Here is a 56,665-nt window from a genome sequence, read left to right as displayed (position 1 = left end):
TCCGCGACTTTGCTGTGGAAGAGCTGGTTTTCGGCCTCCTGAAACAGCACGCCGATGATATTGGCGCGTTGACGGTTTTTGTATTGCGCAATCGGCTTATCCAGCAAATTGACGGTACCGGACGTGGCGGGTAGCAGTCCGGCCATCACCCGCAGCAGGGTGGATTTTCCCGCGCCGTTATCGCCGGTGAGCGCCAGCCATTCCCCCTGGCCGAGCGCCAGCGAGATATTTTGCAAACAGTCAGCCGTCGCGCCGGGCCAGCGCCAGGTCACCTGATTCAACGTTAGCATAGCGGGGAAAGCGCTCCATCGTGCAGTCGCCATCCCTGCTGACACCAGGCAAGAAAAGGCGAAGGGGGGCGTTCAAAAAGGATAATCAACGAACGCTGCGCCAGCGCCCAGTGCCCCAGGCGCTCCAGAAGCATAGCGCTTGCCTGCGCCGTCAGGCGGCTAAAGGCTTCGTCAAGGATCAGTAGCGTTGGCCGCATAGCCAGCGCGCAGGCGATCGCCACGCGCTGGGTTTCTCCCCCGGATAGGGTGGAGGGGTGGCGATGTCGTAACGCCTGGCACGCCGTCAGCGTCAGCGCTTCGTCAATACGGCGCATAATCTCCTCTTCGCTGAGGCAGAGATTTTCAGGGCCAAAAGCGACCTCTTCTTCGACGCTGAAGGTACAGCCGGAAAGCTGGAGATAGGGTGATTGCTGGACCAGCTGGATGGTCTGCGCCCGTTCGACCAGCGATTGCTGCCCGATGGGGATACCAAGCAGGGTGCCTTTACCTTCGATATCGCCGGGCAGAAAATCCGGATACCAGCCCGCCATAATCTGCGCCAGAGTGCTTTTCCCGCTGCCGCTATCGCCAAAAATCGCCACAATGCCGGGCTGCGAATAATGAAAATCAAAGCATGCCGCAGATCGCGCCGCCTGGGTCGGGTGATAGCGGAATTGTTCTAACGTAACCATAGCCAGGCTCCAGCTTCAGCGACCATCGCCAGCAGCATGCCGTAACGCGCCAGACGTTGTAAGGCGCTGTCTTTCGGCGCCCAAAGCGTGGTGCGCCGACGATGTAAACGAAATGCCCGCATATCCAGCGCCGCTCCGCGTATCGCCAGATCGTTAAGCGCGTTGTGGGTCAGAGGGATAATGAGCGCAGGCATAGCGCGCAGCCGCTGATAGCCGTTCTCGTCCAGCGGTACGCCGCGGGCGCGTTGGGCCTCGTGGATAATCGTCAGCTGGCGCTTTAGCTGTTCGACAACCAGCAGCGGGCCAGCGAACAGATAAGCGACGCCCGGCGGCAGGCGTGAAGCAAACAGGGCGCGAATAAAGCGCTGTACCGGTACGTACTCCATCCACAGCTGTGACGTTGAAACAATCGCCAGAATTCTCAGCCACAGCGTGATGGCGCTGGCCCAGCGCTGCGGGTCGCGAGGGTGGCCGCTCAGCCACTGGGTAAACCAGCCGCCGTGGACCAGCCACAGGCCAATGCCCAGCGAGAAGAGGAGCCAGGCGACGTATTTTGCCCGTCGCCGCGTCGCCCTGAACAGCAGCAAGCTGAGAAACGCCGCTGCGCTATAAATCGGCAGCGCCGTCTCTGCGGGCAGCAGCAGCGTAGTCGCCGCCGCCAGCGCCCAGAGAGTTAATGACGTAAAAGGGTGCATTAGCGTACGGCAGACATCGCAGGAAACTGACGCAGCGTGCGCAGCGGCAGCTGGCGCAGCAGGATCCAGACGATAATCGCGGTAAGGATTTTATCCACCAGATTAGCGCCTAAGACGGTAATCGCCACCGATTCCAGCAGATTCTGACCTGCCGAATGGATCCAGGCGACAAACAGATCCGCGCCGCTGCCCGTCACGCCGCCGAACAGCGCCGTACGCAGCGGTACGGCGACCGCGGTCACGGCGAGGGTAATGACAACGCCGCTAATGACCACCTTCGGTAAGGTGCGGAACCATCCCGCGCGCGCCAGCCATCCGGCGACCAGACCAATCACCATCGCCACCGGCGCAAAGGCGGCGGCAATCGGATCGGTCAGCAGCCCCCACAGGAGGTTGGTCAGTAACCCGGTCAACATGCCAATGACCGGGCCGAGTAAAACCGCGCTGATTAAGGTGCCGATCGAATCGAGAAAGATGGGAAGCTTTAACAGACTGATGAGCTGTCCGCCGATCATATTGATGGCGACGGCGATCGCAATCAGCACCAGGGACTGGCTGGTAAATTGGCGACGAGCCATAGAAACCTCTTTAAGGGGAAAAGTTATCGGGATGAAATGACCAGTTCGTCATAGCCGGAAACCGCGCACGGCTGACGGCTAAACGCCAGGGAGGTCAGTTCGCCTATCACCAGCTCAAGGGTGGTGCGGACGGTACAGCCGGGCATCATATGGCCGCCGAGCATCGCGCCTTGCGGATCGGATATCGCTAAATGGAGATGTTCACCTTGCCATTCCAGCGTGCCGTTCAGGGAGATAACCTCATAGGTTCCGGTCAATAAAGTTGTCTCATCCTGGCCGGCAAAACGTAATGCCGCATCGCTTAAGCTGCCGGTACAGCCGGCTATCCAGGCGGCCTGAATCTGTTGCTCTTGTATGAAGGCGCGCAGGCGTGAAAAAACCTCATCGCCCGGAAGTAAGCGAAGCGCATAGTAACGAGCCGCAGAGGGCTGCAAGTGGGGGATTGTCATTTTTTCGAGGGACTCCGAGACTCGGACGTAACGGGCATCATATCGCCGCTGTACGGTATAGTTTCTGATATAAATCAGTGTTTGCCGCCCGGCAACGAAAAGATTTTGCTACGCTTATTCGTCATTGTGGAATAGGGAATAAATTCCGCGGCAGAGAGGGTAAAAGTGTGATGTAAGTCAGATAAATGGTTTCTCCGGCTGGACAATCATTCCTTTTATTCCTTGTTTGGCTTATTCTAGCTGAAGCGTTTCAGTCGTCTAAATGTTCGACAATTAATCAATCAGTCGCAGTTTGCGACAGGTAAGGTTTCCCTTAGAGCGTTGCTGCATTACTCTGTCAGCCACCTCATATCATGGATAGCCTTGCAGGAGACCTATGACCATACGCATTGCGATTAATGGCTTCGGTCGCATCGGGCGTAACGTGGTTCGTGCTTTGTATGAATCCGGGCGTCGTGCGGAAATTACCGTGGTGGCAATCAATGAACTGGCGGATGCTGCCGGCATCGCGCATTTATTGAAATATGACACCAGCCATGGGCGCTTTGCCTGGGATGTACGTCAGGAGAGAGAGCAGCTGTTTGTTGGCGACGATGCCATTCGTCTTCTGCATGAATCTTCCCTTGAGGCGTTGCCCTGGCGGGAACTGGCGGTTGATGTGGTGCTTGACTGTACCGGCGTTTACGGCAGCCGCGAGCATGGCGAAGCCCATCTTCAGGCCGGCGCCAGAAAAGTGCTTTTTTCACACCCTGGCGGCAACGACCTCGACGCGACGATCGTTTTTGGCGTAAACCATGCTGAGCTCAGAACCGAGCACCGTATCGTCTCCAACGCCTCCTGCACCACCAACTGCATTATTCCGGTCATTAAGCTGTTAGATGATGCCTACGGCATAGAGTCAGGAACGGTAACCACGATCCACTCATCAATGAACGATCAGCAGGTCATTGATTCCTGGCATCCGGATTTACGCAGGACGCGAGCGGCCAGCCAATCAATCATCCCGGTTGATACTAAGCTTGCTGCGGGGATCACGCGTTTTTTCCCTCAGTTTAACGATCGCTTTGAAGCGATCGCGGTTCGTGTACCGACGATTAATGTGACGGCGATAGACCTTAGCGTAACGGTGAAAAAACCGGTAAAAGCAAGTGAAGTCAACCAGTTGCTGCAAAAAGCAGCACTGGGTGCATTTCATGGTATAGTTGACTATACGGAATTGCCGTTAGTCTCGATAGATTTCAACCACGATCCCCATAGCGCCATTGTCGATGGCACACAAACGCGGGTAAGTGGCGCGCATTTGATCAAAACGCTGGTCTGGTGCGATAACGAATGGGGCTTTGCTAACCGGATGCTCGACACCACGTTAGCGATGGCCGCACAAGGTTTCAGGTAAGGCGCTCAGGCGCCTGCAAAACTTTATCAAGAATCAACGAGAGGATTCACCATGTCTGTAATTAAGATGACCGATCTGGATCTGGCTGGTAAACGCGTTTTTATCCGTGCGGATCTGAACGTACCGGTTAAAGAAGGGAAAGTAACCAGCGACGCGCGTATCCGTGCTTCTCTGCCGACCATCGAACTGGCCCTGAAACAGGGTGCGAAAGTGATGGTCACTTCCCACCTGGGTCGTCCTACCGAAGGCGAGTACAACGAAGAATTCTCTCTGCTGCCGGTTGTTAACTATCTGAAAGACAAACTGTCTAACCCGGTACGTCTGGTTAAAGATTACCTGGACGGCGTTGAAGTCGCTGCCGGTGAGCTGGTGGTTCTGGAAAACGTTCGCTTTAACAAAGGCGAGAAGAAAGACGACGAAGCGCTGTCGAAAAAATACGCTGCGCTGTGCGATGTATTCGTCATGGACGCGTTCGGTACCGCTCACCGCGCGCAGGCTTCTACTCACGGTATCGGCAAATTCGCTGACGTCGCTTGCGCAGGCCCGCTGCTGGCCGCTGAGCTGGACGCCCTGGGTAAAGCGCTGAAAGAACCGGCTCGTCCGATGGTCGCTATCGTGGGTGGTTCTAAAGTTTCTACCAAACTGACCGTTCTGGACTCCCTGTCTAAAATCGCTGACCAGCTGATCGTCGGCGGCGGCATCGCCAACACCTTCGTTGCCGCTCAGGGCCACAACGTCGGTAAGTCCCTGTACGAAGCCGATCTGGTTGACGAAGCGAAACGCCTGCTGACTACCTGCGATATCCCGGTTCCGACTGACGTTCGCGTGGCAACCGAGTTCTCTGAAACCGCAACCGCTACCCTGAAATCTGTTAACGACATCAAAGATGAAGAGCAGATTCTGGACCTGGGCGATGCTTCCGCAGAGAAACTGGCTGAAATCCTGAAAAACGCGAAAACCATCCTGTGGAACGGCCCGGTCGGCGTGTTCGAATTCCCGAACTTCCGCAAAGGTACTGAAATCGTGGCTAACGCCATCGCAGACAGCGAGGCGTTCTCCATCGCAGGCGGCGGCGACACCCTGGCAGCAATCGACCTGTTCGGTATTGCTGACAAAATCTCCTACATCTCCACCGGCGGCGGCGCATTCCTCGAATTCGTGGAAGGTAAAGTTCTGCCGGCAGTAGCCATGCTCGAAGAGCGCGCTAAGCAGTAATTCAGTTCAGGCGGGGAGACCCGCCTGTTTTTCAGCGCGCGTAAAAGCTCGCGAACCTTCTTCAACGGTCGAAGATACAGATACAGGACTACGTAACATGTCTAAAATTTTTGATTTCGTAAAACCGGGCGTCATCACTGGCGACGACGTTCAGAAAGTGTTCCAGGTAGCTAAAGAAAACAACTTTGCTCTGCCAGCGGTAAACTGCGTGGGTACTGATTCCATCAACGCCGTTCTGGAAGCAGCTGCAAAAGTTCGTTCTCCGGTTATCGTTCAGTTCTCTAACGGCGGCGCTGCGTTCATCGCGGGCAAAGGCGTGAAAACTGACGTTCCTCAGGGCGCAGCCATCCTGGGCGCTATCTCTGGCGCGCATCACGTGCATCAGATGGCTGAGCACTACGGTGTTCCGGTTATCCTGCACACTGACCACTGCGCTAAGAAACTGCTGCCGTGGATCGACGGTCTGCTCGACGCGGGTGAAAAACACTTCGCCGCAACCGGCAAACCGCTGTTCTCTTCTCACATGATCGACCTGTCTGAAGAGTCCCTGCACGAAAACATCGAGATCTGTTCTAAGTACCTGGCGCGTATGGCCAAAATGGACATGACTCTGGAAATCGAACTGGGCTGCACCGGCGGCGAAGAAGACGGCGTGGACAACAGCCACATGGACGCTTCTGCTCTGTACACCCAGCCGGAAGACGTTGATTACGCGTACACCGAGCTGAGCAAAATCAGCCCGCGTTTCACCATCGCCGCTTCCTTCGGTAACGTACACGGCGTTTACAAGCCGGGCAACGTGGTACTGACCCCGACTATCCTGCGCGACTCTCAGGAATACGTTTCTAAGAAACACAACCTGCCGCACAACAGCCTGAACTTCGTATTCCACGGTGGTTCCGGTTCTTCTGCTCAGGAAATCAAAGACTCCGTAAGCTACGGCGTGATCAAAATGAACATCGATACCGATACCCAATGGGCAACCTGGGACGGTATCCTGCAGTACTACAAAACTAACGAAGCTTACCTGCAGGGCCAGCTGGGCAACCCGAAAGGCGAAGACCAGCCGAACAAGAAATACTACGATCCGCGCGTATGGCTGCGCGCTGCACAGACGTCCATGGTGACCCGTCTGGAGCAGGCATTTAAAGAGCTGAACGCGATCGACGTTCTGTAAGAAAGGTTTGTTGCTTACCCGGAAGCCCGCAGAAATGCGGGCTTTTTTATTATCTGAACAACATGAAATGTTGCTAAATAAATGTGATCAATTTGGCAAAACGCACTCTTATTGTTTACCCTTAACCTGTTTGTAATTATCAGGTTTGGTTATTTTTTCCCCGTCCGGGTATCCATAAGGAAAGTTGAATGGAAGATTTGAACGTTGTCGATAGCATAAATAACGCCGGTTCATGGCTGGTGCGCAATCAGGCGTTACTGCTGAGCTATGCCGTCAACATTGTCGCGGCTATCGCGATTATTATTGTCGGTTTGATCGTGGCGCGGATTGTTTCCAACACCGTCAATCGCCTGATGCGGGCGCGGCATATTGATGCCACCGTTGCCGATTTTCTCTCTGCGCTGGTACGCTACGCCGTTATTGCTTTTACCCTGATCGCCGCCCTCGGCCGCGTGGGCGTGCAAACCGCCTCGGTGATCGCGGTGCTCGGCGCCGCGGGCTTAGCCGTCGGTCTGGCGCTGCAGGGCTCGCTGTCTAACCTTGCCGCTGGCGTCCTGCTGGTGGTCTTCCGCCCGTTCCGCGCCGGTGAATACGTTGACCTTGGCGGTATCGCGGGAACCGTGCTGAACGTGCAGATTTTCTCCACGACCCTGCGCAGCGCAGATGGCAAAATCGTGGTGGTGCCGAACGGTAAAATCATTGCCGGGAATATCATCAACTTCTCCCGCGAGCCGGTGCGCCGCAACGAGTTTATCATCGGCGTGGCCTACGACGCTGATATCGATAAAGTGAAGCAGCTGCTCACCAATATCATCGAATCGGATGAACGTATCCTCAAAGATCGTGAAATGACCGTGCGTCTCAATGAACTGGGCGCTTCTTCGGTGAACTACGTGGTGCGCGTATGGAGTAAGAGCAGCGATCTGCAAAGCGTATACTGGGACGTTCTGGAGCGTATTAAGCGCGACTTTGACGCCAATGGCATCGGCTTCCCGTATCCGCAGATGGACGTTCACGTCATTCGTCCGCAGGAAAAAGCAGAGTAATTCTCCTCTTTTATACAGGCCGGTTTGTCCGGCCTTTTTTCTGCGCCCTATTAGTAGTTCTTATTAACGATTAAAATTTTCAATTTCCTCTAATGATTTCCGCGCGCTATATTCCCCGGCATTGACTCTTTCAGTGGAAATCACTTGCGATGTTATCGTATTACTTTCAGGGCCTTGCCCTGGGAGCGGCCATGATTTTGCCGCTCGGTCCGCAAAACGCCTTTGTGATGAATCAGGGCATTCGTCGTCAGTACCACCTGATGATTGCTCTGCTGTGCGCCATCAGCGATCTGCTGCTGATCTGCGCCGGGATTTTTGGCGGCAGCGCGCTGCTGATGCAGTCACCGTGGCTGCTGGCGCTGGTGACCTGGGGCGGCGTCGCTTTTTTATTGTGGTACGGCTTTGGCGCGCTGAAAACGGCGATGAGCAGCAACCTCGAACTGGCAAGCGCGGAAGTGATGAAGCAGGGGCGCTGGAAAATTATCGTCACTATGCTGGCGGTCACCTGGCTGAATCCGCACGTGTATCTGGATACGTTTGTGGTTCTCGGCAGCCTTGGCGGGCAGTTGGCGATGGAGCCGAAGCGCTGGTTTGCCTTAGGTACCATCAGCGCCTCATTCTTATGGTTCTTTGGGCTGGCCCTGCTGGCCGCCTGGCTCGCCCCGCGCCTGAGCACGGCGAAGGCTCAGCGCGTTATCAACGTGCTGGTCGGTCTGGTGATGTGGGTCATTGCCTTCCAGCTGGCGAAGGACGGCTTCGCTCATGTGCAGGCGCTGCTTAACTAAGCCTTGTCCGATGGACTTTCTCCGCGTACGCGCTAAGCTTGCAGGCATGCGTCTGCGTATAGACGACCAATGTAAGATGGAGAAACGACAGTGAAGTTAAAAGTCATGGCCCTGGCGGCGGCACTCGGATTTAGCGCAATGGCAGTTCAGGCAAACGAGTTGCCAAACGGCCCACATATCGTCACTTCAGGTACCGCCAGCGTCGCAGCGGTTCCTGATATCGCTACGCTGGCGATTGAAGTAAACGTCTCCGCGAAAGACGCGGCATCCGCTAAAAAACAGGCCGATGAGCGCGTGGCCCAGTATCTCTCCTTCCTGGAGAAGAGCGGCATTGCGAAGAAAGACATTAACTCAGCTAACCTGCGTACCCAGCCTGATTACGACTATCAGAACGGTAAAAGCATTCTTAAGGGCTACCGCGCGGTGCGTAGCGTTGAAGTGACGCTGCGCCAGCTGGATAAGCTCAACGGTCTGTTAGATGGGGCGCTTAAAGCCGGTCTGAATGAGATCCGTTCGGTTTCACTGGGCGTGGCGCAGCCGGACGCTTATAAAGATAAAGCGCGTAAAGCGGCGATTGATGATGCCATTCACCAGGCTCAGGAGCTGGCTACCGGGTTCCACGGCAAACTGGGGCCCGTCTACAGCGTTCGCTATCATGTCTCTAACTACCAGCCGAGCCCGATGGTGCGGATGATGAAAGCCGATGCGGCGCCGGTTTCTGCTCAGGAAACCTACGAGCAGGCGACCATTCAGTTCGATGACCAGGTGGACGTGGTGTTTGAGCTGCAGCCGACCCAGCCTGCGCCAGCACCTGCGGAACCGGCGAAACCCGCTGAAGAACCCAAAGCCGCGCAGTAATCCTGTCGCCCGGCCTTCGCGCCGGGCTTTTTCTGTGACTATCTGTAAAATTGAGAGCGCGACAAAAGTCTTTTCCCTGAATAAGGTAAGGATATATCCCTGTTCTACGATGAGGTGAGCATGGATATCTTTATTTCGAAAAAGATGCGCAATTTCATTCTGTTGGCGCAGACCAATAATATTGCCAGAGCGGCGGAAAAAATTCATATGACCGCGTCTCCCTTCGGCAAAAGCATCGCTGCGCTGGAGGATCAGATCGGCTATACGCTATTTACCCGTAAAGATAACAGCATCAGCCTCAATAAAGCGGGGCAGGAGCTCTATCAGAAACTGTTTCCCATTTATCAGCGCTTATCGGCCATCGATAACGAAATTCACTATTCCGCGCACCGCTCGCGCAACATCGTTATCGGCATCGACAATACCTATCCAACGATTATTTTCGATCAGCTCATCAGCCTGGGCGATAAATACGATGGCGTAACCACCCAGGCCGTGGAGTTCAGCGAGAATGGCGTGATTGATAACCTGTTCGATCGCCAGCTGGATTTTATTATCTCGCCGCAGCATGTTTCGCCCCGCGTGCAGGAGCTGGAAAATTTGACCATTAGCGAACTGGCGCCGCTGCGTCTGGGGTTTCTTGTTTCCCGCCGTTATGAAGATAAGCCGCCGCAGGATCTGTTACGTGAGCTGCCCTGGCTGCAGATGCGTTTCCAGAACCGGGCCAATTTTGAGGCGATGCTGGACGCGTATATGCGCCCCAGCGGGATCAACCCGACGATTATCTATCGCCCCTACAGCTTTATGGCCAAAATTAGCGCCGTAGAGCGCGGGCAGTTTTTGACGGTTATTCCTTACTTCGCCTGGCGTCTGGTGAATCCGGCGAAGCTGAAGTACTTCGACGCGCCCGGCAGCGCGATGTATATGCAGGAGTATCTCTATTCGCTGAAAAATCATCGCTATACCGCCACGATGCTTCAGCATATTACTGAAGATCGCGACGGTGCGGAGGGCTAGCCGAGCATTGAACCGTGCTCAAGCAGATTACGATGCAGGTCGAAGGCGTGGGCGAGGTCGTGGTGAATATGTCCGCCGGGAGCGCTCTCCAGATAGCGATGTAAATAGTCCCGGTAGAGCGGATGCGCGCAGTTATCAATGATGGCGCGGGCGCGCTGCAGCGGCGATAGCCCGCGCAGATCGGCGATACCCTGCTCGGTAACGATCGCCTTCACGCTGTGCTCGCTGTGATCGACATGGCTGCACATCGGCACGATGGTGGAGATCTTCCCGTCCTTGGCGATGGACGGCGCCATAAAGATAGAGAGCCAGGCGTTGCGTTCAAAATCGCCGCTGCCGCCGATGCCGTTCATCAGATTCACCCCGGCTACGTGCGTCGAGTTGGCGTGACCGTAGATATCAAACTCCAGCCCCACGTTGAGGGCGATAACCCCCAGACGGCGGATAATTTCCGGATGATTGGAGATCTCCTGCGGGCGCAGGACAATGCGGCTGGCGAAGAAATCCATATTGTCGTAAATCTTGCGCAACGAACCGGCGGATATCGTCAGGCTGGAGGCGCTAACGCCGGTGATTTTCCCCGTTTCCAGCAGATGAACCACCGACTCCTGTAAAACTTCCGAGTACATCATAAAAGCCGGGATATCCGGATTTTCGCCCAGCCGCGCCATGACCGCGTTGTTGATATTGCCCACGCCGCTTTGCAGCGGCAGAAATTCAGGCGGGATGCGTCCGCGAGCCATCTCTTCCAGCAGAAAGGTGACCACGTTATCGGCAATTTTCTGACAAACCGGATTATTGTTATCCAGAACGTTTCCGGCGTCGGGCAGCTCGGTCTCCACCACAGCGACAATCTTTTTCGGATCGATTTGCACGTACCGGCTGCCCACGCGATCCATCGCATGAAAGATGGCGATGCTGTTGCGCCGCGGCGGGGCGCCGGGGATCACGATATCGGCCAGCTCGGCAACCCGCGGGCTGTGGTAGTGATTCAGCTCAATGATCACTTTCTTCGCCCGCAGCAGCCAGGTTGGCGCGTTGCCGATACCGCTGGTGAGCCAGACCCGTCCGTCCGGCGCGATAGCCGAAGCTTCGATCACCGCGACATCAATCTCGCCAAAGAACCCATAGTTGACCATTTGCGCCACTTCGCTCAGGTGCAGATCGACAAACTTCACCTGCCCCTGGTTGATTTTTTGCCGCAGTCCGGAGGCGGTCTGATACGGCGCGCGCCACGAGACGGCATCGGCTGCCGATAGCGCATCATCGGCGGCGGCGCTGATGGAGGCGCCGGTCAGCAAGCGGATCTGAAAAGGCTTCTGCGCCCGATGTAATTCATCAGCGCGGCGAGCGATGGCCGCGGGCAGCGCTTTAGGCGAACCGGCGGGCGTGAATCCGCTGAACGCCACCATCTGGTCGTGCTGGATAATCTCCGCCGCTTCATCGGCGCTCATCCGTTTCATTTTATACTCCTTAATCCGGCGTGATTAATGGCCGACGAACTCAGGTTTACGCTTTTCCATAAACGCGCTCATGCCTTCCTGATAATCCACGCTGTCGTAGACGGCGCGACGCATTCCCTGAATACGTTCGAACTCATCGGAATTCATGGTGTGGGCTTCGCCAAGCACGCGCAGCTCTTCCTTAATGACCGCGATCGCCAGCGGCGCTTTCTCGGAGATGTGGTGCGCCATCTGCAAGGTAAAATCTTCCAGTTCGTCGGCGTCCACCACGTGATTGAGAATACCGACCGCCAGCGCGCGCTGGGCGGTAATCGGCAGGGCGGTGAAAATCAGCTCTTTCACGATATGAAAGCCGGCGTCGCGGGTCAGATTGTGAATGCCGACCAGGTTGTAGGGCACGCCGAGATTCACCGGCGTCATAGAGAACGTTGACGTGCTGGCGGCGATGATCAGATCGGAGCTCATGATCATCTCAAACGCGCCGCCCCAGACGCTGCCTTCGACCATGGAGATCACCGGTTTCGGATACTTTTGGATCATACGGGTGATCTGACGCAGCGGATCGTCATACGAGAGCGGATCGCGGCGCCCGCCGGGCAATTCGTGGATGTCATGGCCGGCGGAGAAAACCTTTGCTCCCCCGGGCGCGCGTAAAATGACGCAGCGAATTTCCGGCCGGTTGAGGTCGCTCAGCGCCTGCATCAGATCGTCGATAAACACCTTGCTTAAGGCGTTGAGCTTGCGGCTATAGTTGAACTCAATCACCGCAACCTTGCGGATAATTTCGACATTAACATATTGATAAGACATAAATATCCTTTTACGCAAAGTAATGATTCTGGAGGAATTCGCTAATCTGCCGCAGGCCGGTGCGCGGCGAGAGGCCGTTGTTTTTTACCGCCTGTAGCGTTTGCTGGAAGTAGCGTGCAAAGTCGGTTCTGGCAAACAGCAGGTGCAGCGCCTCGGTTTCGGCCTGCTTTTGTAGCCACTCCAGCGCCTGGCGCTGGCGCAGTTTTTCCAGATCGCCGCTGTCGGTGAGGGTGGTTTTGAAGTCAAGAATTGCGAGCCAGACGGCTTCGATGCCGCGCTGCTCCAGCGCGCTACAGCTCAAAACGCGCGGCTGCCACGCGGCGTGCTTACGGCGCAGAATATGCAGGGCGGATTCATACATATGACGGGTGATTGCCACGCTGGCGCGGTTCTCGCCATCATCTTTATTGATAACCACGATATCCGCCATCTCCATAATCCCCTTCTTAATGCCCTGCAGATCGTCACCGCCGCCGGCGATCTGCAGCGAGATAAAGCAGTCCACCAGCCGGGAGAGTTCCGTTTCCGACTGGCCGACGCCGACGGTTTCGACAATCACCGCGTCATAGCCCGCCGCTTCGCACAGCAGTATCAGCTCCCGCGCGCCCAGATGGCCGCTGGAGGGCACCGGGCGAATAAAGGCCGAATCCGATCGCGCCAGTTCGATCATGCGCGTCTTGTCGCCAAGAATGCTGCCGCCGCTGACCGGGCTGCTCGGATCGACCGCTATCACCGCGACCCGCAGGCCGTGGCGAATCAGCAGCATGCCGAAAGCTTCCAGAAAAGTGCTTTTTCCGGCCCCCGGCGTGCCGGTGACGCCGAGGCGCAGGGCGTTGCCGGTGAAGGGCATAATGGCATCCAGCAGCTGTGCGCTTAGCGCCTGATGGCGGGGATGCTGGCTCTCCACCAGCGTCATGGCCTGGGCGAGCGTGGCCCGCTCGCCCAGGCGTAGTCGCCGCACGGCGTCCGTCAGCGTGGCGTGGTTAATCATGATATTGGCTAATCCTCATCAGGACGTCGCGTACGCTCTCCAGCATCGGCGTACCGGGGCCGTAAATGGCGGCCACGCCGCGCGCCTGCAGGAAAGCGTAATCCTGCGGCGGGATGACGCCGCCGGCGATGACGCAGATATCTTCCCGCCCCCATTTTTTCAGGGCATCGACCAGCTCGGGGATCAGGGTTTTGTGGCCTGCCGCCAGCGAGGAGGCGCCCACCACGTGCACGTCGTTTTCCACCGCCAGGCGGGCGATCTCTTCTGGCGTGGAAAACATCGGGCTCAGGTCAACGTCGAAGCCGAGATCGGAATAGGCGCTGGCGATCACTTTGGCCCCGCGATCGTGACCGTCCTGACCCATTTTGGCGATCAGAATGCGCGGGCGGCGGCCGCGTTCCGCGAGGAATTTTTCGGTTTGCGCAACAATAGCGTCGAACTCGCCGGCGGCTTTGTCTGACTGGTGGTAGCTTTGCGCAATCACGCCGGTGACGCACTGGCTGGGCACCAGGTAGCGGTCAAACGCCGCCTCCAGCGCGTCGGAAATTTCGCCCAGCGTGGCGCGGACGCGGGCGGCGTTGATGGCGGCGGCCAGCAGGTTTTCACCATGCTGCGCGGCGTGGGTGAGGGCGTTCAGCGCGGCTTTTACCGTCACGTCGTCCCGACTGGCGCGAATTTTTTTCAGCGAGGCGATCTGTTCGTTGCGCACCTTGACGTTGTCGATCTCCAGTACCGCCGTTTCATCTTCTTTTTCCAGCTTGTACTTATTGACGCCGACGATGACGCGCTTGCCCTGGTCGATCAGCGATTGTTCGCGGGCGGAGGCCTCTTCGATCATCCGTTTCGGCAGTCCGGCCTCGATCGCCTTCGCCATTCCGCCCGCGTCGTCGATCTGCTGCATAATGGCCCGCGCCTGCTTAACGACTTGATCGGTCAGCGATTCGACGTAATACGATCCACCCAGCGGATCCACGGTGCGGCAGATCTCTGACTCCTCCTGGATGATGATCTGCGTATTACGCGCGATACGGGCGGAAAAGTCGGTGGGCAGGCCAAGCGCCTCGTCGAAAGCGTTGGTGTGCAGCGACTGGGTGCCGCCGAGCGTGGCGCCGAGCGCTTCGATAGTGGTGCGAATCACGTTGTTATACGGATCCTGCTCGGTGAGGCTCCAGCCGGAGGTCTGGCAGTGGGTGCGCAGGGCTAAGGATTTCGGATTGGTAGTGCCGAAGCCGCTTACCGCTTCGCTCCACAGGTAGCGTGCGGCGCGTAGCATGGCGACGTTCATAAACAGATCCATACCGATGCCGAAGAAAAACGACAGGCGCGGGGCGAAGTCATCGATTTTCAGCCCGGCCGAGAGCGCGGCCTTGATGTATTCGATACCGTCGGCCAGGGTAAAGGCCACCTGCTGCACGCAGTTGGCTCCGGCTTCGCCCATGTGGTAGCCGCTGATGCTGATGGTGTTAAAGCGTGGCATGTTGCCCGAACACCAGGCGATGATGTCGGCGATAATGCGCATTGAGGGCTTTGGCGGGTAAATATAGGTATTCCGGCACAGGTACTCTTTCAGAATATCGTTCTGGATCGTGCCGGTGAGCTGTTCAGGCGCCACCCCTTGTTCTTCCGCCGCGACGATATAAAACGCCATTATCGGCAGCACCGCGCCGTTCATGGTCATCGATACGGACATCATATCCAGCGGGATCCGATCGAATAAAATCTTCATGTCTTCGACGGTATCGATCGCCACGCCGGCTTTCCCCACGTCGCCCGCCACGCGCGGGTTATCGGAGTCATAGCCCCGGTGGGTCGCGAGGTCGAAGGCGACGGAAAGCCCTTTCTGCCCGGCGGCGAGGTTGCGGCGATAGAAAGCGTTGGACTCTTTGGCGGTAGAGAAACCGGCGTACTGGCGGATGGTCCACGGCTGTGCGGTGTACATGGTGGCGCGCGGGCCGCGAACGAAAGGCGGCAGGCCGGGTAGGGTGCCGGTCACTTCCAGATTATCAAGATCGGCTTCGGTATACAGCGGCTTAACGTCAATGCCCTCTGCCGTCTGTTTTACCAGGGCATCGACGGTTTTTTCCCGCCGGCTGAGCTCTTTGTTGGCGAGCGTTTGCCACTCCCGTAACTCTGACATGTTGTGCTCCGTATGCGCAATGAAATGGGATATTGCGAATACGGTGAGCTTTTTCATCGCCCCTGTCGCCAGCAAAAAATAGCCATCGATGCGTCGTTTTTTGCCGCATGAAATGTTTTATTTTGTGATGTATTTCAAAGATATGAACAGGAGAAGGTGGGTCATACAGGCCGGACGGCGCCGGCCTGCTTGCGGGGGTTAATCTTGTCTCAACACCTTGTGGCCGTAATCGATTAGCGCATCGGTCACCCGGCGCATCATGCGGCTTTCCGGAGCAAAACGGTGCCAGTAGAGCATCCGGCGCTGGAACAGGCCCGGCGTGAGGTTAATCAGTTCGCCGCTGTTCAGCTCTCTCTCAATTTGCAGATGCGGGATCATACAGCAGGTTGTTCCCTGGCGGGCCAGCTGCACAAAGGCTTCCGAGGAGTTCACGATATGGCAGGGCACGCTGCCCGGCGGCAAATCGAAGTTCTGCTGCAAAAAGGCCTGGTGCATATCATCGAGATGATCGAATGCCACCACCGGCGCTTTCAGCAGCGCCGAGCGGGTCACCCCGTTGGGGAAATAGCGCTGGGCAAACTCCTTCGAGGCGACGAACAGGTAGTCGAGGGCGCCGAGCTGATCGACCAGGCAACTGGGCAGCGCCTGCGGCTGAATACTGACCGCGCCGACCACTTCGCCGCGGCGCAGACGTTCCTGGGTCCGGGTCTCGTCTTCCACCTGTAGGTTCAGCCGAATAGGGGAGTCGGAAAGCACGCTGGAGAGCGCGGGCAGCAGCCAGGTGGCCAGGCTGTCGGCGTTGACCGCCAGCGATAGCAGCAGCGGCGTGGAGCCGGTTTGTTCATCGCCCAGCCACTCCTCTTCCAGCAGTTCGACCTGACGCAGCAGGGCCAGCAGCTTTTGCCCCTGTTCGGTGGGACGCGGCGGTACGGTTCGCACCAGCAGCGGTTGTCCAAACATGTTTTCCAGCTGTTTGATGCGCTGAGAGACGGCGGACTGCGTAATACAAAGCTTCTGCGCGGCGCGCTCAAACCCTCGTTCCCTGATTACCGCGTCCAGCGCCTGTAGTGTTCTGTAGTCCGGTCGTTTCATTGCTCTGGCGTGCCCCCTAATACTTTTCGTTAACTCGCACTATGACATAAATTTGTTTTTGATGAAGATGAAAAATTGGCGGCCGCGTTGTGTGATCGCCGTCGCAGGGACAATGACCCCCCTGATGTTCTATAATGCGCCTCAGGAATTCACATCTCGGACCATAATCATGACGCAAGATGAACTGAAAAAAGCGGTAGGCTGGGCGGCACTGCAGTATGTACAACCGGGCACTATCGTTGGGGTCGGTACGGGCTCGACGGCGGCGCACTTTATCGATGCGCTGGGTACCATGAAAGGGCAAATAGAAGGGGCGGTTTCCAGCTCTGATGCCTCTACTGAAAAACTGAAAAGCCTCGGTATCACGGTTTTTGATCTGAACAGCGTTGATCGTCTTGGTATTTACGTGGACGGCGCAGATGAAATCAACGGCCATATGCAGATGATCAAGGGCGGTGGCGCAGCGCTGACGCGTGAGAAAATTATCGCTTCGGTCGCCGACAAATTTATCTGTATCGCCGATGCTTCCAAGCAGGTGGATATTCTGGGTAAATTCCCGCTGCCGGTGGAAGTGATCCCGATGGCGCGCAGCGCCGTGGCGCGTCAGCTGGTTAAGCTGGGCGGCCGTCCGGAGTATCGTCAGGGCGTCGTGACCGATAACGGCAACGTGATCCTCGATGTGTTTGGTCTGGAAATTCTGGACGCTATTGCGCTGGAAAATACCATTAACGGTATTCCGGGCGTCGTGACCGTCGGCCTGTTTGCGAATCGCGGTGCGGACGTCGCGCTGATTGGCACCGCTGATGGTGTAAAAACTATCACTAAATAGTCTGATCCGAGGGAGCGAATCGCTCCCTCGCAAATATTTTTTCTCCAGGCCTATTTTGGTGACTTCTGTCACATTTATGCGCCTTGTCTTAGTAACAATCTACCTTTCTATTACTTTCTGGTGTTTTGTCCTGCTATTTCCCGCTGATTGATATTTCTTCAGGTTGCCGACGCAAACGTTCATATTGCCGCAATAGTTTTTTTTGATATGTTGCTGAGAAGAACTTTCGTTCCGCACGACATCAGTTAAGACAAAAACAGGACGGGGAAATGGCTAAGGTATCACTGGAAAAAGACAAGATTAAATTTCTGCTGGTTGAAGGTGTGCACCAAAAAGCGGTGGACAGCCTTCGCGCAGCGGGCTACACCAATATCGAATTTCATAAAGGCGCGCTGGATAGCGAAGAGCTGAAAGCGTCCATCCGTGATGCCCATTTCATCGGCCTGCGTTCCCGTACTCATCTGACTGAAGAGATCTTCGCGGCGGCGGAGAAGCTGGTCGCGGTTGGCTGCTTCTGTATCGGTACCAATCAGGTTGATTTAAACGCGGCGGCGAAACGCGGTATCCCGGTGTTTAACGCCCCGTTCTCCAATACCCGTTCCGTTGCTGAACTGGTGATCGGCGAACTGCTGCTTATGCTCCGCGGCGTACCGGCGGCAAATGCCAAAGCGCACCGCGGCGTATGGAACAAGCTGGCGGTCGGCAGCTTTGAAGCGCGCGGCAAAAAGCTGGGTATTATCGGCTATGGTCATATCGGCACGCAGCTGGGTATTCTGGCCGAATCGCTGGGGATGCATGTCTATTTCTACGATATTGAAAGCAAGCTGCCGTTAGGTAACGCGACTCAGGTCCAGCATCTTTCTGATTTGTTGAACATGAGCGATGTGGTGAGCCTGCACGTGCCGGAAAACGCCTCTACGAAGAACATGATTGGCGCGGAAGAGCTGGCGCTGATGAAACCCGGCGCGCTGCTGATCAACGCCTCTCGCGGCACCGTGGTGGATATCCCGGCGCTGTGCGATGCGCTGGCGAGCAAGCACCTGGCGGGCGCGGCGATCGACGTCTTCCCGACCGAGCCGGCGACCAACAGCGATCCGTTCAACTCTCCGCTCTGTGAGTTCGACAACGTTATCCTGACCCCGCACATTGGCGGCTCAACTCAGGAAGCGCAGGAAAACATCGGTCTGGAAGTGGCGGGCAAGCTGGCGAAATACTCCGATAACGGTTCTACGCTCTCGGCGGTTAACTTCCCGGAAGTGTCGCTGCCGCTGCACGGCGGGCGCCGTCTGCTGCATATCCATGAAAACCGTCCGGGCGTTCTGACCGCGATTAACCAGATTTTCGCCGCGCAGGGCATTAACATCGCGGCGCAGTATCTGCAAACCACTCCGCAAATGGGCTACGTGGTCATTGATATCGAAGCCGAAGAAGATGTCGCCCAGAGCGCGCTGCAGGCGATGAAGGCTATTCCTGGTACCATCCGCGCCCGTCTGCTGTTCTAACTCCTTTTATGCCAGCGGGCAGGTCATCGACCTGCCCCTTTTCTCCTGATAGACCCTTCTGCAATTTCCCGTCGCCACCCAAACGCTTTGCGAAGCTTGCCGCAAACGGCGATTAAAACCGTCGGATGTCGTTGTGCCTGAAAGAAAGGGATTTACGATAAAGACTCAGCGTGGGGCTGAAGCGGGAAAGCCCCTACCGAGGCAGGGGCTCTAAAAGGAAAGGGACGATGATGAGACTTTTCATCATGCTGCTTATCCTGTTAATCATCGCCTGGCCAGCATATTAACAGAGAGAATGCAGGAGGGAGGTTCGCCTCCCTCACCCTTTACCCAGGAATTTAGGTGAAAAAAACAGCAATGTCAATTGTTCGGACGTTTTACCAGAGCCAGGTTTTTGACGGCGTGATGACCGCTGGCAGCGGGATATCCCACTGCTCCGTTGGCAGCGCGTCGACCTGCTGGCAATCATGCGCGTAGCCGACCGGCTGCAGGCGATACTGCCGCCAGTTTTGCAGCGTCCGGTCGTAAAATCCGCCGCCCATACCCAGGCGCTGTCCGGCGGCATCAAACGCGACCAGCGGCGTTACCAGTACATCCAGCTGGCTAAGCGGGAGGACATCGCGCACGTCGAGCTTCGGTTCGCGGATGTTCAGACGATTCACCACCAGATCGCTGCTTGGGTGGTAGTGCAGAAACAGAAGATTGCCGGGGCTGAACGGATGAAGCACGGGGAGATAGACCCGTTTGCCTGCCCGCCAGAGCTGATCAATCAGCGGCCGCGTATCCAGCTCGCCATCAAACGAAAGAAATACCGCGACCGTCTGCGCGAGCAGAACCGGCGGATACGCCATCATTCTGTCCGCCGCCTGGAGGGCGAACTGGGTTTGCTGCTCCGGCGTTAACGCGCGTCGGCGCTGGCGGATCTGCTGACGAATTTGCTGCCTGGTAAAGGGGATATCTGACAATAGGGTCATACCTGAGTCTCATCGGTGAGCAAACGATACCAACAGGCGTAGTCTAATACACGGCGGCGAAAGCCGAAAATTAACTTAGGGGGATGAAACGAAAAAGAAGGGAATCTCCGAGATGCCGCCGCAGGCTGTAACCCTTGAACCCTTGGTTCAAGGTGAATGTGTCGTCACAGTTTTAAGGCTTCTCGGACGGGCCGAGCATGCTCACCAACCGTGGAGCGCCACATTCTTGTGGTATGAAATATCGGCTCAGGGGACTGGCCCGCTTGCAAACATCTCAGAGAAATTTTGTTCTTGCGATTACTCTAACACAGTTAAATGCAAAGTGTTATTCAAACTTCTGCCCGGGTCTTTCGCTTATGCGACCTTGCTCAAGCAATGCTTGTTCGATGGTCTGCTGAAGCATCCGAATACGCTGCTCCATGCTGGCGGCGTAGTCGCGGGTTTTCGCTTTTTCCTGAGTCAACTCATAGCTGATGTTCAACGCGGCGATGAAGACCAGCTGCTCAGTATTTGTGACTCTAGTGCGTTCTTTTAAATCTTGCAACCGCTGATTCAGGTCGTCAGCTGCCTGGTTTAAGGCATCCCTTTGTTCAGGCGGGCAATTCACTCGTAGTGAACGGCCAAAAATTTGGAGATCTACGGGTTGTGCAGACATGCCACCTTCCTGCTGATTGACTGCGCGGCCTTCACGCCCTGGGAGGGTCTGCGAAGGGGCGACACTATAGCTACCCTGGTTTTAAGATACAAGCCCTATTCTGGTTCACCAGGGTCCAAAGTGGTAGCATATCATGAATATTCCTCCCAACGATGACGAATGCGCATGTCTATACAGAACGAAATGCCTGGCTACAACGCTGTAGACCAGTTACTGAACCAACAAGGGGTAGGATTAACCCCTGCCGAAATGCACGGTTTGATTAGCGGGATCCTGTGCGGCGGCAACAAAGACAGCAGCTGGCAGCCGTTGGTGCACGATCTGACTAACGAAGGCCTGGCTTTTGGTCACGAGCTGGCGCAGGCGCTGCGTAACATGCATTCCGCCACCAGCGATTCGCTGGAGGATGACGGTTTCTTATTCCAGCTCTACCTGCCGGATGGCGACGAGGTGAGCGTGTTCGATCGCGCCGATGCGCTCGCGGGTTGGGTGAACCATTTTCTGCTTGGGCTGGGCGTGACGCAGCCTAAGCTGGATAAAGTCAAAGACGAAACGGGTGAAGCCATCGACGATCTGCGCAATATTGCTCAGCTCGGGTATGACGAAGACGAGGATCAGGAAGAGCTCGAAATGTCTCTGGAGGAGATTATCGAATACGTACGCGTTGCTGCGCTGCTGTGCCACGACACCTTCTCTCTTCAGAAACCCACTGCGCCGGAAGTTCAAAAGCCGACGCTACACTAATCATTCATTAAATCGTTCAGGGGGCGTCATGACTCAGCAGGAATTTCTCTCTCGTCGCCAGGCTCTACTGGCGCAGATGCAGCCGGGCAGCGCAGCGCTCATTTTCGCCGCGCCGGAAGCGGTACGCAGCGCAGATTCAGAATATCCCTACCGGCAGAGCAGCGATTTTTGGTACTTCACCGGCTTTAATGAGCCAGAAGCGCTGTTGGTATTGATTAAAAGCGATGAGACGCACAACCACAGCGTGTTGTTTAACCGCGTGCGCGATCTGACCGCTGAAATCTGGTTTGGCCGCCGCCTCGGGCAGGAAGCTGCCCCCGCGAAGCTGGGCGTCGATCGCGCGCTGGCATTTAGTGAAATCAATCAGCAGCTGTTCCAGCTCCTTAACGGCCTCGACGCTATCTACTTTGCGCAGGGCGAATATGCCTACGCCGACGACATCGTGTTTAACGCGCTGGAAAAACTGCGCAAAGGCGTACGGCAGAATCTGCAGGCGCCAGGCTCGGTCATTGACTGGCGGCCGATGGTGCATGAGATGCGCCTGTTTAAATCGGCAGAAGAGCTGGAGGTCATGCGCCGCGCAGGGGAGATCTCCGCGCTGGCCCACACCCGCGCTATGGAAAAATGCCGTCCCGGGATGTTCGAATATCATCTGGAAGGCGAGATCCTTCACGAATTCAACCGTCACGGCGCGCGCTTTCCTTCTTATAACACCATCGTGGGCGGCGGCGAAAATGGCTGCATCCTGCACTACACCGAAAATGAGTGCGAGCTGCGCGACGGCGATCTGGTGCTGATTGACGCAGGCTGCGAATACCGCGGCTACGCGGGCGATATCACCCGAACTTTCCCGGTTAACGGCAAATTTAGCCCGGCCCAGCGCGAGATTTACGATATCGTCCTTGAATCTCTGGAAACCTCGCTGAAGCTCTATCGCCCAGGTACCTCAATTAAAGAGGTTAACCAGCAGGTGGTGCGGATTATGATTACCGGCCTCGTGCGTCTGGGGATCCTGAAAGGTGAAATTGATGAGCTGATTGCCAATAACGCCCATCGTCCTTTCTTTATGCATGGCCTGAGCCACTGGCTGGGGCTCGACGTGCATGATGTCGGCAGCTATGACGTTGACCGCTCGCGTATTCTTGAGCCGGGAATGGTGCTGACGGTTGAACCGGGGCTGTATATTGCGACGGATGCCGACGTGCCGGCCCAGTACCGCGGCATCGGCATTCGTATTGAAGACGACATCGTCATTACCGAAGACGGTAATGAGAACCTCACCGCCGGCGTAGTGAAAAAAGCGGACGATATCGAGGCGCTGATGGCGGCGGCGCGCCAGCTATGAGCGTCCTGATCGTCGGCGGAGGAATGACCGGCGCGACGCTGGCGCTAGCGATATCTCGCCTGACCGGCGGTACGCTGCCGGTGCATCTGGTTGAAGCATCTGCGCCGGATTCCGCGCAGCATCCGGGCTTTGACGCCCGCGCCATCGCTCTGGCTGCCGGCACCTGCCAGCAGCTGGCTCGCGTGGATATCTGGCAAGAGATAGCCGACTGCGCCACGGCCATTCAGCGCGTTCACGTCAGCGATCGCGGCCACGCGGGGTTTGTGACGCTCGAGGCTGAGGAGTATGGGCTGGCGGCGCTGGGCCAGGTGGTTGAGCTGCACGATGTCGGCCAGCGCCTGTTTGCGCAGCTGCGCAAGGCGCCTGGCGTGACGCTGCACTGCCCGGCAAAGGTGGAAAATGTCAGCCGCAGCGAAGAGAGCGTAAGCCTGGTTCTGGACAACGGCGAAACCCTCAGCGGTAAACTGCTGGTCGCCGCCGACGGCTCGCGCTCGACGCTGGGGGCCCGCTGTGGTATCAGCTGGCAGCAGGAACCCTATGAACAGCTGGCGATTATCGCCAACGTCAGTACCGCGCAGCCGCATAGCGGGCGCGCGTTTGAACGCTTTACCCCACACGGCCCGCTGGCGATGCTGCCCATGTCGCAGGGCCGCTGCTCGCTGGTGTGGTGTCATCCGCAGTCGCGGCGTGAAGAGGTGCTGAGCTGGTCGGACGAACGCTTCCGTCATGAGCTTCAGCAGGCATTCGGCTGGCGTCTTGGGCGGATCGTCCACGCCGGAAAGCGCAGCGTGTATCCGCTCTCGCTCACCCGAGCCAGCCGCACGGTTGCGCATCGGCTGGCGCTGGTCGGCAACGCGGCGCAAACGCTGCATCCTATTGCCGGGCAGGGATTTAACCTCGGTCTGCGCGACGTCATGAGCCTGGCGGAAATGCTGGCGCAGGCGCAGGCAGAAGGAGAGGATCCGGGCGGCTATCCGCTTCTGAGCCGCTATCAGACCCGACGCGCCGCAGATAAAGCCGCCACCGTCGGCGTGACCGATGGGCTGGTGCATCTGTTCGCCAATCGCTGGGCGCCGCTGGTGGTGGGGCGCAACGTCGGTCTGATGGCGATGGAATTATTTACCCCGGCGCGCGATGCGCTGGCGCAGCGTACCCTCGGTTGGGTTCCCCGTTAAGGAGTGAAACGTGCAAAGTGTTGATGTCGCTATTGTTGGCGGTGGAATGGTGGGGCTGGCGGTTGCCTGCGGTTTGCAGGGCAGCGGGCTGCGCGTTGCGGTGCTGGAACAGGCCGCGCCTCAGCCGTTAAGCGCGGATGCGCCGCCGGCGCTGCGGGTGTCGGCGGTTAACGCCGCCAGCGAGAAGCTGCTGAGCAAACTGGGCGTCTGGCAGGATATTATCGCCCAGCGCGCCAGCTGCTACCACGGTATGGAAGTGTGGGATAAAGACAGTTTTGGCCGCATCAGCTTTGATGACCAGAGCATGGGCTTTAGCCACCTTGGGCATATTATTGAAAACGCCGTGATTCACCACGCCCTGTGGCAAAAAGCGCAGCGCTGCGCGGACGTCACTCTGCTGGCTCCGGCGCAGCTGCAGCAGGTTGCGTGGGGGGAGAACGAGGCCTTTCTTAGCCTGCAGGACGGCACGATGTTAACCGCCCGGCTGGTGGTTGGCGCCGATGGGGCCAATTCATGGTTGCGCAATAAAGCCGATATCCCGCTCACCTACTGGGATTATCACCATCATGCGCTGGTTGCCACTATTCGCACCGAAGAACCGCACGAAGCGGTGGCGCGTCAGGCGTTCCACGGCGAAGGGATTCTGGCGTTTCTGCCGCTGAGCGATCCGCACCTCTGCTCGATTGTCTGGTCGCTCTCTCCCGAAGAGGCTGAGCGGATGCGGCAGGCGGACGATGCCGCTTTTAACCAGGCGCTGAATATTGCCTTCGATAACCGCCTCGGCTTATGCGCCGTGGAGAGCGAGCGCCAGGTCTTCCCGCTCACCGGCCGCTATGCGCGTCAGTTTGCCGCCCATCGTCTGGCGCTGGTCGGCGATGCCGCCCATACCATTCATCCGCTGGCGGGGCAGGGCGTTAATCTTGGCTTTATGGATGCCGCCGAGCTGATCGACGAACTGAAGCGCCTGCACGCGCAGGGCAAGGATATCGGCCAGCATCTGTATCTGCGTCGCTATGAACGCAGCCGTAAACATAGCGCTGCGCTGATGCTGGCGGGGATGCAGGGCTTTCGTGACATGTTCTCCGGCCACAATCCGGCGAAGAAGCTGCTGCGCGATATCGGTCTTAAGCTGGCGGATACGTTGCCCGGCGTGAAGCCGCAGCTTATCCGTCAAGCGATGGGGCTCAACGACCTGCCCGCCTGGTTACGTTAAGTACGTCACACTTCTCTCACCCGGCCGCCGCGCCGGGTTATCCCCTCTCATTTGAAATAATCTAATTTCACCTCGTTTTTCGCATTAGTTTTATTAATGTTACCTTTTTTTTGTTATAGAAATTAGGCCCGTCATTTCGCAGAAAATATCATCATGCGCTGCTTTTTTAATTAATTAGTTTGGTTTTGTGCGGATTGAATCGCTTTATTGTAGATAAAAACTCTGTAGGCTCTGCGGCTGATTTTGGTCATAAGCTAATGTGATGTCCTGACCAGGCTTATGGTTTAGTGCGGATATCGGTGGTAAGTTCAGGCCAAAGAGAACGTTTGCGTCGGCGTCCTTTAGCGATGCTGGCGGCGTTTTTCGCGGCGCAAAAACGCCAAAAATCGTGGCTGGTTCCGTTTTATTCGATGAGGAAAAGATGGCTCAACAGACTCCGTTGTTTGAACAACACACGCTATGCGGCGCGCGCATGGTGGATTTCCATGGCTGGATGATGCCGCTGCATTACGGATCCCAGATCGATGAGCATCATGCGGTGCGCGGTGATGCCGGAATGTTCGATGTGTCGCACATGACCATCGTCGATTTTCACGGCAGCCGAATCCGCGAGTTCCTGCGCTATCTGCTGGCTAACGACGTGGCGAAGCTCACCGTGCCGGGCAAAGCGCTCTATAGCGGCATGCTGACCGCCTCCGGCGGCGTCATTGATGACCTGATTGTTTATTTCCTTTCTGAAGACTATTTCCGCCTCGTAGTTAACTCCGCCACCCGTGAAAAAGACCTCGCCTGGATCACCCAGCAGTCTGACTCCTATGGTCTTGAGATAACCGTGCGTGACGATCTATCCCTGATCGCCGTACAGGGTCCAAAGGCGAAAGAGAAAGCGGCGACGCTGTTTACCGACGCGCAGCGCCAGGCCGTGGAAGGCATGAAGCCGTTCTTTGGCGTGCAGGCGGGCGATCTGTTTATTGCGACGACCGGCTATACCGGTGAAGCGGGTTATGAAATCGCGCTACCGAACGAGCAGGCGGTGGATTTCTGGCGCGGCCTGCTGGACGCGGGCGTTAAGCCGTGCGGCCTTGGCGCGCGCGATACGCTGCGCCTGGAAGCGGGCATGAATCTTTATGGCCAGGAGATGGACGAAGGCGTCTCTCCGCTGGCGGCTAACATGGGCTGGACCATTGCCTGGGAACCGGCTGACCGTGATTTTATCGGGCGTGAAGCGCTGGAACTCCAGCGTGAAAAAGGCACCGAACAGCTGGTCGGCCTGGTGATGACCGAGAAAGGCGTTCTGCGCGGCGGCCTGCCGGTGCGCTTCAGCGATGCCGATGGCAATCAGAAAGAAGGCATTATCACCAGCGGCACCTTCTCCCCGACGCTGGGCTACAGTATTGCCTTAGCGCGCGTACCGGAAGGCATCGGTGAAACCGCCGTGGTGCAGATTCGCAATCGCGAAATGCCGGTCAAAGTGACGAAACCCGTTTTTGTACGCAACGGCAAAGCCGTGGCGTGATTTCCCATTTGGAGATGAATTGATGAGCAACGTACCAGCAGAACTGAAATACAGCAAAGAACACGAATGGCTGCGTAAAGAAGCGGACGGCACCTATACCGTCGGTATCACCGAGCACGCGCAGGAGCTGCTTGGCGATATGGTTTTCGTTGACCTGCCGGAAGTGGGCGCCGCCGTAGAAGCGGGCGCCGACTGCGCGGTTGCCGAATCCGTCAAAGCCGCTTCCGATATCTACGCGCCGATTAGCGGCGAAATCGTTGCCGTCAATGAAGAGCTGAACGACTCCCCTGAGCTGGTCAACAGCGAGCCGTACGCCGGCGGCTGGATCTTTAAAATCAAAGCCAGCGATGAAGCTCAGGTTGCCGCGTTGCTGGATGCGACCGCATATGAAGCTCTGTTAGAAGACGAATAAATACGCTTCATCCTTCACGTTGCAGGGGCGTTGGCTTCCTGCAACGCGAATGATTTGCGTCTTCTGGCCCGGTTAGCGTCAGTGCTCGCCGGGCAAACCCGTCAGACAATCACGATTCACCGCACGTTCAGGAACCATCGCTCATGACCCAGACTTTAGGCCAGCTTGAAAACCGTGACGCCTTTATTGAACGTCACATCGGCCCGGATGCCCGGCAGCAGCAGGAGATGCTGAAAACCGTTGGCGCCGATTCGCTTAACGCCCTGATTGGCCAGATTGTGCCGCAGGATATCCAGCTGGCAACGCCGCCGCAGGTGGGCGAAGCAACCACGGAATTCGCCGCGCTGGCGGAACTGAAGGCGATCGCCGGTCGTAACAAGCGCTTCAAGTCGTACATTGGCATGGGCTACACCGCCGTGCAGCTGCCGCCGGTGATTCAGCGCAACATGCTGGAAAATCCGGGCTGGTATACCGCCTATACGCCTTATCAGCCGGAGGTTTCCCAGGGTCGCCTGGAATCACTGCTGAATTTCCAGCAGGTGACCCTCGACCTGACCGGGCTCGATATTGCCTCGGCCTCGCTGCTGGACGAAGCCACCGCCGCTGCGGAAGCGATGGCAATGGCCAAACGCGTAAGCAAACTGAAAAACGCCAACCGCTTCTTCGTCGCCGCCGACGTTCACCCGCAGACGCTGGACGTGGTGCGCACCCGCGCGGAAACCTTTGGTTTCGATGTGATTGTCGATGATGCGGAAAAAGCGCTCGACCATCAGGACGTCTTTGGCGTGCTGCTGCAGCAGGTAGGCACCACCGGCGAGGTTCACGATTACAGCAAACTGATAGCTGACCTGAAAGCGCGCAAAGTGATTGTCAGCGTCGCGGCCGATTTTATGGCCCTGGTTCTGCTGACTGCCCCCGGCAAGCAGGGCGCGGACATTGTGTTTGGCTCCGCCCAGCGCTTCGGCGTACCGATGGGCTACGGCGGCCCGCACGCGGCGTTTTTTGCCGCAAAAGATGAATTCAAACGCTCCATGCCGGGCCGTATTATCGGCGTATCGAAAGATGCGGCGGGTAATACCGCGCTGCGCATGGCGATGCAGACGCGCGAGCAGCATATTCGCCGCGAGAAAGCGAACTCCAATATCTGTACCTCCCAGGTGCTGCTGGCCAATATTGCCAGCCTGTACGCCGTGTTCCACGGTCCGGCTGGGCTGAAGCGTATCGCCAGCCGTATTCATCGCCTGACCGATATTCTCGCCGATGGCCTGCAGAAAAAAGGCCTTAAGCTCCGCCATGCGCACTACTTCGATACCCTGTGCGTGGACGTCGCCGATAAAGCCGCTGTGCTGGCGCGGGCGGAAGCGCTGCAGATCAACCTGCGCAGCGATATTCATCACGCCGTCGGGATCACGCTCGATGAAGCCACCACGCGCGAAGACGTCCTGAACCTGTTCCGCGCCATCGTGGGCGACGATCATGGCCTGGATATCGACACGCTGGATAAAGACGTGGCCCTGGACAGCCGTTCGATCCCGGCCAGCATGCTGCGTGACGATGCGATCCTCACTCATCCGGTGTTCAACCGCTACCACAGCGAAACCGAGATGATGCGCTATATGCACGCGCTGGAGCGTAAGGATCTGGCGCTGAACCAGGCGATGATCCCGCTGGGCTCCTGCACCATGAAGCTGAATGCTGCCGCGGAGATGATCCCGATCACCTGGCCGGAATTCGCCGAACTGCATCCGTTCTGCCCGGTTGATCAGGCTGAAGGCTATCATCAGATGATTGCCCAGCTCTCCGACTGGCTGGTTAAGCTGACCGGCTATGATGCGGTCTGCATGCAGCCGAACTCCGGCGCGCAGGGCGAATACGCGGGCCTGCTGGCGATTCGCCATTACCACGAGAGCCGCAACGAAGGGCATCGCGATATCTGCCTGATCCCAAGCTCTGCGCACGGCACCAACCCGGCTTCCGCGCAGATGGCGGGAATGCAGGTGGTGGTGGTTGCCTGCGATAAAAATGGCAACATCGATCTGGCGGATCTGCGGGCGAAAGCCGAGCAGCATGCGGCGAACCTCTCCTGCATCATGGTGACCTATCCGTCCACCCACGGCGTTTATGAAGAGACTATTCGCGAAGTGTGCGAAGTGGTGCATCAGTTTGGCGGCCAGGTTTACCTTGACGGCGCGAACATGAACGCCCAGGTCGGCATTACCTCTCCGGGCTTTATCGGCGCGGACGTCTCGCACCTCAACCTGCATAAAACCTTCTGCATTCCGCACGGCGGCGGCGGCCCGGGTATGGGGCCGATCGGCGTGAAATCGCATCTGGCGCCGTTTGTGCCGGGCCACAGCGTGGTGCAAATTGAAGGTATGCTGACCCGCCAGGGCGCGGTTTCCGCCGCGCCGTTCGGCAGCGCCTCCATTCTGCCGATCAGCTGGATGTATATCCGTATGATGGGCGCAGAGGGGCTGAAACAGGCGAGCCAGATGGCGATTCTGAACGCCAACTACATCGCTACCCGGCTGAAAGACGCGTTCCCGGTGCTGTATACCGGCCGCGACGGTCGCGTGGCGCACGAATGTATTCTGGATATTCGTCCGCTGAAAGAAGAGACCGGCATCAGCGAGCTGGATATTGCCAAGCGACTGATTGATTTTGGTTTCCACGCTCCGACCATGTCCTTCCCGGTTGCCGGCACGCTGATGGTGGAACCGACCGAATCGGAAAGCAAAGTGGAGCTGGACCGCTTTATCGATGCGATGCTGGCGATTCGCGGCGAGATCGACCGCGTGAAAGGCGGTGAATGGCCGCTGGAGGATAACCCGCTGGTGAACGCGCCGCATACTCAGGGTGAACTGGTGAGCGAGTGGAACCATCCGTACACCCGTGAACTGGCGGTCTTCCCGGCGGGGCTGAACAACAAGTACTGGCCGACCGTTAAGCGTCTGGACGATGTTTACGGCGACCGTAACCTGTTCTGCTCCTGCGTGCCGATGAGCGAATACCAGTAATCTGCTGATTAGACTATCTTTTAAAGGCGCTGCGGCGCCTTTATTTTTTGGGAGAATGGCATGACGATAGCTTTGGTGACGGGCGGCAGCCGGGGAATAGGTAAAGCGACGGCGCTGCTGCTGGCGCAGGAAGGCTATACCGTGGCGGTGAATTACCATCAAAATAGCGCTGCCGCGACCGGCGTGGTGAACGAAATTATCGCCAGCGGTGGCAAAGCCGTTGCGCTACGGGCGGACGTCAGCGATGAAGCGCAGGTGATGGCGATGTTTACCACTATCGATCGCCTCGGCGAACCGCTCGCCGCGCTGGTCAATAACGCCGGCATTTTATTTACCCAGGGGACGATTGAAAGCCTTTGCGCGGAGCGGATTAACCGGGTGCTGGCCACCAACGTGACCGGCTACTTCCTCTGCTGCCGGGAAGCGGTAAAGCGGATGTCGTACAAGCACGGCGGTAAGGGCGGGGCGATTGTGAATGTGTCGTCCGCGGCATCGCGCCTCGGGGCGCCGGGGGAGTATGTGGATTATGCCGCGTCAAAGGGCGCGGTTGATACTCTGACCACCGGCCTGTCGCTGGAGGTGGCGGCGCAGGGGATTCGGGTTAACGGCGTGCGCCCCGGCTTAATTTATACCGACATGCACGCCAGCGGCGGTGAACCGGGGCGCGTGGATCGCGTGAAGTCGATGCTGCCCATGCGGCGCGGCGGGCAGCCGGAGGAGGTGGCTCAGGCTATCGTCTGGCTGCTGAGTGAGAAGGCTTCCTACGTGACCGGCAGCTTTCTGGAGCTGGCGGGCGGGAGATAATCGGAACTCGTTTTCCGGGGGGCGGCTAACGCCTTGCCCGGGATACAACATCTGTTTACCTCACCCCATCCATAGCCCTGCTAAGCGCTGCGCAAGCAGGGAAATGCGCTACGACGCCAGCCACAGCCGCAGGCGCATCCCCCAGCCGCTGGTCCAGCCGGTGGTGACTGACTTCACCTCGCCGCGCGAGATCACCACAAGGGTCGGTGTGACCTGCACCTCCCACCGTTGGGATAGCTGACCGCTGGCGTCATTGATCGTCGGCAGCGCCATTTTTTTATGCGCCAGCCATCGCGCCAGAGCGGCGTTGTCGCCGGAGCGTAGCGCTACCGTCATCACATTGCCGCCATCGTTGGCTAAAGCGGCCACCGACGGGGTGGTATAGCGGCAAACGCCGCACCAGGTGGCCCAGACGTACAGCAGCAAAGGGCGCTCGTGGCTCATTGCCGCCAGATCGACCGTTCGGCCATCAAGCGTTTGCAGCGGCATGCTGGAGAAATTCTGCGGCAGCGCGGGCCTGCGCAGGTAATCCACCGCCAGGCTGACGGCGGCGACAATCAGCAGCCATATCAGGATCTGTCTGAAGACGTTTAGCATCATTTTTCTACATTGTGATGCGCCGGAAAGGCCGGCAGCGTGCGGCGTTGATTCACGAAGTCAGCGTCAGCGACTCAACGATTGATGTGGTTTATCTTATCGGCTGAGCGTGGGTTAGCAATGCTAAAGCTGTAAAGAAGTGTCTGTTTTGTGGGAAGTTTTGCCCCCTTCCGGCTGGAAAGGGGCAAGATGATTACAGTTTCTCGCCGTTGCTGGCGATAACCTCTTTGTACCAGTTAAAGCTCTTCTTGCGCGAGCGGGACATATCGCCGGTACCATCGTCATGTTTGTTGACGTAGATAAAGCCGTAGCGCTTGCTGTATTGACCGGTCGTGAAGGAGACGCAGTCGATGCAGCCCCACGGGGTATAGCCCATTAGCTCAACGCCGTCGTAAGTCACCGCTTTGATCATCTCTTCGACGTGAGCGCGCAGATAGTCGATGCGATAGTCGTCGTTGATGCTGCCGTCTTCCTCGACTTTATCGTACGCGCCGAAGCCGTTTTCGACGATAAACAGCGGCTTCTGGTAGCGCTCATACAGTTCACACAGCGCATAGCGCAGGCCGACCGGGTCAATCTGCCAGCCCCAGTCGGAGGCTTTGACGTGCGGGTTGGGCACGCTGCCTTCAAAGCCGGAGATCGCGTCGCCGGTGCCGCCTTCCGCTTTCACCGCGTTGGTCATGTAGTAGCTGAAGCCGAGATACGCGCAGGTGCCTTCGCGCAGGATTTGCGCATCGCCGTCCTCCATGTTGATATTGAAGCCGCGGCGTTCCCATTCGTTCAGGACGTAGCTCGGGTAGTAGCCGCGCAGCTGGACGTCGGTAAAGACGTAGCGTTCACGCATTGATTCCTGGGCAAACATCACGTCTTCCGGCTTGCAGGAGAACGGATAGAGGGCGACCATTGCCAGCATGCAGCCCACCTGCATCTCCGGATTGATTTGACGCGCCGCCTTTACCGCCAGCGCGCTGGCGACAAACTGATGGTGCAGCACCTGGTACATGGTCTCTTCCGGGTTTTCATGCTCGGTATAGACCACGCCGGAGCAGCAGTAGCCAAACAGCGGCGCGCGCCAGTTACGCTGGTTGTTGATCTCGTTAAAGGTCATCCAGTATTTCACTTTGTGCTTATAGCGCTCGAAGACCACTTCGGCGAAGCGCACAAAGAAATCGACCACTTTGCGGTTGGTCCAGCCGCCGTACTGCTGAACCAGATGCAGCGGCATCTCAAAGTGGGAGAGGGTAATAACCGGTTCGATGTTGTACTTCAGCAGTTCATCGAACATGTCATCGTAGAATTTCAGCCCTTCTTCATTCGGCTGGCTTTCGTCGCCCAGCGGGAAGATGCGCGTCCAGGCGATAGAGGTGCGGAAGCACTTGAAGCCCATCTCGGCGAACAGCTTGATGTCTTCTTTGTAGCGGCCGTGGAAATCGATGGCTTCGTGGTTCGGATAGTACTTGCCCGGCTCTACCTGCTGGGTTATCTCGCGCGGCACGCCGTGCGCGCCGCCGGTAAGCACGTCGCAGATGCTCGGGCCTTTGCCGTCTTTATTCCAGCCGCCTTCAACCTGGTGCGCGGCGACGGCGCCACCCCATAAAAAGTCTTTTGGTAAAGGAATTTTCTTCATCTTTGCTCATCTCGTCTTAATGACTTGTTGGCTGCGAGTCTAACAAAGGGAATATAAATGTCACGATATAACAATTTGCCCGGAATGGAATTTGTTACATCGAAAAAACACCCTGTTATTTTCAGGCGAGTTTGCGCGCTAATTTACGCCCAAGCGTTTCCAGAATATAAATGACCGGGATCTGAGTGGTAATGTCATAGACGCCGCCGATGCGCGTTTGCGGAACGTGCCAGGAGAGATTAAAGTCGGCAAGCTTTGCCAGCCGCGAGTGCTCGTGGCTGGTGATGGACATCACTTTACAGCGATGCAGGCTGAACTGGCTGGCGAAGCGCAGGATCTCTTCGGTTTCGCCGGAGACCGACAGCACGATGGCCAGCGCATTACGCGCCATATCATTGGTCACCGGGAAATAAGGGTCGTCGATATGGTTACTGAATTTCCCGACGTTAGAAAAGAAACGTGCGCCATATTTTGCCAGCGCGCCGGAGGTGCCGGCACCAACAAAAATAATACGTTCTGAAGACAGAATAATATCGACCGCCTGCTCGAGCAGCTGGTCAAATTCATCGTTATTAACGCTTTTAAAAAAGCTCATTATTTCGCTGGCGCCGATATTTGCCTGTTGAGGCTCATTCTGCTCCAGATATAATTTAAAGCGTACGCGAAACTCCGAGTAGCCTTCGCACTGCAGCTTGCGGCAGAAGCGCAAAACGGTAGTCGTGGAGACTCCGGCCGCTTCCGCCAGCTCGCGGATGGTCATGTACATCACTTTGTCGCGATTTTTAATGACGTAGTGATAGACCATCATCTCAAGATTATTGAGACTGGCGATAGCGGCGTGGGAGAAGATACTCACAGTGGCAAACTCACAATTCATAATGACCAGGACGGAATGATATCATGCAGCCAAATGACATAACCTTTTTTCAGCGTTTTCAGGACGACATCCTCGCCGGACGCAAAACCATTACCATCCGCGATGCGGCTGAATCACACTTTAAAACGGGCGATGTGCTGCGCGTTGGCCGCTATGAAGATGACGGCTATTTTTGCACCATTCGCGTGGTGGCCACCTCAACGGTGACGCTGGATACGCTGAGTGAACTGCACGCGCAGCAGGAGAATATGACCCTGGCGCAGCTGCGTGAGGTGATTGCGGAGATCTATCCTGAAGAAAAGCAGTTTTATGTTATTGAATTCGAAAAGCTTTAAATAAACAGTGAACGTCTGTTAGTTGAAATGTTTATGTAACTTATTGATTTTATACTGTTCATAAATATTCATCTTTTTATTTTAGCGAACAGGTGTTCACTGGAATCATTCTCAGTTAACCTAAGTGTGCATTGAAAGCGTACTTGTTTTCGGAGTCAAATATGGTTCGCAAATCGTTAATCACACAGGGATATTCTCTGGCAGAGGAAATTGCCAACAGCGTCAGTCACGGGATTGGGCTGGTGTTCGGTATCGTCGGTCTGGTGCTGCTGCTGGTGCAGGCGGTGGACAGCAACGCCGGCGCCACGGCCATTACCAGCTACAGCCTGTACGGCGGCAGCATGATTTTGCTGTTCCTCGCCTCGACCCTCTATCACGCGATTCCGCATCAGCGGGCTAAGCTGTGGCTGAAAAAATTCGACCACTGCGCCATCTATTTGCTGATTGCCGGGACCTACACGCCGTTTCTGCTGGTGGGGCTGAATTCGCCGCTATCGCGCGGGCTGATGATCGTCATCTGGAGCCTGGCGCTGCTGGGGATCCTGTTTAAGCTGACCATTGCGCATCGTTTTAAGATCCTCTCTTTAGTGACCTACCTGACCATGGGCTGGCTGTCGCTGATCGTCGTTTATCAGCTGGCGATTAAGCTGGCGGTGGGCGGCGTGACGCTGCTTGCCGTGGGTGGCGTGGTCTATTCTCTGGGGGTTATTTTCTACGTCTGCAAACGTATTCCGTACAACCACGCTATCTGGCACGGTTTTGTCCTGGGCGGCAGCGTGTGCCACTTCCTGGCCATTTATTTGTACGTCGGGCAGGTTTAAATTTCGCGAAATCTCCCGGCTCGCGCTACGCTTAGCCGGGCTACAGGTTCACCGTCGTCTGATGGCTGGTAGCCCGGACATGGCGCGCCAGCGCCGCCTCCGGGACATTCTCCGTTGGTGATGGCTTGCTTGCCTGGGCTACGGCCCGGTGTTTTTATTCAGACCACGGCTTTCACGATATCCATTAATCTGCGGATATCTTCTGGCCGGGTATTGCCGGTTTGCGGGTCGATTATCGAGCTGTAAACATGGGGCATCACGCGAGGTACGCCTGCCTCCAGACAGCTTTGCAAAATAATGCCAAAGTTATCGAGATCGATTCCGCCGGTTGGTTCGATTAACGTCATCCCGTTACGGGCTGCCGTGGTCGCCAGCATATACAGCTCCGGTAACGACTTTTCGCCGCCCATGGGGAAAAACTTCGCCGCATGGGCCCCCATGTCCTGCATCATGCGTACCGCCGCATCGCAGGAGACGCGTGCCGGCGTGCCCTGACAGCTGCTGACGCCGGTGGAGATCAGAACCTCGCCAGGGGTTCCCGTCGGGCTGACCAGCGCGTTAATGCAGGTTTGCTGCCCCCCCGTAGCCGCCAGCGCCCCTGCGGCAAACCCGCAGCCGGTAAAGGTCTGATTAACGTGCGCCGGGTGAAGCGCTGACGCGATCATCGCCGCTTTGTAATACTGCGCAGGATCGCCGGCGCCCAGGCCTACGGAGATGGAGGGTATCTCCGCCATCCAGCGTTTTACCTCCTGAACACCTTCTTCCACGGAGGCAAACTGTGCCGAGAGGACGCCAATCGCCGCATGGCCTTCGGCGGCATCATAAATGTCCCGGGCGTTGGCGATATCTTTCGCCAGCACGTTAATCGCGACGCGTTGACGGTAAAAATTAATTTGCTGCATGGTCTGCAATCTCCTTTAGGCGCGCCACGATCAGGCTCATTTCACCCTCGGCTACCGTTCGTGGGTCCAGGCTAAAAACCCCCTGATGGAGGTTATAGCGCCGGGCGTAAATGGCGATATCGCCGTTGCGCAGCTGTGCTTCGACTTCGCGGGCATCCAGGCCCAGCTCCTGGGCATTCACCTGAATGCGGATACGCCAGATAGCGCGTCCGGCTTCATCCTGCTCAATATCGGCTTGTAAGCCGTTTATCGCTGAGATCGCTTTCGCGACGGGCAGGAGTTCCTCGGCTGTGACCCCCTTCTGCCCCTGATGATAGTGTTCCAGCGCATAAACCAGACCGACCATATTCTCCTTGCCGATTTTCATCGCCCGGGCAATACCGTGATGCTGCGCCTTACACGCCGCTATCCACTGTTTTTTCCCGGTGATGAATCCGGAGGTGGGCGCGTTAAACGCTTTTGCCCCGCTATAGATAACCATGTCCGCTCCGCTCGCCGCCCAGACGCGTAAATCCTCCTCGGCGGCGGCATCGACAATCAGCGGCAGGTTGTGAGTCTGTGCGACCTGCACGAAATCCTCGATACTCAACATCCCTTTTTGCACGCAGTGGTGTGATTTCACATACAGCAGGGCGGCGGTGCCGGTAGAGATCGCGCTCTCCAGCTGCCAGCGCGCCGCCAGATTGCTTGAACCGACCTCCACAACGCGCCCACCGCCTAAGCGAATCGCGCTGGTGATGGGCGCGCCATAATCGACGTTATGCCCGCGGAGCATGACGACTTCGTTGGCCATACCGCGACTGTCCGGCATCTGCATCACTCGCGCCTGGTCGCCATGGGTAATCGCGGCGGCCACGGCGATGGCGATTCCCGCCGAGGCGCAGGAGGTGATATAGCTGTCCTCCGCGCCGGTAAAGCGGGAGACCCGCTCGCCGGTTCGGTCTACCAGCCTGTCGATTTCCACAAAGGCCGATGCCGCCCGCGCCGTTGCCTGCATCACCTCCGGCGCCACGCTGGAAACGCCCAGAATCGTCATTTTGCCGCAGGCGTTAATCACCTGTTTTAACCCCAGCTGTTGATAGATATTCTGCGTCATGGTTTACAGCACTCCCAGCAGCGAACAGACCACGCTGAGCGCGACAATTGACAGCAGAATGGTGGTGTAGCGCGGCCCTTTCTTCACCAGATAGAAGTAGATGGCAAACACCGCCGCCAGCGGCAACAGGCCGGGCGCGATAGAGTCGAGGATTTGCTGGACCACCACCTCCGAGCCCTTCAGCGCGCTGAGCTTTAAGGGGGTCGTTATTTTGACGTAGCTTGCGGAGAGCGCGCCCATCATTATCAGGCCCAGCACGTTCGCGCCGTAGATAAGCTCCTTAATTCGCCCTCCCTGGAGCAGACCGATGATTGAGTCGCGTCCCAGCGTGTAGCCTTTGTGCACCATGCCGTAGCTGATCGCCAGCGTAATGGCCGGATAGAGAATTAAGGGCACAATGCCGCCCATCGCGCTGCCGCTGGCGGCGAACGGGATGAAAATCGCAATCAGCAACGGCATGACGGCCGCCCAGATGATGGAGTCCCCCATTCCGGCCAGCGGCCCCATCAGCCCGGTTTTAATCCCGGTGATAGACGCGTCGCTAATCGGTTCACCGCGGGTTTTCTGCTCCTCCATCGCAATCGAGATCCCCTGAATCACCGCGCCAAAGGTCTGCTCAGAGTTGAAGAAGTTCAGATGGCGTTTTAGCGCCTCCACCTGCTCTTCTTTTTGCGGGTAGAGTTTTTTGATAATCGGCGTCATTGAGGCGCAGAAAATCAGGCTTTGTAAACGCTCATAGGAGCTGGAAACTTCCGCGCCCAGCCAGTAAATAAACCAGGCTTTGGTGATGTCCGCTTTGGTCAGCGTGCCGTTCTCCCGCGCGCGCTCCACCAGTTCATGCTGCATTACATCGCTGCTCATCATGCTGCTCCTTCATTTTTCGCCAGGCCCTTAATCAGGAAGGCCACGCAGGTACCAAAGATTGCCATCGCCATAATGTCCACCTTCAGGTACAGCACCGCAAAGAATCCGCCGATAAACCACGGCAGCAGGCTCTTCTTACCGATCACCATGATGGTGATGGCAAAGCCCAGCGCCGGCAGAATTCCGCCCATAATTTCAAAGGAGTGGGTCAACCAGTGCGGCATCAGCTTAAGGAAGCTCTCTACCACGTCCTGGCCAAAATAGTTGGCAGCAAACACCACCGGGAAACGCAGCACCAGGCCGAGCAACGCCGGGTAGAGGAACGCGCAGCGCATAATACCGCCCATGTTGGCCGTTTCCGCGTGTTTATCCGCCATATGCACCCATGCGGCGTTCAGCGTGCGTCTGAGCTGGTCAAGGAAGACGCCGATCACGCCAAACGGGATGGCCAGCGCGATGGCCAGGTTCGGGTCCATCCCGGCTTTTACGGCGATAGGAATCGAGATACAGGCTGCCAGCGCCGGATCTGACGGCACGTTACCCCCGGGCGTTGAGGTCACGCCGAGGTAAACCAGCTGCATGCCAGCGCCAATAATCATCGCTATTTCCATGTTGCCCAGCAGCAGGCCGACAAAAACGGCGATCACCACGGGTTGAAGCAGCATGGCGGAGAAGGTGTAGCCAAGGCGTAAGCGGGCAAACCAGTAATACAATCCCATCAGGCTTGCAAAGACTAAAGTATCCATAATTATTTACCCTGTTATCAGAGGATTAGAATTTTTTCAGGATATCGTCCAGCGACTGCGGCTTATCTTCCGGGATAGTCTGGAAGACCGCCTTAATCCCTCGACTTTTCAGGTCGTGGAGAATGCCAACGTCTTTTTCATCCAACGTGATGTTCTGGAAAACGACCTTGCGGTTCGGCCCGCCGCCTAAGCCACCAACCTGAATGGCGGAAACATCAAACCCGAGCTGTACGGCCTCCTGAATCGCCGCGAGAGAGGGGAACAGCACCAGCACGCTGCCGTCGCCAAGCTGGTTTTCTTTCCACGATGCGGCAAAGCTCTGATTGCTGTAGCAATCCACTTTGATGTTTGGCGGTGCCGCCATCAGATAGATATTTTTCATAAACGGATCGGCGTCCAGCTCATCACTCACTACCGCAATCCGGTTGGCCTGGGATTGTCCGACCCACTTCGTCACCACTTGTCCATGAATGAGGCGGCTGTCGATGCGACATAACACGATGTTAGCCATGATATTTTTTCCTTATTGTGATTGTTGTAATTGACGCACGTGGGCGACAACGTCCAGACAGCTGCTGCGCGCGGCTTCCACTAATTCAGCTACGCAGGCGGATAGCGGCCCCTGTTCCCGCTTGTCCAGGGCCTCCAGCAGCAGCGAGGCATTCAGTCCGGAAATCACCGCCACCGGATAATCGGCGCTTAGCCGCGCGGCCACGTTAGAGGTGGTCCCGCCAATAAAATCGGTCAGAATAAGCGAGCCTTCGGGCAGGGTTTTCACGACAGCTTCTACGCGCTGATAAAACTCGCCCAAGGTATCGACGGGCATCAGGGCGATTTCCGTTACGCCTTTAATTTCGCCCGTCACCATGCACAGGCTGTTGCAGAGCTGTTGCCCCCAGCCGCCATGGGTCAGCAGCAGGATCTGGGACAAAGGTTCAGTGGTAATCAAAATGGCCTCCTGGCGCTATTACATTGATATACGTAATAAGAGCAAAGGCTGTGCCAGAATTTGTGTCACATGGGGGGCGAAGAGGGGCAGGCGCGGCGTAAAGCCACGCCAGTTAAGGGATCAGCGATACAACAGTTCGTAGATATAAAAATATTCCGCGTCGGATAAACGAATGGCATAAGCCTCTTCGATCGGCTGGAAGGCGGATTTAATGACACTAAACGCGCGGACGTCCAGCGCGGGCTGGCTCTCCAGCGACATCTGTAACGGTTTCCGGTTAATTACGATACGCTCGACCATGCAACAGCAGTGGATCAGGAAGCGCAGTGTCACCTGGCGGCTGGGTTTCAGCGAAAGCGAGGTGGTTAAATGGTTAAACACCCCCTCCATCTCTTTGAGAATGCGCTGGGGATTGAGTACCGAAATATGGTTGATGATGCTTTCCATGGTCAGCGCGCTGATGAAGCGCATCGCGCTGCGCTCCATCTCCAGACGGCGCTCACTGCTTGAGAGGTCCGGCGTGAGCAGGCTGAGCACCAGTTCCGGCCCCTGCTCGGAGAACAGCTCTTCAAGCGAGATAAACGGAATATCCGGCAGTCCCGGCTGGAAGGTGCCGACAATCCCCGCCAGTCGCTCACCGGCCAGCAGCGACTGCTGAACGCGCTCCAGGCTGCGAACCTCGTTGTAATCGAGGATCACCATTCGCGTATCCTGCGACATCAGCTCGCCAAAACTTTCCTCCAGCACTTTTTTGATTTTCTCTGCGGTTCCCATGCCGGTAATGCAGGAGATCACCAGCACCTTACCGCCGTTTTCCTGCTGCGGAGTACAGAGCTGACAGGGGATATTTTTACTCTGCAGTAATTCCGCCAGCTGCGGTAGCTCGCTGGTTTCATAGCTTAAATCCAGACCCAGCTCCAGCAGACTGGTCAGCGTAATATTGGGCATTAACAGGACGTCAATCTGGAATAGCTTGCTGATGGTGCTGCCAAAATGCACCAGCGAGCCGATATCCACCATCAGAATCAGCCGCCGGTAGCGTTGGCTCTGGATCCGCTGGGTTAGCGTTTCCAGCGTGTCATGCACCGACTGCTCAAAGGGCATATCGATGGCGCTAAACAGCTCGCGCTCCAGCACCCGGTTGACGTACTGCGCCTGACTGGTCGCCGTCGTCGCGCCGTGGGCGATTAAAATGACGCCGCAGTCGGGACTGGCGTCGATCCGCTGGCGATAATGGCGGCACTCTTTCAGGAACAGACATAGCCAGACGACCTCCGTCGCCGGGCACTGAATATGCAGCAGCTCGTTGATTTTCCGGCACAGCAGAGTCGCGTTTTCATACTCGTCTTTGCAGCGGTCGAGGATCAGGCTGGAGGAGTAGAGCTGCGGGATCAGCCCGCGCTGCACGTAGCCAATCAGCGCCAGAAAGTGTTTACGCAGCGGATTCATCAGGTTTTCTGGCAGCGTAAAGCCCAGCACCTGTTCCACCCAGCCAATCAGCAGGGTCACCCGCTCTTCAATCCGATCGCCATAGCGCGGCGGATGGGCCACGCTGTCGCGGCTGTAGAGACCATATTCAAAGATAGAACTGAGTTTGTTTTTGAGGATCGCCAGCGTCTCAGCCGGTGGGACGTTGCTGTTGCGCAGGTTGACGTATTCGCGGGTCAGGAAGCTGTAAAACAGATCGCTTTCTTCGATCTCCGCTCCTGTCGCCAGAGTGGTTTTCAATGCGGGTAACGTGCGCGCATCGACGCTTAGCCGATCCTGGCCGTCAAACAAGGTATCGACCAGCAGACGCTGTTCCGGGGTGGCGTTGAACGGCACTTCTACCAGCCGTTTATCCAGCTGGAGCGTGTCGTTATGCTCGGTCATTCCCGCGGCCCACGCCTGGGCGCAAAGAAACTGGATATCGCTTTTGAGCTGGCCGATATTGCCTTCCAGCGGTTTATTCAGCAGCCAGAGCAACAGCGTTTTGTCGATACTGACCGTACGCTCAATTTTGCGGCTCTCGCGCTGGAGAAAACCGACAATAAGTTCCACCTGTTCTTCCACCGAGCGCTGACGGATCCCGGGGAGATCGATACAGACCTGGATGCGCCTCTGGAACGTTCGCAGCAGGGCTGAGCTGACCGGTTCGGTGGTGGCGCAAATCAAGCGCACCGTAATGGACCGCGCCGTGGCGCTTGAACCGAGCGGGCGATATTGGCCTTTGTCGAGAATGGAGAAGAGTTTTTCCTGTCCTTCATACGGCAGGCGGTGCACCTCATCAAGCAGCAGATATCCGCCGTCCGCCTGCTCTACCAGACCGGCTTTATTCTCACTGGCACCGGTAAATGCGCCCTGCCGATGGCCGAACAAATGCGAAGAGAGCAGCTCCGGGTTATGCGCATACTCGGCGCAGTTAAAGTAGACCAGCGGCGGGGGAGAACCCGCCGCCTGCTCGCAGGCAAAACGGTGCATCAGCTCGGCAAAGAAAGTTTTACCTACTCCGGAGGGGCCGGTCAGCAATACGTGGAGCCCGTGAGGATAAAGTACCGCTGCGCGGCCTTTTTCCACCGCATCACGGAGGCTGCGATCGTAACCAATCAGGCCGCTGAAGGGGTCATCCGTTGAGCAACCTTCCTGATGCGGCAGAAGGTCGGCAACCGTGCGCACTTCACATTCGGTATCATTCAGTCTGCGCCCCAGCAGCGTTTCCATTGCCTGGCGGTGCCAAAAGAACACGGGGCGTCCTCTGCTCTTAATCGCCAGGCCGTCGTTCCATAACTGATTGAGGTCTTTGCTGACCGAGTTGCGCGCAAGCCCGAGGTTAAAGCCGATGGCTTCCGCCGTAAATGCCGTTTCCTGTTCCAGATCCGCAAGATTCAGCCCGCGTGTTAATCGCTCCAGTTCCCCCAGTATGACCTCAATCCGTCTCATCTCTTTTACCGCTTAAGAAATAAATGATTGTTCAGAACATACACTATTCTTCTACGCAAGAAAGTGGCCTGGGCCAGAGATGGCGCATTTGCGCAAAGCGCGCGGCCGCGGGTGTTTCGTGGTTTGCGGGTGGGGTAGCCCAGACAGGCGCGTGAGCGCCGCCTCCGGGGAGAAGGCGGCAGGGAATATCGCTTTAACTCTCTTCCAGCGAATACGGCAGCGGCTCGATGCTCAGGCTACCTGCATCATCGCGTACGCGAAACACGCTGTCCGGCTCCATATCGTTATTCATCACCACCTGTACCAGCAGGCGACCGTCGTCCAGCTGCACGGCCGCTAAAACGGTGCCGGTTCGGCGCCAGTTTTCACCCATCTTCAGCTCCAGGTCTTCCCCGGCCTCAGGCACGCGGCTGGCTGTTCCCGCCAGATACCACAGGGCGCGCTTGTTGGCGCCGCGGAATTTAGCGCGGGCAACCATCTCCTGGCCGGTATAGCAGCCTTTCTTAAAGCTGATGCCGCCCAGCGCCTGTAGGTTGGTGGCCTGCGGAATAAACTGCGCGCTGTTGGCGCTGTCGATAACCGGCAGCCCGGCTTCAATATTCAGCGCCAGCCACTGCTGGCTGTTGTTGAGCTGCGCTTCACCGCGTAGCGCATCGGTGATGCGGGTGGCGGTTGCCACATCGGTCACCAGCAGGAAACGCTCGGCCGGATGCGCAAACCACAGCACGCTGGTGGCTCCTTCGCTGACAACCTGTTTCTCGGCGTTCGGCAGCTCACTAAACAGCGGCGACAGCGCAGCGCGCGCCTGGAACCCGGCAACGCCCAGCAGTACGGATTCATCATCGGCGGCGATGGTCACTTTAGAGAACACCGCGTATTTTTTCAGTTCGGTCAGCTGCGCATCGCGCAGGCTGCGGCGCTCAATCCACGCAAAACCCTCGTTGCGGCGGAAAACGCGCAGATTGCTCCACATCTTGCCCTTGGCGTCACAATGCGCGGCAAGCAGATGCTGCTCGTCGGTCAGGTGGCTGACGTCGGCGGTAATCTGCCCCTGCAGATATTTTTCGCCATCCGGACCGGTAATCGTCGCCAGCGCCCAGTCGTCCAGCGTCATCAGCGTTAACGGCAGACGAGCGGAAGAGGAAGGCTGACGCGGAGGAAAAGGTGTAAAAGCCATAGTCATATCCTGAATAGCTTAACGCAGAGTGTGTGACTAATGGTAAAAGAGCTATGGTGCAATGCAAGCGCTTTTGACAGGCCATTCGTGCCCTCAAAGACGGGGCGCTGAAACCAGCGAAATAATAAATGACCTGATTATTTTAGGGTTTTCATGGAATAGCGCTCGCGAAACTTGATATTCCAGTGAAGTCAGCGCCGAAAACGGGTTAAACTAAGAGATATTTATAAGCAGGAAGTAAAACATGGACATTAACAATAAAGCCCGCATCCACTGGGCATGCCGTCGAGGTATGCGTGAACTCGATATCTCCATCATGCCGTTTTTCGAGCATGAGTACGACACGCTCAGCGATGGCGATAAAGCGTTATTCATCCGCCTGCTGGAAAACGACGATCCGGATCTGTTCAACTGGTTGATGAATCATGGCGAGCCGGCTGATGCAGAACTGCAGCGGATGGTAAAATTAATTCAGACACGGAATCGGGAACGTGGTCCTGTGGCAATCTGATTTACGCATCTCGTGGCGAGCGCAGTGGTTTTCGCTGCTGATGCACGGCGTGGTGGCGGCGCTTGTGCTGCTGATGCCCTGGCCGCTGAGCTATACCCCGCTGTGGCTGATACTGCTGTCGCTGGTGGTGTTCGACTGCGTGCGCAGCCAGCGGCGGATCCATGCCCGTCAGGGAGAAATCAAGCTGCTGATCGACTCCCGTCTGCGCTGGCAAAAGGCGGAGTGGGATATCATCGGCACCCCGTGGGTGATTAACAGCGGAATGCTGCTGCGCCTGCGGAATACGGAAAACCAACGAACCCAGCATTTGTGGGTCGCGGCGGATAGCATGGACGCGGGAGAATGGCGAGATCTGCGTCGGCTGGTGTTGCTAAAACCGACGCAAGAGTAGGCAGGGACTCAGGAGAACTGCTCAGCCATTTCACCGAGGATTTGCTCGCACCAGTTCTGAATGCGCTCATCGCTCAGGTCGTACTGGTTCGTTTCATCAAGCGCCAGGCCAACGAACAGCTGCCCATCGGCAATGACCGGTTTCGGGCTGGTGAATTCATAGCCTTCAGTAGGCCAGTAGCCGATAAACTTAACCCCTTTGGTCGCCAGCTTATCGTGCAGCATGCCGAGCGCATCAAGGAACCATTCGCCGTAGCCTAGCTGGTCGCCCATGCCGTACAGCGCGACGATTTTACCCTGCAGATCCAGCGTATCGAGCTGCTGCCAGACCGCCTCCCAGTCCTCCTGGATCTCGCCGAAATCCCAGGTTGGAATGCCGAGGATCAGCACATCGTATTGCGTCATCAGGGCAGGGGAATCATCTTTCAGGTTGTGCAGCGTGACCAGTTCAGGGCCGATAATATCGCGGATTTTTTCCGCCGCCATTTCGGTGTAGCAGGTGCTGGAACCGTAAAAAAGACCTATGTTCATCGCGGAAACGTCTCAATTCTTGCTGTGACTTTGCGCTTAGTGTACCAGAAAGGCCGCGCCCGCCTGCAACTCGAATTATTTAGGGTATAATGGCGCCGTTTTAATATACAAAGAGGCCGGAGTGGAACAGGATCTCGCACAAATCGAGCAGTTTCTTGATGCCTTGTGGCTGGAACGGAATCTGGCGGAAAACACGCTGAGCGCCTACCGCCGGGACCTGACGATGGTGGTCGAATGGCTGCATCATCGTGGCCTGTCGCTTGCCAGCGTCAGCGGCGAAGATCTCCAGTCGCTGCTGGCGGAGCGGCAAACCGGCGGCTATAAAGCCACCAGCACCGCGCGCCTGCTAAGCGCCGTGCGCCGTTTCTTCCAGCATCTTTACCGGGAGAAAATTCGCCCGGACGATCCCAGCGCGCTGTTGGCCTCGCCAAAGCTGCCGCAGAGGCTGCCGAAGGATCTGAGCGAGGCGCAGGTGGAACGCCTGCTCCAGGCGCCGCTGGTTGAACAACCGCTGGAGCTGCGCGATAAAGCGATGCTGGAAGTGCTGTACGCCACCGGTCTGCGCGTTTCCGAGCTAGTGGGCCTGACCATGAGCGACATTAGCCTGCGACAGGGCGTGCTGCGCGTGATTGGTAAAGGAAATAAAGAACGTCTGGTACCGCTGGGTGAAGAGGCGGTGCTGTGGGTTGAGAATTACCTTGAATACGGGCGCCCCTGGCTGCTGAACGGCGTGGCGTCCGATGTGCTTTTTCCCAGCCAGCGCGCGCAGCAGATGACGCGCCAGACGTTCTGGCATCGAATTAAGCACTATGCCGTACTGGCGGGGATTGACAGCGAAAAGCTCTCCCCGCACGTGTTACGCCATGCGTTCGCGACGCATTTACTTAACCATGGCGCCGACTTACGCGTGGTGCAGATGCTGTTAGGACACAGCGATCTCTCCACGACGCAGATCTACACCCACGTGGCGACCGAGCGTCTGCGACAACTCCATCAACAGCATCACCCGCGTGCGTGAGTGCTGAAAAAAAGGACTGAGTATGAAAAAAGGTTTACTGATGTTCACTCTGCTGGCGACCACCTTATCCGGTGCGGCGCATGCCGATAGCGCGGCGATCAAGCAACTGCTGGCGAAGCTGGGCGTGCAGAGTTCGGACGTGCAACCTTCGCCGATCAAAGGCATCAGCACCGTATTGACGGACAGCGGCGTGATATACGTTACCGATGACGGTAAGCACATTATCCAGGGGCCGATGTACGACGTCAGCGGCGCGCAGCCGGTAAACGTCACCAATACGCTGCTGGCCGGTAAGCTGAACGCGCTGGAAAAAGAGATGATCGTCTATAAAGCGCCGCAGGAAAAACACGTCATCACCGTCTTCACCGATATTACCTGTGGTTATTGCCATAAATTGCATGAGCAGATGAGCGACTATAACGCGCTGGGTATTACCGTGCGCTATCTGGCCTTCCCGCGCCAGGGGCTGCAAAGCGAAGCCGAGCAGAATATGAAGGCTATCTGGTGCGCTAAAGATCGTAACAAAGCGCTGGATGACGCGATGAGCGGTAAGGGCGTGCAGCCGGCCAGCTGCGATGTTGATATCGCTAAACACTACATGCTGGGCGTGCAGCTTGGCGTTAACGGCACGCCGGCGATGGTGCTGAGCGACGGCACGCTGATGCCCGGCTATCGCGATCCTAAAGACCTGAAAGCGCTCCTTGATGAGCATCAAAAACAGACAAGCGGTAACTGATTCGCGTGAAACAACAGATACAACTACGCCGCCGCGAGGCGGCTGACGGCGTCGATTTACCTGCCGATCTCCCACCGCTGCTGCAGCGGCTGTACGCCAGCCGCGGCGTGCGTAGCGCGCAGGAGCTGGAGCGCGGCGTGAAAGGCATGCTGCCGTGGTCGCAGCTGACCGGCGTCGAAAAAGCGGTAGAGATGCTCTACGGCGCATTTAAGCAGGGGCTGCATATTGTGGTGGTCGGCGATTTTGACGCCGACGGCGCCACCAGCACCGCGCTGAGCGTTCTGGCCCTGCGGGCGCTGGGCTACGGCAACGTCTCGTACCTGGTGCCAAACCGTTTTGAAGATGGCTACGGCCTGAGCCCGGAAGTGGTCGATCAGGCTCACGCCCGCGGCGCGCAGATGATTATGACCGTGGATAACGGTATTTCTTCGCACACTGGCGTCGATCGCGCCCATGCGCTGGGTATTCCGGTGCTGGTGACCGATCACCACCTGCCGGGGGATTCGCTGCCCGCGGCGGAAGCGATTATTAACCCGAACCTGCGCGACTGTGAGTTTCCGTCGAAATCGCTGGCTGGGGTGGGCGTGGCTTTTTATCTGATGCTGGCGCTGCGCACTTTTCTGCGCGATAAAGGCTGGTTTGAGGAGCGCGGCATTGCGCCGCCGAATCTGGCTGACCTCCTCGATCTGGTGGCGCTCGGCACCGTGGCGGACGTCGTACCGCTGGATGCCAACAACCGTATCCTGACCTGGCAGGGGCTGAGCCGCATCCGGGCGGGGAAATGCCGTCCGGGCATTAAGGCGCTGCTGGAGATCGCCAACCGCGACCCGCAAAAGCTGGCGGCAAGCGATCTCGGCTTCGCGCTCGGTCCGCGGCTTAACGCGGCTGGCCGGCTGGACGATATGTCCGTCGGCGTGGCGCTGCTGCTGTGCGACAACACCGGCGAAGCGCGGGTGCTGGCCAATGAGCTGGACGCGTTGAACCAGACGCGCAAAGAGATAGAACAGGGGATGCAGGCGGAAGCCCTGACCCTGTGTGAGAAGCTGGAGCGCAGCGGTGAGACGCTGCCCGGCGGCCTGGCGATGTACCATCCGCAGTGGCACCAGGGCGTCGTCGGCATTCTGGCCTCGCGTATCAAAGAGCGTTTCCATCGTCCGGTTATCGCCTTTGCGCCCACCGGCGACGGTACGCTCAAAGGCTCCGGTCGGTCGATTCAGGGGCTGCATATGCGCGATGCGCTGGAGCGTCTGGATACGCTCTATCCCGGGCTGATTCTGAAGTTTGGCGGCCATGCCATGGCGGCGGGACTATCGCTGGAAGAGGCGCGCTTTGAAGAGTTCCAGCAGCGCTTCGGCGAGCTGGTGACCGAGTGGCTCGATCCTGCGCTGCTGCAGGGGGAAGTGGTCTCCGACGGTCCGCTGGCGGCGGCAGAGATGAGCATGGAGGTCGCGCAGATGCTGCGCGACGCCGGACCGTGGGGGCAGATGTTCCCGGAGCCGCTGTTTGACGGCCGTTTTCGTCTGCTACAGCAGCGCCTGGTCGGCGAGCGTCATCTGAAGGTGATGGTTGAGCCGGTCGGCGGCGGCCCGCTGCTGGACGGTATCGCGTTCAATGTTGATACTTCCCTTTGGCCGGATAACGGCGTTCGCGAAGTTCAGCTTGCCTATAAGCTTGATATCAATGAGTTCCGCGGCAACCGCAGCCTGCAGCTGATCATTGACCACCTCTGGCCAAATTGAGAACAGTATATTAATGAGGGCGCGAATCCGGTAGAATTCCGCTCTTATCACCGCATTTTGACGAATCCATTAAAAGAAACCGACCATGTTTGAAATAAATCCGGTAAAAAACCGTATTCAGGACCTCACGGAGCGCTCGGACGTTCTTAGGGGGTATCTTTGACTACGATGCTAAGAAAGAGCGTCTCGAAGAAGTAAACGCCGAGCTGGAGCAGCCTGACGTCTGGAACGAACCAGAGCGCGCGCAGGCGCTGGGTAAAGAGCGTTCCTCGCTGGAAGCCATCGTTGATACGCTGGATCAGATGTCTCAGGGGCTGGAGGACGTTTCCGGCCTGCTGGAGCTGGCCGTTGAAGCCGAAGACGAAGAGACCTTCAACGAAGCCGTCGCCGAGCTCGATGTGCTGGAAGAGAAGCTGGCGCAGCTGGAATTCCGCCGCATGTTCTCCGGTGAATACGACAGCGCCGATTGCTACCTCGATATCCAGGCCGGTTCCGGCGGAACGGAAGCGCAGGACTGGGCCAGCATGCTGATGCGCATGTATCTGCGCTGGGCCGAAGCGCGCGGCTTCAAGACCGAGATCATCGAAGAGTCTGAAGGCGAAGTGGCGGGCATTAAGTCCGTGACCATCAAGATTATCGGCGACTACGCCTACGGCTGGCTGCGTACCGAAACCGGCGTTCATCGCCTGGTGCGTAAGAGCCCGTTCGATTCCGGCGGCCGCCGCCACACCTCTTTCAGCTCCGCCTTCGTTTATCCGGAAGTGGATGACGATATTGATATCGACATCAACCCGGCGGATCTGCGCATTGACGTTTATCGCGCATCCGGCGCGGGCGGTCAGCACGTTAACCGTACGGAATCCGCAGTGCGTATTACCCACATTCCGACCGGCTTAGTGACCCAGTGCCAGAACGACCGTTCACAGCACAAGAACAAAGACCAGGCCATGAAGCAGATGAAAGCGAAGCTTTATGAGCTGGAAATGCAGAAGAAAAATGCCGAGAAGCAGGCGATGGAAGATACCAAATCCGACATCGGCTGGGGCAGCCAGATCCGTTCTTACGTGCTGGATGACTCCCGCATTAAAGATCTGCGCACCGGGGTGGAAACCCGCAACACTCAGGCGGTGCTGGACGGCAGCCTGGATCAATTTATCGAAGCAAGTTTGAAAGCAGGGTTATGAGGAACCAACATGTCTGAACAACAAGCACAGGGCGCTGACGCGGCAATTGACCTTAATAATGAACTGAAAGCCCGTCGTGAGAAGCTGGCCGCGCTGCGTGAGCAGGGTATCCCGTTCCCGAATGATTTCCGTCGTGACCACACCTCAGACCTTCTGCACGCTGACTTCGATGGCAAAGAAAACGAAGAGCTGGAAGCGCTGAACGTTGAAGTCGCCGTCGCTGGCCGCATGATGACCCGTCGTATCATGGGTAAAGCCTCCTTCGTTACGCTGCAGGACGTTGGCGGCCGCATTCAGCTGTACGTCGCCCGCGACGATCTGGCGGAAGGCGTCTATAACGAGCAGTTCAAAAAGTGGGACCTCGGCGATATCATCGCGGCGCGCGGTAAGCTGTTCAAAACCAAGACCGGCGAGCTCTCTATTCACTGCACCGAGCTGCGTCTGCTGACCAAAGCCCTGCGCCCGCTGCCGGACAAATTCCACGGCCTGCAGGATCAGGAAGCGCGCTATCGTCAGCGCTACCTGGACCTGATCTCCAACGATGAATCGCGCAACACCTTTAAAGTGCGTTCGCAGATCCTGGCGGGCATCCGCCAGTTCATGGTCGGCCGCGGCTTTATGGAAGTTGAAACCCCGATGATGCAGGTGATCCCCGGCGGCGCGTCCGCGCGTCCGTTCATCACCCATCACAACGCGCTGGATCTGGACATGTACCTGCGTATCGCGCCGGAACTGTACCTGAAGCGTCTGGTGGTTGGCGGCTTCGAGCGCGTGTTCGAAATCAACCGTAACTTCCGTAACGAAGGTATCTCCGTTCGCCATAACCCAGAGTTCACCATGATGGAACTCTACATGGCGTATGCGGATTACAAAGATCTGATTGAGCTGACCGAATCCCTGTTCCGCACCCTGGCGCAGGACGTTCTGGGCCATACTGAAGTGCCTTACGGCGATCAGACCTTTGATTTCGGCAAGCCGTTTGAAAAGCTGACCATGCGCGAAGCGATCAAGAAATATCGTCCGGAAACCGAGATGGCCGATCTGGATAACTTCGATTCCGCAAAAGCCATTGCGGAAAGCATCGGTATCCACGTTGAGAAGAGCTGGGGTCTGGGCCGCATCGTGACCGAGATCTTCGAAGAAGTGGCGGAAGCGCACCTGATTCAGCCGACCTTCATTACCGAATATCCGGCAGAAGTCTCTCCGCTGGCGCGTCGTAACGACGAGAACCCGGAAATCACCGACCGCTTTGAATTCTTCATCGGCGGGCGTGAAATCGGTAACGGCTTTAGCGAGCTGAACGATGCGGAAGACCAGGCGCAGCGTTTCCTCGATCAGGTTAACGCGAAAGCCGCCGGTGACGACGAAGCGATGTTCTATGACGAAGACTACGTTACCGCGCTGGAGCACGGCCTGCCGCCGACTGCGGGCCTCGGTATCGGTATCGACCGTATGGTGATGCTGTTTACCAACAGCCACACCATCCGCGACGTGATCCTGTTCCCGGCGATGCGTCCGGTAAAATAAGCATTACGCGAATAAAAAAACCCAGCAGAGCTGGGTTTTTTTATGCCTGGTTGCTAAAGCTGATTAATGCGTTACGCGCATTATCGTCCGCCGCCTGCAGCACCATCCACGGGCTAAAAGCCCAGGGCGTCGCGCGAATCCCGCTTAACACATCCGCAAGATTGCTCCACTGAAAATCCATCACTTCGTCAGGATTTATCCGTAACGCGCTGGCTACTCGCGCCGCATAGACCGGACAGACCTCGTTTTCGACAATGCCATTCGGCGCGACGGCCCGGTAACGGAACCCCGGAAAGACCGGGACGATGCGGGTTATCTCGACGCCGAGCTCAAAGCGGCAGCGGCGCTCAACGGCCTGTTCGAAGGTTTCGCCGGTTTGCGGATGCCCGCAGACTGAGTTCGTCCATACGCCTGGCCAGGCTTTTTTGCCCAGCGAACGGCGCGTGACCAGCAGCTGACCTTGTTCATTGAACAGCCAGCAGGAAAACGCGAGATGCAAAGGGGTATCGAGGGTGTGGGCGGCATACTTCTCCAGCATACCTGTAGGCTTATCTTGCTCGTCCAGCAAAATGACATGTTCCCCGGCCATGACAACTCCTGAAATAAAAAATGACCCGGCACAAACCCGCCGGGTCATGTACTCAGGCCACTAGGGTAGCCCATAAATGGGACAAAGGCATTACCAAAACATGTTGGCCTCCGGGGAGAGCGTGATATTGCAGAGGTGCCGGCAGGGGGCTAATTGAATCACGAGCGGTTTAACCCGGACGCACCGCGACGCTCCCGGACTCTCCCGGGAGAGCGTAGATGTTCAGCCGCTTAGCAGGCCTTTAATACTTCTGTATGAAGGGTAGCGATTGGGGAATGCCTTAGGGACTGGTATGATAATCGCCCTGGTTTTGAGGTGAATGTTCGTGTTAAGCGCAGGATGCCTGATGAGAAAACGCTTTGTTATTGCAATAATGTTGCTGAGCAGCCTGATTGTCGCAGGGTGTTCCAGCTCATCCGATTCCGGTTCTACCTACACCGTGAAGCGCGGCGACACGTTGTACGCTATCTCACGTTCCACTGGCACCAGCGTCAGGGATCTCGCCCGTCTCAATAATATTTCACCTCCCTATACCATCGAAGTCGGGCAAAAGCTGAAGCTAAACAGCGGTTCCGGGACCACGGCGAAGGCGGGGGCATTCGGCAAGAAATCGTCAGCGAAACGTACCGCCGCCGTGACGCCATCTTCGGCGGTGCCGCAATCCTCCTGGCCGCCGGTCGGGCAACGCTGCTGGCGCTGGCCAACCAGCGGTAAAGTAGTGCTGCCATACTCCACCAGCGATGGCGGCAATAAAGGTATCGATATCGCCGGTAGGCGCGGCCAGCCGGTGTATGCGGCAGGGGCGGGCAAAGTGGTGTACGTGGGCAACCAGCTGCGCGGCTACGGCAACCTGATTATGATTAAGCATAATGAGGACTATATCAGCGCCTACGCGCACAACGACAAGCTAATGGTGAATAACGGCCAGAGCGTGAAGATTGGCCAGCAGATTGCCACCATGGGCAGCTCGGACGCGGATTCCGTGCGCCTGCATTTCCAGATTCGCTACCGGGCGACGGCGATCGACCCGCTGCGCTATTTGCCGCCGCAGGGCAGTAAGCCTAAGTGCTAAGAGGTTATTTTATCGGCATTTAGCCTGGTTTGGGCTTGTCAGCGGGTGCGTAAGGTCTATAATGGCCCTCGCACCTCTTCGCTTCCGGGAGGGGAGTAAGGCATTGCGTGGTTGTCTTAAAGTAGTCTGTTGTAAAACGGATTACATCCCTGACAAGAATCCAACGGGGCAATTTGCTTTATCGGATTCTGTCTGGGCGAGTGTAGCTCAATGGTAGAGCTTTTGGTTCCCAACCAAATGACGGGGGTTCGATTCCCCTCACTCGCTCCACTTCCTAAGTAGAGTCCGCTCTGGACGCCAGCCCTAATGATATCGTCTCCTCACATGGTATGAATGACGCCTACAAACGTCGCTATCCGGACATCAACTGAGTATTAACCCACGGCACGTTGGTGATTGACCTGTGCTCATGCACGATAATTGGCTGGTCGATGTTACTGCGAATCTGGTCACAATTTGCTTATGCCAAAACTTCATTCAACTCATTGAAAGTAGACTCTATTCATAGAGAATACATGGTCAGTCAGGGCACCAGACGGACGCTGGAGTTTAGTTAGACAGAGTATGCTTTCAATCGCGGACGTTTTCACTGCGGGGATAGCTAACGCAGTCGGGAATGATTTGCAAATCAGGATGTTACCAAGGATAAGGTCATAACATATTTTATAAGAATAAACTTATGCTGCTAATTATTTGGGGTGCTACTTCAAGTGAGGTCCGTCAATAGAGATAAACAGCAACGTACTGATAAAACTCAAGTATTATAATAAAATATACGATATGTACGTGCTTAATATCAAAAAACATTCAAATATAATAGCGGCAATAGATGAGATAAATGATTTCCCCTGAAATTAGTATAACTTGAGCTTTTTAAGTTCAAAAAGTAACCAATTGCATACGAATTGCATAACCTATTTAATCAAATTATAATAAACAGAATATAATTGCAGGAGCGATGTGCAATGAATTACTTACTTGAGAATTCGGTTCATTACAATGAAGAGTCGCGAGCTTTAGAGAACGATAATACCGAGATAATACTTCCTGTATCGGCCGCGAGGTTATTGTCTTTATTGTTACAAAAAAATAACGAGCAGTTAAGCAGGAATGAAATTCTTGAGAAAGTTTGGGAGCAGTATGGTTTAGTGGCATCTAACCACAATCTTAACAGAAATGTCTCTATATTACGGAAAACATTACAAGAATTAGGTCTTTCAGATATCATTGAAACGATACCTAAACAAGGATTCAGGTTACACTGTGATTTTAAGTTAATATCCCCAGCTCAAGAAAATAACACAAAAAAAATAAAACAAAAGGTGTTGCGTAACACTGGCTTAAAACTAAATTTCTTCATTTTTATATGTTTTAGCATACTCCTCATATGTCTTTACATCAAATACGATGAAAAAAACAGTGTGTTATATAAATATAAAACGATAGGGAAATGTGATGTATATGTTGATAAAAGCTTAACAAACATTAATAATGTATCCGTTTTCTTCGGTACTATGCTTGGTAAGAAAATCATTGAAACTTGTAAGAACATGACCCAAACGATATTTTTTGATGATAATAAAACATCGCTAAACGATAAAACGTACTCTACGCACGTAGCCGTTTGCAAAGCAAATAAATTGAATAAAGGTAATCAATGTGAAAACTATCTCAATATTAAAAATATTTAGCATAGCTGTTAATATTGTATTGTTGCTGGTAATTGCCTTTATTGGTTATAAGTTGTTTGCGATAGATAAATATTTACCAATGAACTGTATGTCCAGTTTTTACATAAATCAGGGAGAAAAAAATGCCATCTCAGGTAATGTTAAAATTGTTTTTCATATAACAGAGAAAGGACATGTGGTTGTCAATGAATATGGTACTCTCGAGAATGAGGGAAAGGAGTATATTGTTGACCGTTCAGGTGATATGACTATTACCAAAAATACGGAAAATGGTTTTCATAAAGTGGTTAAAGGGAATTTTATAGCCAACAAGCAGGATACAACTCCACCAGAATTGACTGAGAAACTCACTTCAAGTCAGTCTGTATTTTTTTATAAAATTCAGAAAATAGATGACGTCACGTGGCGTATTAGCGATCTGCAACGTACTATTTTCATGTGTCGCAAATAATTTATTTAATTCACCAGTCTATTAATAATATTAGCTCATGGTTTTTATAAAGATGGATGCGATACTTATACAGTCTCGTGGTCTTTTTAATCAATTGTAGCGATAGTAAGCCGTATTGATTTAACAATCGACATTGAATACTGGCAATGCTTACTAAAGCAAGTTAACTATTTTTTTGTAGTAGATGGTCGATAACTTTTTTATTTAACTCCTGTTGAAATCATGGCATGAAAACATAGCTATCAACAGGAAAATATCTTCTTATTCCTGACTCCCTTTTGACGTAATGCGGCAATAATCATTTATCTGGTTATTCAATGTGGCAATCAAAACTGGCATTTCCTTCTCCGGTTGTGTTGTTTATATCCGAGTATGCAACGCATATCGTCCTGCCCTGATGAAGTATCCCCTATTAGCGATAACTTTATAAGTAAAAATATTATAGAGATTAAATTTAATCGAATTCTTAGTTCTCAGGTTCATAAGTTTTCTTTGTGAAGACTTGTACAGATTGAACAAGACAGGATTGTCTTTTTTGAGCTCAATTATAAAAATCCGTACCGATGCAACTAATCTGTCACCATCTGTAGGTGGTTATTTATATATTTATTTCTTAATGAAATCTCATTTGATAGAGTGAAAAACTAGATTTTATGTGATTATTGGAATAATAATCTAATTCTTTATGATTGCCGATGATGTTTTTATAATTTGTCACAGGTTTTAGAATAATAATTTGTATCTTCAGTATGACTTTTTGGTCTATTGCCTTGCCTGACAAATAGCGTAACAATTGTTGCCATGTTCAGGTTTGTTAAAATGGATGAGATAACCAGTTTTGATACCAGTTGGAGTTATAAGTTATATATTTTGCAATAAAATACATTAAAAACCTGGGGCTATACAAAGTAGGAATGTTTTCTAACAAGGATAAGGATTAGGAAGTGCGTGCCTTGATATTAGATCCAAATGTCATCAGTCAAAATTACTTACGTTCTCAGACGGAAAACGCTGGGTTTGTTGTGGATGTTTGTTCGAGCTTAAAAGAAGCATGGCTGTTCATGATATCGAATAAACCAGATGTTATGGTAATGACTACGACTCCTCGTGATTCCGAAAGTGTCCAGGCTATTCGGCGTTGGCGAAAAATGGGAGAAAATATTAGGATCTTAATAATCAGCAATGAAGAGAATCTGCAGCATAAAGTGCGTGCTTTAAATGGAGGCGCTGATGATTATATTGTCAAACCTTTCAGGATTGAAGAACTCATTGTTCGCTTACAAACACTTATTCGTAGATCTTGTCTGGAGCCGACGAAAAAAATGGCCGCAGGTAAAATTGAACTTAACATTGGAAGTAGAGCATTGTTTATTGCAGATGAAAAAATAAAACTCACCAACTATGAGTTCGAGATAATGAGACTGCTTATTAAAAAAAGTGGCAAGCTCATCAGTAAATAT

The 56,665-nt window shown here is 55.8% G+C and carries 55 protein-coding genes, 1 tRNA gene and 1 other RNA gene (2 of these 57 only partly in view); 31 read left to right on the top strand and 26 right to left on the bottom strand.

Going from position 1 to position 56,665, the window contains the following annotated elements; translation table 11 throughout:
• The 5 genes in view from SIK97_RS22900 to SIK97_RS22880 are tightly spaced (at most 23 nt apart) and all read right to left on the bottom strand, a layout consistent with a single transcriptional unit that may run on beyond the window.
• On the bottom strand, positions 1–290 hold the 5' end (the start) of the coding sequence (locus SIK97_RS22900; RefSeq protein ID WP_049078801.1) for an ABC transporter ATP-binding protein. It extends 367 nt beyond the left edge of the window; only the first 290 of its 657 coding nucleotides appear in the window; its start codon is at positions 288–290; its stop codon lies off the left edge, out of view.
• On the bottom strand, positions 284–961 hold the full coding sequence (locus tag SIK97_RS22895) for an ABC transporter ATP-binding protein (protein WP_025105947.1): 678 nt from the start codon (positions 959–961) through the stop codon (positions 284–286). The genes SIK97_RS22900 and SIK97_RS22895 overlap by 7 nt, the downstream gene beginning before the upstream one ends.
• A complete protein-coding gene (locus SIK97_RS22890; RefSeq protein ID WP_038423621.1) occupies positions 949–1,656 on the bottom strand; it encodes an energy-coupling factor transporter transmembrane component T in 708 nt (235 codons plus the stop codon). The genes SIK97_RS22895 and SIK97_RS22890 overlap by 13 nt, the downstream gene beginning before the upstream one ends.
• Positions 1,656–2,234 carry an ECF transporter S component gene (locus SIK97_RS22885; protein ID WP_014226821.1) on the bottom strand — a complete coding sequence of 193 codons (579 nt, stop codon included), beginning with the start codon at positions 2,232–2,234 and terminating at the stop codon, positions 1,656–1,658. The genes SIK97_RS22890 and SIK97_RS22885 overlap by 1 nt, the downstream gene beginning before the upstream one ends.
• 23 nt (positions 2,235–2,257) lie before the next feature.
• Positions 2,258–2,683, bottom strand: coding sequence for a PPC domain-containing DNA-binding protein (locus SIK97_RS22880; RefSeq protein WP_048260411.1), 426 nt, complete (start codon positions 2,681–2,683; stop codon positions 2,258–2,260).
• Positions 2,684–3,059: 376 nt separating this feature from the next.
• Here SIK97_RS22880 and epd point away from each other — a divergent pair, with 376 nt between their 5' ends.
• The 7 genes from epd (at position 3,060) to srsR (ending at position 10,177) form a co-directional block, all read left to right on the top strand.
• Positions 3,060–4,079, top strand: a complete 1,020-nt coding sequence (epd, locus tag SIK97_RS22875) for an erythrose-4-phosphate dehydrogenase (RefSeq protein ID WP_014226819.1) — start codon at positions 3,060–3,062, stop codon at positions 4,077–4,079.
• A 51-nt stretch (positions 4,080–4,130) separates the two neighbouring features.
• Positions 4,131–5,294: a phosphoglycerate kinase gene (gene pgk, locus SIK97_RS22870; RefSeq protein ID WP_004125049.1), complete on the top strand. Its 1,164-nt coding sequence runs from the start codon at positions 4,131–4,133 to the stop codon at positions 5,292–5,294.
• A gap of 97 nt (positions 5,295–5,391) precedes the next feature.
• Positions 5,392–6,471: a class II fructose-bisphosphate aldolase gene (fbaA, locus tag SIK97_RS22865; RefSeq protein ID WP_009654956.1), complete on the top strand. Its 1,080-nt coding sequence runs from the start codon at positions 5,392–5,394 to the stop codon at positions 6,469–6,471.
• A gap of 188 nt (positions 6,472–6,659) precedes the next feature.
• Entirely contained in the window at positions 6,660–7,517 is an 858-nt protein-coding gene (locus tag SIK97_RS22860; protein WP_014839522.1) for a small-conductance mechanosensitive channel MscS, read from the top strand.
• A gap of 149 nt (positions 7,518–7,666) precedes the next feature.
• Positions 7,667–8,302 carry an arginine exporter ArgO gene (argO, locus tag SIK97_RS22855; RefSeq protein ID WP_048260409.1) on the top strand — a complete coding sequence of 212 codons (636 nt, stop codon included), beginning with the start codon at positions 7,667–7,669 and terminating at the stop codon, positions 8,300–8,302.
• A 90-nt stretch (positions 8,303–8,392) separates the two neighbouring features.
• Positions 8,393–9,160, top strand: a complete 768-nt coding sequence (locus tag SIK97_RS22850) for an oxidative stress defense protein (RefSeq protein ID WP_025105958.1) — start codon at positions 8,393–8,395, stop codon at positions 9,158–9,160.
• A gap of 120 nt (positions 9,161–9,280) precedes the next feature.
• A complete protein-coding gene (gene srsR / locus SIK97_RS22845; protein WP_014226814.1) occupies positions 9,281–10,177 on the top strand; it encodes a LysR family transcriptional regulator SrsR in 897 nt (298 codons plus the stop codon).
• Here srsR and SIK97_RS22840 read toward each other — a convergent pair.
• The 5 genes from SIK97_RS22840 to argP all read right to left on the bottom strand — a co-directional run bounded on the left by SIK97_RS22840 (position 10,174) and on the right by argP (position 16,670).
• Complete coding sequence (locus SIK97_RS22840; RefSeq protein WP_014226813.1) at positions 10,174–11,640, bottom strand: acetyl-CoA hydrolase/transferase family protein; 1,467 nt, start codon at positions 11,638–11,640, stop codon at positions 10,174–10,176. The two genes, srsR and SIK97_RS22840, sit on opposite strands and share 4 nt — an antisense overlap.
• Positions 11,641–11,664: 24 nt before the next feature.
• The gene (gene scpB, locus SIK97_RS22835; protein WP_014226812.1) at positions 11,665–12,450 is read right to left on the bottom strand and encodes a methylmalonyl-CoA decarboxylase; all 786 of its coding nucleotides are present in this window, start codon (positions 12,448–12,450) and stop codon (positions 11,665–11,667) included.
• 10 nt (positions 12,451–12,460) lie between these two features.
• Positions 12,461–13,441, bottom strand: coding sequence for a methylmalonyl Co-A mutase-associated GTPase MeaB (gene meaB, locus SIK97_RS22830; RefSeq protein ID WP_057173764.1), 981 nt, complete (start codon positions 13,439–13,441; stop codon positions 12,461–12,463).
• Positions 13,434–15,578: a methylmalonyl-CoA mutase gene (gene scpA / locus SIK97_RS22825; RefSeq protein WP_319610972.1), complete on the bottom strand. Its 2,145-nt coding sequence runs from the start codon at positions 15,576–15,578 to the stop codon at positions 13,434–13,436. The genes meaB and scpA overlap by 8 nt, the downstream gene beginning before the upstream one ends.
• Positions 15,579–15,776: 198 nt before the next feature.
• A complete protein-coding gene (argP, locus tag SIK97_RS22820; RefSeq protein WP_004105608.1) occupies positions 15,777–16,670 on the bottom strand; it encodes a DNA-binding transcriptional regulator ArgP in 894 nt (297 codons plus the stop codon).
• A 169-nt stretch (positions 16,671–16,839) separates the two neighbouring features.
• On the opposite strand from argP, the gene rpiA reads away from it, so the two are divergent.
• Together rpiA and serA are read left to right on the top strand one after the other, a co-directional pair.
• On the top strand, positions 16,840–17,499 hold the full coding sequence (gene rpiA / locus SIK97_RS22815) for a ribose-5-phosphate isomerase RpiA (protein WP_004125006.1): 660 nt from the start codon (positions 16,840–16,842) through the stop codon (positions 17,497–17,499).
• A 269-nt stretch (positions 17,500–17,768) separates the two neighbouring features.
• Entirely contained in the window at positions 17,769–19,001 is a 1,233-nt protein-coding gene (gene serA, locus SIK97_RS22810; protein WP_004115297.1) for a phosphoglycerate dehydrogenase, read from the top strand.
• Between the two features lie 377 nt (positions 19,002–19,378).
• On the opposite strand, the gene SIK97_RS22805 is transcribed toward serA, so the two are convergent.
• The 3 genes from SIK97_RS22805 to zapA form a co-directional block, all read right to left on the bottom strand.
• Positions 19,379–19,975: a 5-formyltetrahydrofolate cyclo-ligase gene (locus tag SIK97_RS22805; protein WP_047722932.1), complete on the bottom strand. Its 597-nt coding sequence runs from the start codon at positions 19,973–19,975 to the stop codon at positions 19,379–19,381.
• Positions 19,976–20,075: 100 nt separating this feature from the next.
• A non-coding RNA gene (gene ssrS / locus SIK97_RS22800) (6S RNA) lies at positions 20,076–20,259 on the bottom strand.
• Positions 20,260–20,300: 41 nt separating this feature from the next.
• Positions 20,301–20,630, bottom strand: coding sequence for a cell division protein ZapA (zapA, locus tag SIK97_RS22795; RefSeq protein ID WP_004105598.1), 330 nt, complete (start codon positions 20,628–20,630; stop codon positions 20,301–20,303).
• Between the two features lie 165 nt (positions 20,631–20,795).
• Between zapA and SIK97_RS22790 the strand changes: the two genes are divergently transcribed.
• The 8 genes from SIK97_RS22790 (at position 20,796) to SIK97_RS22755 (ending at position 30,856) form a co-directional block, all read left to right on the top strand.
• Positions 20,796–21,374 carry a YecA family protein gene (locus tag SIK97_RS22790; RefSeq protein ID WP_004133578.1) on the top strand — a complete coding sequence of 193 codons (579 nt, stop codon included), beginning with the start codon at positions 20,796–20,798 and terminating at the stop codon, positions 21,372–21,374.
• A 28-nt stretch (positions 21,375–21,402) separates the two neighbouring features.
• A complete protein-coding gene (gene pepP, locus SIK97_RS22785; RefSeq protein WP_014226807.1) occupies positions 21,403–22,719 on the top strand; it encodes a Xaa-Pro aminopeptidase in 1,317 nt (438 codons plus the stop codon).
• Positions 22,716–23,894 (top strand): 2-octaprenyl-6-methoxyphenyl hydroxylase, encoded by a 1,179-nt coding sequence (ubiH, locus tag SIK97_RS22780; protein WP_049083217.1) that lies wholly within the window; start codon positions 22,716–22,718, stop codon positions 23,892–23,894. Before pepP ends, ubiH begins: the two co-directional genes overlap by 4 nt.
• A 10-nt stretch (positions 23,895–23,904) precedes the next feature.
• Complete coding sequence (gene ubiI / locus SIK97_RS22775; RefSeq protein ID WP_004854091.1) at positions 23,905–25,107, top strand: FAD-dependent 2-octaprenylphenol hydroxylase; 1,203 nt, start codon at positions 23,905–23,907, stop codon at positions 25,105–25,107.
• A gap of 421 nt (positions 25,108–25,528) precedes the next feature.
• Entirely contained in the window at positions 25,529–26,623 is a 1,095-nt protein-coding gene (gene gcvT / locus SIK97_RS22770) for a glycine cleavage system aminomethyltransferase GcvT (protein WP_057173763.1), read from the top strand.
• Between the two features lie 22 nt (positions 26,624–26,645).
• Complete coding sequence (gene gcvH / locus SIK97_RS22765) at positions 26,646–27,035, top strand: glycine cleavage system protein GcvH (RefSeq protein WP_004854088.1); 390 nt, start codon at positions 26,646–26,648, stop codon at positions 27,033–27,035.
• A gap of 143 nt (positions 27,036–27,178) precedes the next feature.
• Positions 27,179–30,052, top strand: a complete 2,874-nt coding sequence (gcvP, locus tag SIK97_RS22760) for an aminomethyl-transferring glycine dehydrogenase (RefSeq protein WP_014226805.1) — start codon at positions 27,179–27,181, stop codon at positions 30,050–30,052.
• A gap of 60 nt (positions 30,053–30,112) precedes the next feature.
• On the top strand, positions 30,113–30,856 hold the full coding sequence (locus tag SIK97_RS22755; RefSeq protein ID WP_049078790.1) for an SDR family oxidoreductase: 744 nt from the start codon (positions 30,113–30,115) through the stop codon (positions 30,854–30,856).
• Positions 30,857–30,964: 108 nt separating this feature from the next.
• Here SIK97_RS22755 and SIK97_RS22750 read toward each other — a convergent pair whose 3' ends face one another.
• From SIK97_RS22750 to SIK97_RS22740, 3 genes are all read right to left on the bottom strand, one after another.
• A complete protein-coding gene (locus SIK97_RS22750) occupies positions 30,965–31,456 on the bottom strand; it encodes a protein disulfide oxidoreductase (protein ID WP_057173762.1) in 492 nt (163 codons plus the stop codon).
• Positions 31,457–31,646: 190 nt separating this feature from the next.
• Positions 31,647–33,080 (bottom strand): 6-phospho-beta-glucosidase BglA, encoded by a 1,434-nt coding sequence (gene bglA, locus SIK97_RS22745; RefSeq protein WP_025105966.1) that lies wholly within the window; start codon positions 33,078–33,080, stop codon positions 31,647–31,649.
• A 121-nt stretch (positions 33,081–33,201) separates the two neighbouring features.
• Complete coding sequence (locus SIK97_RS22740) at positions 33,202–33,930, bottom strand: MurR/RpiR family transcriptional regulator (RefSeq protein WP_025105967.1); 729 nt, start codon at positions 33,928–33,930, stop codon at positions 33,202–33,204.
• Positions 33,931–33,980: 50 nt separating this feature from the next.
• Here SIK97_RS22740 and yqfB point away from each other — a divergent pair, with 50 nt between their 5' ends.
• Both yqfB and trhA read left to right on the top strand, forming a co-directional pair.
• Positions 33,981–34,292 (top strand): N(4)-acetylcytidine aminohydrolase, encoded by a 312-nt coding sequence (gene yqfB, locus SIK97_RS22735; protein ID WP_025105968.1) that lies wholly within the window; start codon positions 33,981–33,983, stop codon positions 34,290–34,292.
• A 161-nt stretch (positions 34,293–34,453) separates the two neighbouring features.
• On the top strand, positions 34,454–35,113 hold the full coding sequence (trhA, locus tag SIK97_RS22730; protein WP_014839509.1) for a PAQR family membrane homeostasis protein TrhA: 660 nt from the start codon (positions 34,454–34,456) through the stop codon (positions 35,111–35,113).
• Between the two features lie 158 nt (positions 35,114–35,271).
• Here the strand turns inward: trhA and dagF are convergent, their stop codons facing one another.
• The 8 genes from dagF to ygfZ form a co-directional block, all read right to left on the bottom strand.
• A complete protein-coding gene (gene dagF / locus SIK97_RS22725) occupies positions 35,272–36,015 on the bottom strand; it encodes a 2-dehydro-3-deoxy-phosphogluconate aldolase (RefSeq protein WP_014226798.1) in 744 nt (247 codons plus the stop codon).
• Positions 36,002–37,111, bottom strand: coding sequence for a D-glucosaminate-6-phosphate ammonia lyase (dgaE, locus tag SIK97_RS22720; protein ID WP_032751186.1), 1,110 nt, complete (start codon positions 37,109–37,111; stop codon positions 36,002–36,004). The genes dagF and dgaE overlap by 14 nt, the downstream gene beginning before the upstream one ends.
• 3 nt (positions 37,112–37,114) lie before the next feature.
• Positions 37,115–37,975, bottom strand: a complete 861-nt coding sequence (locus SIK97_RS22715; protein WP_014839507.1) for a PTS system mannose/fructose/sorbose family transporter subunit IID — start codon at positions 37,973–37,975, stop codon at positions 37,115–37,117.
• On the bottom strand, positions 37,972–38,721 hold the full coding sequence (locus SIK97_RS22710; protein WP_049101950.1) for a PTS mannose/fructose/sorbose/N-acetylgalactosamine transporter subunit IIC: 750 nt from the start codon (positions 38,719–38,721) through the stop codon (positions 37,972–37,974). Before SIK97_RS22710 ends, SIK97_RS22715 begins: the two co-directional genes overlap by 4 nt.
• A gap of 25 nt (positions 38,722–38,746) precedes the next feature.
• The gene (locus SIK97_RS22705) at positions 38,747–39,232 is read right to left on the bottom strand and encodes a PTS system mannose/fructose/N-acetylgalactosamine-transporter subunit IIB (RefSeq protein ID WP_004854068.1); all 486 of its coding nucleotides are present in this window, start codon (positions 39,230–39,232) and stop codon (positions 38,747–38,749) included.
• Between the two features lie 12 nt (positions 39,233–39,244).
• Entirely contained in the window at positions 39,245–39,670 is a 426-nt protein-coding gene (locus tag SIK97_RS22700) for a PTS sugar transporter subunit IIA (protein WP_004854067.1), read from the bottom strand.
• A gap of 120 nt (positions 39,671–39,790) precedes the next feature.
• Positions 39,791–42,589, bottom strand: coding sequence for a transcriptional regulator DagR (gene dagR, locus SIK97_RS22695; protein ID WP_057173761.1), 2,799 nt, complete (start codon positions 42,587–42,589; stop codon positions 39,791–39,793).
• Between the two features lie 193 nt (positions 42,590–42,782).
• Complete coding sequence (gene ygfZ, locus SIK97_RS22690) at positions 42,783–43,766, bottom strand: tRNA-modifying protein YgfZ (protein ID WP_014226793.1); 984 nt, start codon at positions 43,764–43,766, stop codon at positions 42,783–42,785.
• Positions 43,767–44,010: 244 nt separating this feature from the next.
• Between ygfZ and sdhE the strand changes: the two genes are divergently transcribed.
• Together sdhE and SIK97_RS22680 are read left to right on the top strand one after the other, a co-directional pair.
• Positions 44,011–44,277: an FAD assembly factor SdhE gene (gene sdhE / locus SIK97_RS22685; RefSeq protein WP_004124953.1), complete on the top strand. Its 267-nt coding sequence runs from the start codon at positions 44,011–44,013 to the stop codon at positions 44,275–44,277.
• Positions 44,258–44,668, top strand: coding sequence for a protein YgfX (locus SIK97_RS22680; protein ID WP_004854060.1), 411 nt, complete (start codon positions 44,258–44,260; stop codon positions 44,666–44,668). Before sdhE ends, SIK97_RS22680 begins: the two co-directional genes overlap by 20 nt.
• Positions 44,669–44,676: 8 nt before the next feature.
• On the opposite strand, the gene fldB is transcribed toward SIK97_RS22680, so the two are convergent.
• A complete protein-coding gene (gene fldB, locus SIK97_RS22675) occupies positions 44,677–45,198 on the bottom strand; it encodes a flavodoxin FldB (protein WP_014226792.1) in 522 nt (173 codons plus the stop codon).
• A 121-nt stretch (positions 45,199–45,319) separates the two neighbouring features.
• On the opposite strand from fldB, the gene xerD reads away from it, so the two are divergent.
• From xerD to lysS, 5 genes are all read left to right on the top strand, one after another.
• Positions 45,320–46,216 carry a site-specific tyrosine recombinase XerD gene (gene xerD / locus SIK97_RS22670; RefSeq protein WP_004105555.1) on the top strand — a complete coding sequence of 299 codons (897 nt, stop codon included), beginning with the start codon at positions 45,320–45,322 and terminating at the stop codon, positions 46,214–46,216.
• Positions 46,217–46,238: 22 nt separating this feature from the next.
• Complete coding sequence (gene dsbC / locus SIK97_RS22665; RefSeq protein ID WP_004854054.1) at positions 46,239–46,952, top strand: bifunctional protein-disulfide isomerase/oxidoreductase DsbC; 714 nt, start codon at positions 46,239–46,241, stop codon at positions 46,950–46,952.
• 5 nt (positions 46,953–46,957) lie between these two features.
• Entirely contained in the window at positions 46,958–48,691 is a 1,734-nt protein-coding gene (gene recJ / locus SIK97_RS22660) for a single-stranded-DNA-specific exonuclease RecJ (RefSeq protein WP_057173759.1), read from the top strand.
• Between the two features lie 85 nt (positions 48,692–48,776).
• Positions 48,777–49,875, top strand: a protein-coding gene (prfB, locus tag SIK97_RS22655; RefSeq protein ID WP_100248296.1) for a peptide chain release factor 2 whose coding sequence is annotated in 2 segments (ribosomal slippage) — positions 48,777–48,851 and positions 48,853–49,875 — 1,098 coding nt in all. Because the reading frame shifts where the segments join, the coding sequence is not laid out codon by codon here.
• 9 nt (positions 49,876–49,884) lie between these two features.
• Positions 49,885–51,402 carry a lysine--tRNA ligase gene (gene lysS, locus SIK97_RS22650; protein ID WP_014226789.1) on the top strand — a complete coding sequence of 506 codons (1,518 nt, stop codon included), beginning with the start codon at positions 49,885–49,887 and terminating at the stop codon, positions 51,400–51,402.
• A gap of 40 nt (positions 51,403–51,442) precedes the next feature.
• Here lysS and idi read toward each other — a convergent pair whose 3' ends face one another.
• On the bottom strand, positions 51,443–51,991 hold the full coding sequence (idi, locus tag SIK97_RS22645; protein WP_032751178.1) for an isopentenyl-diphosphate Delta-isomerase: 549 nt from the start codon (positions 51,989–51,991) through the stop codon (positions 51,443–51,445).
• A 346-nt stretch (positions 51,992–52,337) separates the two neighbouring features.
• Here idi and actS point away from each other — a divergent pair, with 346 nt between their 5' ends.
• From actS to SIK97_RS22620, 5 genes are all read left to right on the top strand, one after another.
• Positions 52,338–53,063, top strand: a complete 726-nt coding sequence (actS, locus tag SIK97_RS22640; protein ID WP_032751176.1) for an amidase activator ActS — start codon at positions 52,338–52,340, stop codon at positions 53,061–53,063.
• A gap of 196 nt (positions 53,064–53,259) precedes the next feature.
• Positions 53,260–53,333: transfer RNA gene (locus tag SIK97_RS22635), tRNA-Gly, on the top strand.
• A 695-nt stretch (positions 53,334–54,028) separates the two neighbouring features.
• On the top strand, positions 54,029–54,754 hold the full coding sequence (locus SIK97_RS22630; RefSeq protein WP_071846066.1) for a winged helix-turn-helix domain-containing protein: 726 nt from the start codon (positions 54,029–54,031) through the stop codon (positions 54,752–54,754).
• The gene (locus tag SIK97_RS22625; RefSeq protein ID WP_032751174.1) at positions 54,723–55,205 is read left to right on the top strand and encodes a hypothetical protein; all 483 of its coding nucleotides are present in this window, start codon (positions 54,723–54,725) and stop codon (positions 55,203–55,205) included. The genes SIK97_RS22630 and SIK97_RS22625 overlap by 32 nt, the downstream gene beginning before the upstream one ends.
• A gap of 944 nt (positions 55,206–56,149) precedes the next feature.
• Positions 56,150–56,665 carry the 5' portion of a winged helix-turn-helix domain-containing protein gene (locus SIK97_RS22620; protein WP_032751173.1) on the top strand. Its footprint extends 168 nt past the window's final position, so 516 of the gene's 684 nt are visible here — the first part of the coding sequence; its start codon is at positions 56,150–56,152; its stop codon lies beyond the right edge, outside the window.

Origin of the sequence: Klebsiella sp. JN_Kp126 (assembly GCF_033843325.1) — a bacterium.
GTDB lineage: Bacteria > Pseudomonadota > Gammaproteobacteria > Enterobacterales > Enterobacteriaceae > Klebsiella > Klebsiella michiganensis.
This window is presented reverse-complemented; position numbering and strand designations above follow the sequence as displayed.

Excerpts from the sequence above, each read along its gene's own strand:
- SIK97_RS22895 (WP_025105947.1), bottom strand. The coding sequence starts at position 961 with ATGGTTACGTTAGAACAATTCCGCTATCACCCGACCCAGGCGGCGCGA.
- SIK97_RS22890 (WP_038423621.1), bottom strand. The coding sequence starts at position 1,656 with ATGCACCCTTTTACGTCATTAACTCTCTGGGCGCTGGCGGCGGCGACT.
- SIK97_RS22885 (WP_014226821.1), bottom strand. The coding sequence starts at position 2,234 with ATGGCTCGTCGCCAATTTACCAGCCAGTCCCTGGTGCTGATTGCGATC.
- SIK97_RS22880 (WP_048260411.1), bottom strand. The coding sequence starts at position 2,683 with ATGACAATCCCCCACTTGCAGCCCTCTGCGGCTCGTTACTATGCGCTT.
- epd (WP_014226819.1), top strand. The coding sequence starts at position 3,060 with ATGACCATACGCATTGCGATTAATGGCTTCGGTCGCATCGGGCGTAAC.
- pgk (WP_004125049.1), top strand. The coding sequence starts at position 4,131 with ATGTCTGTAATTAAGATGACCGATCTGGATCTGGCTGGTAAACGCGTT.
- fbaA (WP_009654956.1), top strand. The coding sequence starts at position 5,392 with ATGTCTAAAATTTTTGATTTCGTAAAACCGGGCGTCATCACTGGCGAC.
- SIK97_RS22860 (WP_014839522.1), top strand. The coding sequence starts at position 6,660 with ATGGAAGATTTGAACGTTGTCGATAGCATAAATAACGCCGGTTCATGG.
- argO (WP_048260409.1), top strand. The coding sequence starts at position 7,667 with ATGTTATCGTATTACTTTCAGGGCCTTGCCCTGGGAGCGGCCATGATT.
- srsR (WP_014226814.1), top strand. The coding sequence starts at position 9,281 with ATGGATATCTTTATTTCGAAAAAGATGCGCAATTTCATTCTGTTGGCG.
- SIK97_RS22840 (WP_014226813.1), bottom strand. The coding sequence starts at position 11,640 with ATGAAACGGATGAGCGCCGATGAAGCGGCGGAGATTATCCAGCACGAC.
- scpB (WP_014226812.1), bottom strand. The coding sequence starts at position 12,450 with ATGTCTTATCAATATGTTAATGTCGAAATTATCCGCAAGGTTGCGGTG.
- meaB (WP_057173764.1), bottom strand. The coding sequence starts at position 13,441 with ATGATTAACCACGCCACGCTGACGGACGCCGTGCGGCGACTACGCCTG.
- scpA (WP_319610972.1), bottom strand. The coding sequence starts at position 15,578 with ATGTCAGAGTTACGGGAGTGGCAAACGCTCGCCAACAAAGAGCTCAGC.
- argP (WP_004105608.1), bottom strand. The coding sequence starts at position 16,670 with ATGAAACGACCGGACTACAGAACACTACAGGCGCTGGACGCGGTAATC.
- rpiA (WP_004125006.1), top strand. The coding sequence starts at position 16,840 with ATGACGCAAGATGAACTGAAAAAAGCGGTAGGCTGGGCGGCACTGCAG.
- serA (WP_004115297.1), top strand. The coding sequence starts at position 17,769 with ATGGCTAAGGTATCACTGGAAAAAGACAAGATTAAATTTCTGCTGGTT.
- SIK97_RS22805 (WP_047722932.1), bottom strand. The coding sequence starts at position 19,975 with ATGACCCTATTGTCAGATATCCCCTTTACCAGGCAGCAAATTCGTCAG.
- zapA (WP_004105598.1), bottom strand. The coding sequence starts at position 20,630 with ATGTCTGCACAACCCGTAGATCTCCAAATTTTTGGCCGTTCACTACGA.
- SIK97_RS22790 (WP_004133578.1), top strand. The coding sequence starts at position 20,796 with ATGTCTATACAGAACGAAATGCCTGGCTACAACGCTGTAGACCAGTTA.
- pepP (WP_014226807.1), top strand. The coding sequence starts at position 21,403 with ATGACTCAGCAGGAATTTCTCTCTCGTCGCCAGGCTCTACTGGCGCAG.
- ubiH (WP_049083217.1), top strand. The coding sequence starts at position 22,716 with ATGAGCGTCCTGATCGTCGGCGGAGGAATGACCGGCGCGACGCTGGCG.
- gcvT (WP_057173763.1), top strand. The coding sequence starts at position 25,529 with ATGGCTCAACAGACTCCGTTGTTTGAACAACACACGCTATGCGGCGCG.
- gcvH (WP_004854088.1), top strand. The coding sequence starts at position 26,646 with ATGAGCAACGTACCAGCAGAACTGAAATACAGCAAAGAACACGAATGG.
- gcvP (WP_014226805.1), top strand. The coding sequence starts at position 27,179 with ATGACCCAGACTTTAGGCCAGCTTGAAAACCGTGACGCCTTTATTGAA.
- SIK97_RS22755 (WP_049078790.1), top strand. The coding sequence starts at position 30,113 with ATGACGATAGCTTTGGTGACGGGCGGCAGCCGGGGAATAGGTAAAGCG.
- SIK97_RS22750 (WP_057173762.1), bottom strand. The coding sequence starts at position 31,456 with ATGATGCTAAACGTCTTCAGACAGATCCTGATATGGCTGCTGATTGTC.
- bglA (WP_025105966.1), bottom strand. The coding sequence starts at position 33,080 with ATGAAGAAAATTCCTTTACCAAAAGACTTTTTATGGGGTGGCGCCGTC.
- yqfB (WP_025105968.1), top strand. The coding sequence starts at position 33,981 with ATGCAGCCAAATGACATAACCTTTTTTCAGCGTTTTCAGGACGACATC.
- trhA (WP_014839509.1), top strand. The coding sequence starts at position 34,454 with ATGGTTCGCAAATCGTTAATCACACAGGGATATTCTCTGGCAGAGGAA.
- dagF (WP_014226798.1), bottom strand. The coding sequence starts at position 36,015 with ATGCAGCAAATTAATTTTTACCGTCAACGCGTCGCGATTAACGTGCTG.
- dgaE (WP_032751186.1), bottom strand. The coding sequence starts at position 37,111 with ATGACGCAGAATATCTATCAACAGCTGGGGTTAAAACAGGTGATTAAC.
- SIK97_RS22715 (WP_014839507.1), bottom strand. The coding sequence starts at position 37,975 with ATGATGAGCAGCGATGTAATGCAGCATGAACTGGTGGAGCGCGCGCGG.
- SIK97_RS22710 (WP_049101950.1), bottom strand. The coding sequence starts at position 38,721 with ATGGATACTTTAGTCTTTGCAAGCCTGATGGGATTGTATTACTGGTTT.
- SIK97_RS22705 (WP_004854068.1), bottom strand. The coding sequence starts at position 39,232 with ATGGCTAACATCGTGTTATGTCGCATCGACAGCCGCCTCATTCATGGA.
- dagR (WP_057173761.1), bottom strand. The coding sequence starts at position 42,589 with ATGAGACGGATTGAGGTCATACTGGGGGAACTGGAGCGATTAACACGC.
- ygfZ (WP_014226793.1), bottom strand. The coding sequence starts at position 43,766 with ATGGCTTTTACACCTTTTCCTCCGCGTCAGCCTTCCTCTTCCGCTCGT.
- sdhE (WP_004124953.1), top strand. The coding sequence starts at position 44,011 with ATGGACATTAACAATAAAGCCCGCATCCACTGGGCATGCCGTCGAGGT.
- fldB (WP_014226792.1), bottom strand. The coding sequence starts at position 45,198 with ATGAACATAGGTCTTTTTTACGGTTCCAGCACCTGCTACACCGAAATG.
- dsbC (WP_004854054.1), top strand. The coding sequence starts at position 46,239 with ATGAAAAAAGGTTTACTGATGTTCACTCTGCTGGCGACCACCTTATCC.
- lysS (WP_014226789.1), top strand. The coding sequence starts at position 49,885 with ATGTCTGAACAACAAGCACAGGGCGCTGACGCGGCAATTGACCTTAAT.
- idi (WP_032751178.1), bottom strand. The coding sequence starts at position 51,991 with ATGGCCGGGGAACATGTCATTTTGCTGGACGAGCAAGATAAGCCTACA.
- actS (WP_032751176.1), top strand. The coding sequence starts at position 52,338 with ATGAGAAAACGCTTTGTTATTGCAATAATGTTGCTGAGCAGCCTGATT.
- SIK97_RS22630 (WP_071846066.1), top strand. The coding sequence starts at position 54,029 with ATGAATTACTTACTTGAGAATTCGGTTCATTACAATGAAGAGTCGCGA.